Source organism: Streptomyces sp. NPDC048441, from assembly GCF_043200235.1.
Taxonomy (GTDB): Bacteria; Actinomycetota; Actinomycetes; order Streptomycetales; family Streptomycetaceae; genus Streptomyces.
This window is the reverse complement of the sequence record NZ_JBICXM010000017.1, coordinates 1-57,671: the sequence shown is the minus strand read 5'-3', so window position 1 is coordinate 57,671 and position 57,671 is coordinate 1. Positions and strand designations below refer to the sequence as shown.

Sequence of the window (57,671 nt, the reverse complement as noted above, 5' to 3'; positions counted from 1 at the left end):
AGAAGGTGCTGCGCCGCAAGGACCGCAAGAAGCCCGCGGGCGCACTCCAGGACCCGAACGCCAAGCCGAAGCTGGGTACGCGCTGGGCACGCTTCGTGCTGCGCCGCCCGCTGCCGGTCCTGCTGTTCGCCGTGGTCGGCCTCGGCGCGGTCGCCGTACCGGCCACCAGCCTGGAGCTCGGCCTCCCCGACGAGGGCACATCGGCGCCGGACACCACGCAGCGCAAGGCGTACGACATGCTGTCCGAGTCCTTCGGCGCGGGCTTCAACGGCCCGCTGATGGTCACGGTCGACACGGACAAGGACAAGGGCGCGGCTGCCGCGGCCGGCACGGTCGGCAAGGAGATCGCCAAGATCGACGGCGTCGCCGCCGTCACACCGGCCAACGGCAACAAGTCCGACGACACCGCGATCTTCAACGTCGTACCGAAGACCGGGCCGAGCGACCACAAGACCGAGGGCGTCGTCAAGGAGATCCGCTCCACGGTCGACGGTCTCGGCGACAAGACGGGCTCGGAGGTCCTGGTCACCGGCGCGACCGCCATGACCATCGACTTCTCGCAGACCCTGGACGACGCGCTCCTGCCCTACCTGGGACTCGTCGTCGGCCTGGCCTTCCTGCTCCTGATGCTGGTCTTCCGCTCGGTCCTCGTGCCGCTCAAGGCGGCGCTCGGCTTCCTGCTCTCGGTGGCCGCCGCGCTCGGCGCCGTCGTCGCGGTCTTCCAGTGGGGCTGGCTCGCCGACATCGTCGGAGTGGACCAGCCGGGCCCGATCATGAGCATGATGCCGATCTTCATGATCGGCGTGGTCTTCGGTCTCGCGATGGACTACGAGGTCTTCCTCGTGACGCGGATGCGTGAGGCGTACGTCCACGGGGCACGCGCCGGCGAGGCCGTCGTCACCGGCTTCACACACGGCGGACGGGTCGTCGCCGCGGCGGCGGTCATCATGATCAGCGTCTTCTCCGGCTTCATCATGGAGAACGACGACATGATCAAGATGATGGGCTTCGGCCTGGCCATCGCCGTCCTGTTCGACGCGTTCGTCGTCCGTATGGCGATCGTTCCCGCCGTGCTCGCCCTCCTGGGCAAGTCGGCGTGGTGGCTGCCGAAGTGGCTCAACTGGCTGCTCCCGAACGTCGATGTGGAGGGCGAGAAGCTGCACAAGCAGCTCGGCGACTTCCCGACGGCACGCCGAGACGACCAGGACGACGAGGACAAGGACCGGGAGCTCGAGTCCGTACGCGGCTGAGTCCCTGACGCTCCGTGAGGAGTACCCCCGTCAGCCCGGTGACCGATCACGGTCACCGGGCTGACGCCTGTTGAGGGGGCGGCTCAGCGGTCCGCGTAGACCATCCAGACCTGGCCGCGAGCGAAGGGCATCCGTGTGCCGTTGGGGCGTGTGAAGGACGTGCCGCTGCCCGCGCTCGGGCGCTTCCAGCGGGTCTTGTACGCCTTTCCGTTGCGCAGGACGGTCGCCCTGCCGCTGCCGACCGTCTTGATGTACGGTGTCGCCGCGCCGTTGACGTCCTTGAAGCGCGACGGGGGCATGTCCACGTACTGGATGACGATCGTCCTGGCGCCGAGGCGCGCTCCCGAAGTGCTGCGGGCCGGTGCCCCGTCGAAGGACGCGAGCCAGCGGTGCTCCCGGGGCGACCAGCTGAAGGTGTGGCTGGCCGAGGCGTAGCGGACGGTCCGCATCTTGGTGGGGGAGCCGCCGGCTGGAGCCGGGCCGAAGCGGAAGCCGATGTCGGTGGGGCGGTCGGCTTTCGGGGCAGAGCGCAGCACGGACCTGGGGCGTACGAAGAGGTTGTGCGGGGCGGGGCGGCCGCCGCTGCGGAAGTAGGCGCCGGGGAGGCTGCCGTGCGGGCGGGCGTACAGCGGCGACCTCTTGAGCACCTTGTTCAGCGAGCTGCGCACCCCCGAGTAGGCCAGTGCCGGGCGGCCGAACTGCCGCAGCAGTTCGATGTCGGACTCCCGGGCGCTGCGCACCGGCCCGACGTACCGGGGCAGGCGGCTGGAGTACACCCCCATCAGCCTGCTCATCCCGCCCTCGACCTTCTCCACGTACACGATGTCGGCCTGGTTGAGACCGGTGTGCGGGCGTGCCATGCGCGCGTTGTCGAACTTCACCGCGAGTACCGGGTTCCGGTCCGCCGCCAGGCCGGTGAACGGTGACCGGCCGCGTGGTGCCGCGCTGTCGTCCGCCGGGGCGCCGCCGTGTGCGGCGCCCATGGTGAGCGCGCCCACGGCGACCGTGGCCAGGAGTGTCGTGCCGATGCGGGTGCGGCGTCGGGCCCCGGCCAACCTTGTTGTCATCGCGGTTCTCCGTTCGTCCCCGAACGCGCGGTTCCGGGAGCAGTCGTTCCTGGCAGTGGCAGCCGCAGTCCTTCCTCACGGGAGCTGCCCGCGAACCCTGTTAGGGCCATCCAGCCGCCAGGACTCACCGCACGGGCGTACGCGCCGGACCCTCCCGCGGGCCCGGCGCGGTTGCCGTCAGGCGGTGTGCAGGGTCAGCCCGTAGCGCGAAAGGATCTCGTTGATCGGCTGGTGCCAGGTCTCGCCGCCGCTGCCGCAGTTGCCCCAGCCGCCCGATGTGACGCCCTGGGCCTGATCGCCGCTGATGAATGAGCCGCCGGAGTCGCCGGGCTCGGCGCAGACGCTGGTCTTGGTCATCTGGTGGACGGCGCCCTGGCTGTAGTTCACGGTCTCGTTCTTGGCCAGGACGGTGCCGCAGTGCCAGTGCGTGGTGGAGCCGGAGCGGCAGATCGAGGCTCCGACGGGGGCCTCCGCCGAACCGCGGACCAGCTGGTCGGAGACGGTGCCCCAGCCGAGGACCACCGGGACGGTCCACCAGCCGTTGCCCACGCTGACGTACGCGTAGTCGTTGTCGGGGAACGAAGAGCCCTGGAAGCTGCCGATGTTCGAGTTGTCCCACCCTCGTACCCCGGCCCCCGCCTGCCCGCAGTGGCCCGCGGTGACGAACCCTCCGTGCACCGAGAAGCCGATGGAGCAGCGGACGTTGCCGGTGTAGAAGGGGTCGCCGCCCACGGTCCCCGCGGCGAAGGTGCTCGGCGCACCGGCCACCGTCTCGACCTGGACGGGGCCCGCCCGCCGTGCGCGGTCCACGAACCGTTGGACATCGTTGTCGTCCTGCTGAGCGGCGACGACGTTCAGCACGACCCGGTTGCTCCGCGGCGCCACGTGCCAGCTGCTGACACCGGATGGCGCGGACAGGGCGTCGATCTGCTTCTTCGTGGCTTCGAGTTCTTTCGCGCTGTGGCGGACCACGCGCACGGCGGCGCCGGTCTCGCGCAGGGCGTCGGTCTTGCGTGCGCTGGTGGTCGCGACGGTCAGCTTGCCGGTGGCGGTGTCGTACCAGGAGCCGCCGTACGTCGACCCGGCGGTGCGCTGTGCGGCGCGGTCGACGTGGGTCGCGGTCTTCTCGGAGGCGAGGCGGGCGCGCGCCTGGCTCTCCGTGAGCCCGAGGTCGTCCTGGAGTGCGGTGAGCATGGCCGCGGAGGCAGGAGGAGCGGTGGGTGCGGTGGGAGCTGGGGCGGCGCTCGCGGTGGGGACGAGCGCGGCGCTCGCCCAGGTGCCGGCCAGGAGCAAGGAGGAGAGGGCTACTCGGACTCCGGTTCTGCGTCTCATGGTGGTGCCCTTTCTGTCGTTCCTACGGGGTGGGGAGGAACAGGGCGCTCAGTGATGAGAGCGCTCTCACGACGAGTTCAGGCGGAGCATAGAAGTGGCTCGGCGGTCATGTCCATACCAACTGGCCGTTCCGTGGCGGCAATTGGGGACGGACGGTGGGCTGGGCAACTGCGGGGCGGGGATACGTCGCGGGGGCGCGGTCGGGCCGGCGTTCGGAAGCCGATCGTGCTCGGGCCCGGTGTCCGCGTAGGGTGCGTGAATGAGCATGCTGGATGACGCCCGCGCGGGCATGAACCCTGAGATCCGGCCGCAGGACGACCTGTTCGGCCACGTCAACGGTCACTGGCTGGAGACCGAGGCGATCCCCGAGGATCGCTCCAGTTGGGGCCCCTTTGTGCAGTTGGTCGACACTGCCGAGGAACAAGTGAAGGTGATCATCCAGGACCTTGCGTCGGCCGCCTCGGCCGCGTCGTCCGGCGCCGAACCGGATGACGCGCACAAGATCGCCACGCTGTACGCCGCCTTCATGGACGAGGAGGCGATCGCCGCCCACGGCCTCGCTCCCGCACAGCCCTTGATCGACGCCGTCACGGGGCTGCGCGACCGCAAGGACCTCGCCGCGTTCCTCGGCCGCTTCGAGCGGATCGGCGGCTCCGGCCTCTTCGGTTCCTACATCGACTCGGACGACCGCGACTCCGACCGCTACCTCTTCAACATCCTCCAGGGCGGGCTCGGCCTGCCCGACGAGTCGTACTACCGCGACGAGAAGTTCGCCGAGATCCGCGAGAAGTACGTCGCCCACCTCACCGAGCTGCTCAGGCTCGGGCAGCACGCTTCCCCGGAGACCGCCGCGCAGGCCGTCCTCGCGCTGGAGACCAGGCTGGCCGCCGGCCACTGGGAGCGGGCCGAGACACGCGACGTACAGAAGACCTACAACCTCAAGACCCTGGACGAACTGACCGCGCTCGCCCCGGAGTTCGACTGGCGTGGCTACGCCGAGGGGCTCGGCGGCTCGGACGCCACCATCGCGGAGACCTGCGTACGCCAGCCGTCCTACCTCACCCACCTGTCCGAGACCCTCGCCGAGGTCCCGATCGAGCAGTGGCGGGACTGGACGCTGACCCGGGTGCTCCGCTCGTGCGCGCCCTACCTCACCGACGCGTTCGTCCAGAACAACTTCGAGTTCTACGGCCGCACCCTCAACGGCACCCCGGAGCTCCGCGCCCGCTGGAAGCGTGCCGTCGCGCACGTGGAGGGGGCCATGGGCGAGGCCGTCGGCAAGGAGTACGTCGCACGGCACTTCCCGCCGAGCTCCAAGGCGATGATGGACGACCTCGTCGCCAACCTCCTCGAGGCCTACCGGCAGTCGATCGCCCGCCTCGACTGGATGACGGACGAGACGAAGGAGCGCGCGTACGAGAAGCTCGCCACGTTCCGTCCGAAGATCGCCTACCCGGACACCTTCCGCGACTACTCGGCCCTCCAGGTCTCGACCGATGATCTGCTCGGCAACGCGCACGCGGCGGCGGCCTTCGAGTCCGACCGGCAGCTCGCCAAGATCGGGGCCCCGGTCGACCGCGACGAGTGGTTCATGACGCCGCAGACGGTCAACGCGTACTACAACCCGGGCACCAACGAGATCTGCTTCCCCGCGGGCATCCTGCAGAAGCCGTTCTTCTCGCCCGACGCCGACCCCGCCGAGAACTACGGCGGCATCGGTTCGGTCATCGGCCACGAGATCGGCCACGGCTTCGACGACCAGGGCGCGCAGTACGACGGCGCGGGCAACCTCAACGACTGGTGGACGGCGGCCGACAAGACCGCGTTCGAGGCGAAGTCGAAGGCGCTGGTCAAGCAGTACGACGGCTTCTCGCCCCGCAACCTCCCCGGTGAGTCCGTCAACGGCTCGCTGACCGTCGGCGAGAACATCGGCGACCTCGGCGGCCTGACGATCGGGCACACGGCGTACCGCATCGCACTCGCGGGCGAGCCGGTGCCCGCGAGCGGTCCGGTGCCCGCGAGCGATGGCGAGACCGGCTCCCAGCGGCTCTTCATGAACTGGGCCTACTGCTGGCGCACCAAGCGCCGCAAGGAGCAGGAGCAGCAGTACCTCACCATCGACCCGCACTCGCCGCCCGAGTTCCGGGCGAACATCGTCCGCAACCTCGACGAGTTCCACGAGGCGTTCGCGACGGCGGACGGCGACGGCCTCTGGCTCGCCCCCGCGGAGCGCGTCAGGATCTGGTGAACTCCGGGCGGCCGCGGTGCTGTTGCCCCGCGGCCGCTCGCGGCGGCTCTCAACCATGCGGTGCGTGACGGCAGTTCATCGGATGTATGTGCGTCGCGGGTCTATCGAATCCGTCCGGATGGCTGCACTATGCCGGAGGTGACATCGATTCGCGTACCAGAATTTCATGCACATACATGACTGGAGGCTCTATGTCTTCTATGTCTTCTATGGCTTCCGTGTGTTGGAGATCTTCCGTGCGTGGGAGATCGCGCCCTGCCTTCGCCGTACTGCTCGCCGCACTGTTCGCCGCTCCCGCCCTCACCGGCCTCCAAGGCCACCCGGCAACCGCCTCACCAGCGGCGCAACCCTCCAGCCCGCACCACTGGGTGGGCGGCTGGGCCACCGCGCTCACGCCTGCCGGCACCACGGGGCCGTCGGCGGAGGGGTTCAGCGACCGGACCCTCCGTCAGGTCGTCCGGGTGTCGGCGGGCGGTGACCGGGTCCGGCTGCGGGTGTCCAACGCGTACGGCACCCGACCCCTGGACATCGGAGCGATGAGCGTGGCGCGGCGGGCCCAGGGCGCGGCCACCGTCCCCGGAACCCGGCATCAAGTCCGCTTCTCCGGGGTGGAGTCGGCCACTCTGCCGCCCGGCGCCGACCTGATCAGTGACCCGGTGTCGCTGCCGGTGCCCGCTGACAGCGACCTCATGGTCGACCTCTACCTGCCCACGGCCACGGGCCCGGCGACCTGGCACGGCTGGGCGAAGCAGACCAGCTACCTCTCCACTCCCGGCGACTGGACCGCCGACGAGGACGGCGCCGCGTACCCGGACCGCACCACGTCCTCGTACTACCTCCAAGGCGTGGACGTCTCCAGTGCCACCGCCCGGCGCACCGTCGTGGCCTTCGGCGACTCCATCACCGAGGGCGGCGCCACCCCGGACGACGCCAATCTGCGCTGGCCCGACATCCTCGGCCGCCGCCTCGCAGGGGACGCGCACGGCAAGCGGTTCTCCGTCGTCAACGACGGTATCGGCGGCAATCGCCTGCTCACCGACGCCGGAACGGCATCGAACGGCAGGGTCAACCTCGGCCTCAACGCGGAGAACCGCTTCACCCGCGACGTCCTGACGCAGCCCGCCGCGAGCGACATGATCGTGCTGCTCGGCACCAACGACCTCGGCGCCGATGCGGGCGTCCGCCCCGGATCGAAGCTGACCGCCGACCAACTCATCGCCGGGCTCGCGGCGTTGGCCCAGCGGGCGCACGCGATGGGCATCGCTGTCCACGGCGGCACCATCACCCCCAACGGCAAGCTGAAGCCGTCGGCCGAGGCGATCCGTGAGCAGGCCAACGAATGGATCCGCACCGGCGGAGCCTTCGACAGCGTCATCGACTTCGACGAGGCACTGCGCGATCCCGCCGACCCGCACCGCCTGTTGCCCGCCTACAACAGCGGGGACGGCGTGCATCCCAACGCGGACGGCATGAGAGAGATGGCCGACACCGTCGATCTGTCGAAGCTGGGGTAGAAGGCGCCGAGGAAGCGGAACAGAACGGGTAGCCCCGCGGTTGTTCCCATCGGAGACGGACGGCGAGACGCATACGGCGATGTGATGACGCCCATGATCCACGGGCATTGCGCACCGCTACGACCTCACGTAACGTCCCGAGCAGGCGTTACGAGTGTGCCCAGGGCCTCGCAAGCGCGAGACCGGCGAGGCTCAGGGCCCACCGGGCAGGAAGGTCGGAGGTGACGGACGTGCCACCTGTGTCGGTTGTGCCGTCCCTCCCCGTGTCAGTCGTGACGCCCTTCCTGCCTATGCCGCCCGTGTCTGCCCCGCGCGTCATGGTGATCGCCCCGAGCCATCAGGTGCACCTGTACTCCCGGCCGCACATAGACCTGCAGCGTGTCGCCGGCGCGCTCTGTCGTTCCTGACCCGTCACCCTGCCGCCGCACCCTCGGAGCCGAGGGGCCGGTGTTCTCGTACGGTCGATCAGGAAGGCACTCCTTTCGTGTCGTCATCACCTTCGCTGCCCCATTTCTCCGCTTCCTCTGGTTCCTCCGCTTCCTCCGCGTCTTCACCCGCCCCGTTGCACCTCGCCGTCGCGCTCGACGGCGCGGGCTGGCACCCGGCTGCCTGGCGCGAACCGGTGGCCCGTCCCGGTGAGTTGCTCACCGCCCGGTACTGGGCCGACCTGGTGGCCGAGGCCGAACGCGGCCTGCTCGACTTCGTGACGATCGAGGACGCGCTCGGGCTCCAGTCCTCGCACTTCACCGAACCCGACGAACGCACGGATCAGGTACGAGGGCGGCTCGACGCCGTCCTCATCGCCGCCCGCGTCGCCCCGCTGACCAGCCACATCGGCCTCGTGCCGACCGTGGTGGCCACGCACACCGAGCCCTTCCACATATCCAAGGCGATCGCCACGCTCGACTACGTGAGCACGGGCCGTGCCGGTGTACGGGTGCAGGTTTCGGCACGCCGGAACGAGGCCGCGCACTTCGGGCGCCGCACCATTCCGGCCTTCCGCTTCGAGGACCTGGACACACCGGCCGTACGGGAGTTGACCATCGACCTCTTCGACGAGGCGGCCGACCACGTCGAAGCCGTGCGCCGGCTCTGGGACAGCTGGGAGGACGACGCGGAGATCCGGGACGTCGCCACCGGCCGCTTCATCGACCGCGAGAAGCTGCACTACATCGACTTCGAGGGCGAGCACTTCAGCGTCAAGGGCCCTTCGATCACACCCCGGCCGCCACAGGGCAGGCCCGTCGTCAGCGCGCTCGCTCACGAGAATGCGAGCGGCGCACCGTTCAGGCTCCTGGGCCGCTCCGCCGACATCGGATATGTCACTCCGCGCGACGCGGGGCACGCACGCACCGTCGTCACAGCGGTCCGCGCCGAACAGGACGCCGCCGGGCGGACCGACGAACCCCTGCACCTCTTCGGCGACCTGGTGGTGTTCCTCGACGACGACCCGGCCGATGCCATCGCCCGCCGCGAACGTCTGGACGCCATCGCCGGGCACCCGTACACCAGCGACGCGCAGGTCTTCACCGGCACGCCCGCCCAACTGGCGGACCTGCTCCTCGAGTTGCAGGAGTCCGGTCTCACCGGATTCCGGCTGCGGCCCGCCGTCATCGGCCACGACCTGCCGGCGATCACCCGGGGCCTGGTGCCCGAACTCCAGCGCCGTGGCGCCTTCCGGCATGTGTACGAAGCCGACACCCTGCGCGGTCTGCTCGGCCTCGCCCGCCCTGCCAGCCGCTATGCCGCAACTGCCGCCACCACAGCCACCGCCTGAGCCGGAGGGAACCCCGACATGAGCAAGTCACCGGACAAGCCGCTCAAGCAGATTCACCTCGCGGCGCACTTCCCCGGCGTCAACAACACCACCGTATGGAGCGACCCGGAGGCCGGAAGCCACATCGAGTTCAGCTCTTTCGCGCATTTCGCGCGGACCGCCGAGCGCGCCAAGTTCGACTTCCTGTTCCTCGCTGAAGGGTTGCGCCTGCGCGAACAGGGCGGAGAAATCTACGACTTGGACGTTGTAGGGCGCCCCGACACCTTCGCCGTCCTCACCGCGCTCGCCGCCGTCACCGAGCGCATCGGCCTGACCGGCACCATCAACTCGACTTTCAACGAGCCTTACGAGGTGGCCCGACAGTTCGCCAGCCTCGACCACCTCTCGGCCGGGCGCGCCGCGTGGAACGTCGTGACCTCCTGGGACGCCTTCACCGGCGAGAACTTCCGCCGCGGCGGATTCCTCCCGCAGGAGGAGCGGTACTCCAGGGCGAAGGAATTCCTCAGCACGGCGGGTGAACTGTTCGACTCCTGGCGCGGGGACGAGATCGTCGCCGACCAGGAGACCGGCACCTTCCTGCGGGACGCCAAGGCCGGAGCCTTCGTCCACAAGGGTCAACACTTCGATATCCAGGGGCAGTTCAACGTTCCGCGCAGCCCTCAGGGGCGACCTGTCATCTTCCAGGCCGGTGACTCGGAGGAGGGGCGCGAGTTCGCGGCCGCCGGTGCGGACGCGATCTTCGGCCGGTACAGCACGCTCAAGGAAGGGCGGGAGTTCTACACGGACGTCAAGGGCCGCCTGGCGCGCCACGGCCGCACCCACGACCAGCTCCTGATCCTGCCCGCCGCGACCTTCGTCCTCGGGGACACGGACGCCGAGGCGGAGGAACTCTCCCGTGAGGTGCGGCGCAAGCAGGTCAGCGGTGCCACAGCGATCAAGCACCTGGAGTTCGTCTGGAACCGCGACCTCTCCGGGTACGACCCGGATGGCCCGCTGCCCGACATCGACCCGGACCCCGGCGAGCACACCATCGCCCGCGGTCGTGCCCAGGTCCGGATGTACGGCGACCCGCTGACCACCGCGCGGGAGTGGCGCGAGCTCGCGGCCGCGAACAAGTGGTCCATCCGCGACCTCGTCATCGCGACGGGCAACCGCCAGTCCTTCGTGGGCTCCCCGGCCACCGTCGCCGAGACGATCAACTCGTTCGTCCAGGCCGACGTCTCCGACGGCTTCGTCCTCGTCCCGCACATCACCCCCGGCGGCCTCGACGCCTTCGCCGACGGAGTCGTCCCGCTGCTCCAGGAGCGCGGCGTGTTCCGCACGGAGTACGAGGGCACCACCCTGCGCGACCACCTCGGCCTGGCCCACCCCGACGCCGGGGTGCCCTTCCCCGAGCCCGTGTCGATACCCACACCCGTGCCCGCGTCGGCCGACCACTGAGGAGGATCACACACATGCCAGCCATCCCTCTCGGGGTCCTCGACCTGGTCCCGATCTCGTCCGGCTCCACCGCGGCCGTGGCGCTGCGCAACTCCATCGACCTGGCCCGGCAGACCGAGCGATTCGGGTACGCCCGCTACTGGTTCGCCGAACACCACCTCAACCCCGGCGTGGCGGGCACCTCGCCCGCGGTCGTCCTCGCCCTGACCGCGGCCGCGACCTCGACGATCCGGCTCGGGGCAGGAGCCGTACAGCTAGGACACCGCACCGCGCTCTCCACGGTCGAGGAGTTCGGCCTGATCGACGCGCTGCACCCCGGACGCCTCGACCTGGGGCTTGGCCGCTCCGGCGGCAAACCACCCGGAACTCCCGCCGCTCCGCCCCCCACCGCTACCCCCGTCGTCGACGGCCGTGCCCCCAACGGACTGCGCATCCCGGCACGGTTCTCCTACGAGCATCTGCTCGGCTCACCCCGCGTCGCACTCCAGCGCAAGCTGCTCCAGCAGCCGAACGCCGCATCGCAGGACTACGGGGAGCAGATCGACGACATCCTGGCACTCCTCGCGGGTACGTACCGATCGGGGGACGGCATCGAAGCGCATGTCGTCCCCGGCGAGGGCGCCGACATCCAGGTGTGGATCCTGGGCAGCAGCGGCGGCCAGAGCGCGGACGTGGCCGGGCGGAACGGCCTGCCGTTCGCGGCGAACTACCACGTCAGTCCCGGCACGGTCCTCGAGGCCGCCGACGGATACCGCGCCGCGTTCAAGCCGTCCGACGTACTCGACAAGCCCTACGTCAGCGTCTCCGCGGACGTCGTGGTCGCCGAGGACGACGAGACCGCCCGCGAACTCGCCGCGGGCTACGGACCGTGGGTCCGCAGCATCCGCACGGCCGAGGGCGCCATCCAGTTCCCCACGCCGGAAGAGGCGCGCGGGCACCGCTGGACCGACGCCGACCGGGCGCTGGTCGATGACCGCGTCGAAACCCAGTTCACCGGCTCCCCGGGGCGCGTCGCGGACCTTCTGGAGCAGCTCCAGGAAGCCACCGGCGCCGACGAGCTGCTCATCACCACCATCACCCACGGCCACGCCGACCGGGTGCGCTCCTACGAACTGCTCGCCGAGGAGTGGCGGCGCAGGTGAGGTGCGGGTGACGGTGCGGGTGGCCGCGGACGGTCACCCGCCCCGGCCCCCGAGCACGATCGTCCGGGCGATGTCCAGTGTCAGACGCTGCCACGGGTCCTGGGGATCGCGGGACGTGATGTCGCGGACGCGGCGCAGGCGGTAGCGCACGGACTGGGGGTGGAGGTGGAGTTCGCGGGCCGCCGCGTTGGCGGAGCCGGTGTCGATGTACGCGGTGAGGGCTTCCAGGAGGTGGCGTTGGGCGCGGTCGACGAGCGGGCCGAGGACGATGCGGCCGATCTGGTCGGGGCTCACCACGGGGTGGCCCGCGAGCAGGGCGAGGACGTGTGCGTCGGCGTCGGTGAGGACCCGGTCGACGTGGTGGGCGTGCGGGGGAGCGGTGTCCAGGGCGCCCGCGGCGAGGCGGTGGGCGACGGCCACGCGGTCCAGGGTCTCGCCCGAGATCACGCAGCCCCGCCAGGCGTGCCGCCGCAGGACGTCCGGTACGGCGTCGGCGTACGCGGCCGGGAGGAGCAGGACGGCACGCGAACCGTGTGTCGTAGCGAGGGACGTGCCGCGGGTCCCGCCGCCGTCGAGGGCCGCGAGCAGCGAGGTCGACGTGGTGAGGGAGATGTCGGTCGAGCCGCCGTCAAGCGCTCTGCCGCCCACCGGTTCCGCCACAAGCAGGCAGTAACGCTCCGGGAGTTGGACACCGAGGCGTGACGCCCTCGCGCTGAGCGCGCCCAACGACGCGTGCCGCCCCGCGATCAGGTCGTCGAGCAGCAGTTGCAGCGACCTGTCGCGGTCACCCGTGAGGCGTTCACTGGTGGCCGCGTACGCCGCCGTCATCTCCTCGGACAGGGTGTCCATGGCGGTGAGCAACAGCTGGGCGAGGGCGAAGGCGTCCTTCGCGGACAGCTGCGGGGCACGGGCCGCGACTTCGTCTGCGAGCACCGCCGCCGCGACCCGGTAGGCACGCAGGACGGCCTGCAAGGGGCGTCCGTCCGCCGCCCGCGCCGCCGCGATCCCCCGGAAGCGCCGCAGGTCGGCCGCGTCGATCGCGCCGTCCGTCACCCAGTGGTCGAGCAGCCGGTCGTTCGCCCAGGCCGCGATGGCCCGCACCTCCGGAAACCTGCTGCCGTCGAGCGCCGTGTAGGCCGGAACCCGCGCGTGCACCGCGTCGACGACCGCCTCGACGAGGCGGTCGTCGGCCAGGAGTTCCTGCCGGACGCGTTCACGCTTGTTTGTCACAGGGTGATAGTCCCATCGGAAAAGGGTGCGTACGACCATGGACGGGGCTTGTCACTGTGGCAAGGATCGTCGGGTAGACAGTGCTGTTTCACGCTGTTTCACGCTGCCTCCCGCAGTCCCACGCACCCTCACGGCCACCGGACGGGACCCACCACATGACGACGACGCCGAACTGGGCGGACTTCCAGTACGAGATCTATCTCAACGGCATGACTGGCGCCGTACCCCGCCTGCCCACCGACCTGACCCGTCTCGAGGAGCTGACCGAGCAGCGGCTCGGCCCCGGCCCTGTCGGCTATGTCTCGGGAAGCGCGGGCAACGGCAGCACCGCCCGCGCCAACCGCGAGGCACTCGAGCGGCGCAGGATCGTGCCGCGCATGTTGCGCGACGTACACGAACGCGACCTGTCCGTCGAGGTGCTCGGCCACCGGCTGCCCGCGCCGCTGGCCCTGGCACCCGTCGGCGTCCTGTCGATCATGCACCCGGACGGCGAGTCCGCTGCCGCCCGCGCTGCCGCCGCCCGCGGTGTCCCGTACATCCTGTCCTCGGCCTCCAGCACCCCCATGGAGCAGGTCGCCAAGGAGATGGGCGACGCGCAGCGGTGGTTCCAGCTGTACTGGGCCAAGGACCGTGACGTCACCAAGAGTTTCCTGGACCGGGCGAAGGCCTCCGGCTACACCGCGCTGGTCGTCACGCTCGACACGCCGCTCCTCGCCTGGCGGCCCCGCGACCTCGACCAGGCGTATCTGCCCTTCCTGCACGGCGTGGGCACCGCCAACTACTTCAGCGACCCCGCGTTCCAGGCAGGTCTGGCCAAGCCGGTGCACGAGGACCCGAACGCGGCCGTGATGCACTTCGTCGGCATGTTCGCCGACCCCGCGAAGACCTGGCCCGACCTGGAGTTCCTGCGCGAGAACTGGGAAGGACCGATCGTCCTCAAGGGCATCCTGCACCCCGATGACGCGCGCCGCGCCGCCGACGCGGGCATGGACGGCGTGGTGGTCTCCAACCACGGCGGCCGTCAGGTCGCCGGATCCGTCGCGGCGGCCGACGCCCTGCCCCGCGTCGTGGAGGCGGTCGGCGACCGGCTCACCGTCCTGTTCGACAGCGGCATCCGTACCGGTGACGACATCTTCAAGGCGCTCGCACTCGGCGCCGATGCCGTGCTCGTGGGACGGCCGTACGCCTATGGGCTCGGCCTCGACGGCCAGGCGGGCGTCGACCACGTGATCCGCTGTCTGCTCGCCGAACTCGACCTCACCCTTGCTCTGTCCGGACACGCCGGACCCGCCACTCTCACCCCCGACGACCTGATCGAGGAGACCGCATGACCGCCGTGAAGAAGGTTCTCGCCATCGTCTCGCCCCACGTCGGCGGCCGGGCGGCGGGAGGCGCACTCGCCGGGCTGCTGCCGACGTCCGCACACGTCACCGTCGTGGAGTCGGCCGACGAGGATCCGGCAGCCCTGCGCGAGGCGCACATCATCATCACCGGCCTCGCGCCCGTCACCGCCGAACACATCGCCGCGGCCCCGGACCTGGAAGTCGTCCAGTGCGCGAGCCACGGCTTCGACTACGTCGACGTGAACGCGGCCCGCGAACGCTCCGTCTCCGTCTGCTCGATCGGCTCCAGCGGCGCGGAGAAGCAGAACGTCGCCGAGCAGACCTTCGCCCTCATGCTCGCCCTCGCCAAGCAGCTGATCCCGGCGCACACCGCCCTCACCGAGGCCGACTGGGCGCTGCCCCGCCTCCAGCAGTCCATCACCGAACTCTCCGGCAAGACGCTGGGCATCGTCGGGCTCGGTCACATCGGCGAGGAAGTCGCCCGCCGCGCGGTCGTGTTCGACATGAGCATCGTCTACGCGGGGCCGAGGCCGGTGGCGTCGGAGACGGAAGCCCGCCTGGGCGGCGCGCGCCACGTCGAGCTCGACGAACTGCTCCGTACGTCCGACTACGTCAGCCTGCACGCCCCGCTCACGGACGACACCCGCCACCTGCTGGACGCCGAACGCCTCGCCCTCCTGAAGCCGACGGCCTTCGTCATCAACACGTCGCGTGGCGCGCTCATCGACCAGGACGCGCTCGCCGACGCCCTGGTGGCCGGCACGCTGGCCGGGGCGGGCATCGACGTCTTCGACCCGGAACCGCCCACCGCGGCCCTGCGTCTGCTGAAGGCGCCGAACGTCGTGCTGTCCCCGCATGTCGCGGGCGTCACGCGCGAGACGCTCGTCCGTATCGGCCTCGCCGCGATCCAGAACGTCGTCGGTCATCTGGAGGGCAAGCCGCTGGGGGACGTGGTGTCCTGACGTTCTGCCAGGTTGCCGGTTGTGGCAGCGGCCCAAGGTCGCTGCCACAACGGCGACCGTGATCTACCAGATCGACGCGACCCACTCGGGGTGGTCGATGAACGGGTTCCGGTTGTGCTGGAACTTGTCGAAGATGACCTGGTTGCGGTTCTTCTCGAACGCGTCCGGCGGGTCCTCGTCGCTCCACTGCTTCAGTACGGAAAGACGCCCGATGGCGGGGGCGCTGCCGTTGTCGACCTTGTCGTTGGGCTCGAGGTCGGGGAAGCTGTCCTCTCCGTCGTAGCGCACGGCCATGTAGAGGATCATGCGGGCCACGTCCCCCTTGACGGCGTCACGGGGCTCGAAGGAGTCGGAGTCGGTGTTGTTGCCCGGCGCCTCGCCGACGGCACTGCCGCCGTTGTCGAAGTCCTTGTTGCCGCGGATGCTGTTGACCGAGACATCCTCCGGGCGCAGGTGGTGGATGTCGGTGCCCGGACCCGTCGCGGTGCCGAAGTCGCCGTGGGACTTGGCCCAGACGTGCTCGCGGTTCCACTGGTCGGGGTCGCCGCCGTTGCTGTCCTTGCTCTGCGAGCGGCCGGTGTAGAGGAGGATCACGTTGCTGCTGTTGGCCGGGTCCTGGTCGGTGGCCTTGAGCGCGTCCCAGACCTGGTCGTACGACAGCTTGGTCTGGTCGCTGATGATCGTGTGCAGGGCGCTCTTGAGCTCCGGACCGGTCTTGCCGAGGGCGTCCTTGTAGTACGTGTCGTCATAGGCGCCGACGGAAGCGACGGCAGGCGTGGGGGCCGTGGTCGCGGCGTCGGCGGCGGCCGGGACGGTGATCCCGACGAGGACCGCGGCGGCCGTCATAGCCAGCGGTTTCCAGCGACGTATGTGAGGGACGGGCATGTGGGGGTGTCCTCTCCCGGAGGCTCGCGCGCCGCGGATCCCGCCAACAGGACCTGCTATCTACGCGAGTTGACAAGTGGGTCAACGGGAGAGTGGCACGGGTGGGCGCTTCACTGTATGAACGTTGTGGGTCGACCGTGTGACGATGTCGTGGACACGACATGCGGGGTGAATGGGGCGATCGGCCGAGTTGGCCTACATGGGGCGGACGGTGAGGATCTGCTGTGCCTGTCCCACGGGGCCGGAGATGTCGTGCAGGACGGTGCTCGTGATGCCCTGGCCGGTGGGTCCGAACGTCACCGTGGTGTCGAGTCCCGTCCAACTCCCTTCGGGCTGACGGTGGAGGTGCACGGTGAGGTCGACGTTGGGGAACATCCAGGCGGTGGGCGATTGGCGTACGGCGATGCCGTTGGCGGTGTCGACGAGCGCGATGTAGGACGCGAGCGGGCTCGACGGCTGCCCGGCGACGAGGTCGAGCGGGGTGGAGATCCACGCCGTCGTACGGCCCGGCTGCGGGGGTGCGAGCGGGCGGACGTCCACCGACGCGATGTACCCGCCGGGCCACACGGATGCCATGTGCCAGGGTTCGAGCGCCTCGGGTGGGGTGAGCTTGTCCGCGCCGCCGCCGGCGACCGCGCTGGTGTCGGCGGAAGCGAGGAGCCAGGCACGGGCTCGCACCACCGGACGGTCGGCCATGAGTACGACGGCTTCGATCAGTTCGATGGTGCGTCCCGGCCGGATGGTCTCCACCCGGATCTCGCACTCGTCGAGGGCGAGGCGCCCGAGGATGTCGAAGCTGATCCGGGCCAGGACGAGGCCGCGGTCCGGCCGGGCGGCACGGTAGCGGTCGATGGCGTGGACGATGAGGCCGCCGAGCGGGCTGAAGTGCTGTTCGTCGGTGTCCCATGCGCCACCGGCATGGGAGGTGGGCTTGTAGCGGTGCTCGTCGATGGGCTCGTAGTAGCTGCCGGTGTTCATCCGAAGATCGTACGGACCGGAAGAAAGAGAGGGGCGGACCGCTACTGAAGCCCGTTGAGGTAGTGCTCCCCGATGTCCCGGAGGCGGTGTGCAGCGGAGCTGTGGGCTGTCAGGGCGCGGGCGTTGCGCCAGAACCTGTCGAGGCCCGGGTCGGTCGAAGGGGAGGGCGCGTCGGCGGTGAGTTCGAGGACGCGGGTGGTGATGTGCAGGGCGGCCTTGGCGGTGACCGCCTCGGCCGCTCCGACGAGGAACGCGATGTCGGCACGCTCGTCGGCGCCGAGCGCGGGCCCCGTCCTGAGCCCCTGGGCCAACGCCTCCGCCGCGCGATCCGCCACCGCGGCGGCGGTGTGCGCGGCCGTCGCCAACTCCCCGTAGGCGAGCAGTAGGTAGGGGTCTGTGGGCGGCGGCCCGCAGTCACCGCCGGTGCTGAGTGCTGCCGTCAGAGCCGGGCGCGGCAGTGCGCGGCTGATGTCACGCGCCTCGCCCAGGGCGCCCTCCGCGTTGCCGAGACCGACCTGGACGAGCAGGAGACGGCGGGTCAGCGGCGCGAGCGAGGTGAACGGTGCGATCTCGTGCTCGTCGACGGGAACCGTGCCGAGCACCTGATGCGCGGCCAGCGGTACGTCGTCGTAGCTGACGCCGCCCGCGCCGCTCAGCCGCTGGCCGAGCAGATCGTGCGCCGGTTCGGCCGATACGCCGGGGTGGGCCGGGCTCACATGGACGACCACCCAATCGCCGTTGTCCGTACGCCGTGCCGTGTGGACGAGCCGGTCCGCGACGGCCACGCCCGAAGTCAGGGGCCGCCGCCCGTGCAGGACGTACCCGTCGGCGGCCGGGGTGAGGGCGAGGTCCGCGTCCGTCTGGGCGTCCGGCAGATCGATGTCGCCGCCCCAGAGCCACTGCTCGTGCACGGCGCGCAGTTCGAGCGCGGCGGCGTCGTCCGGCGTGGCGAAGAGGCGTGGACTCCACGACAGGGCGTGGTGATGTGCGAGGAGTTCGGCGATGGAGCTGTCCGCCGCCGCGATGTCCCTGACCGCCGTACACACCGTGCGCCAGTCGCTGCCCCGGCCGCCCTGACTGTCCTGGCCGGACGGCGTCAGGAGAGCGGGCAGCCCTGCCTCGCGCAGCCGCGAGACCTCGTCGAACGGAGGCTTGCCCGCCCGGTCGCGCAGGTCCGCGTCGACGGCGAGGTCGTCGGCGAGTTCCCGGACGATACGCGGCGAGGCGGAGGGGGTCAGCGTTGTCACGGGGACGCCTCACAGATTCCTAGTTTCCCTACCTGATTGATAGGAATAGTGTGCTCGAACTCCTGTCGCGGCAAGGGGGTGTTCAAGGGGTGGAGCGCTTGGTCTCGAAGTGTGGGATTCGGCCCCTAAGGGTTCGTGCTCAAGGGTTCGTCCAGGCCGCGGGATCCGCGGCGAGCGCCGTGACCGGGGTGGGCAGCTCGGCGCCAGCGACATCGGCCAGGGACACGCCCTCGAGGATCTGGCGGACATTCGCCCGCAGCGCGATCCACAGCGGAAGCAGGGACTCCGCGGGCCCGCTGTAGGCCAGCTCCGGGGGGCGCACTCCGCGCACCGACACCAGGGGGCCCTCCACGACGCGGATGACGTCCGCGATGCTGATGGACTCGGCGGCCCTGGCCAGGCGGTAGCCGCCGTTGCCGCCGCGCTGGCTGAGGACGAGACCGCCGCGCCGCATGTCGTTGAGGATGCCTTCGAGGAACTTGTGCGGGATCTCCTGGGCGTCCGCGATGGCCTCGGCCTTCAGCGGCCCGTCGTCCTGGCACGCGGCGAGTTGCAGCGCGGCACGTACCGCGTAGTCCGCCCTGGCTGAGATCCGCATGGCCGCATTATGCTGCACCGCCCCGAACGGAACGCATCGCCCCTGGTCACGGGGCAGCGTCGCGGAGAACGTGCGGCCGTGCGGATCTCCCCGCCGCGCGGCTCGTTGCAGAGTCGTGAAGCGGGCGGGGGAGACCTTGACCGTGCTTCCGGCAGACGGTCATGCTCCTGGACATGACCGCGATGACTCCCCTCGTCCCGCGGCTCCACGTGGATGTGGACCTGGGCCGCCTCGCCTGCTCGGCGTGTCGCCCGCACATGGCCTGACCGCCGCCCGCGTCTTCCCGCGCCGCCGCTCAGCCGGCCGATCCTTCCTGCCTCGCGTCCGCGTGTCTCAACTCGGCCGGTGGCCATGGCGTTCTCTGACGTGCGCCGACGTCTGTCCGCTCCGAAAAGCATCCGAGTATCCGAGCATCCGCGGGCATTCAACGCCCGCCCCACCGAAGGGATTTCACCCCATGACGTCGTCCGCACCCGCAGTCGCGCCCCCCGAGGCTCCCACCGTCACCGTCCAGAAGGTGGGCGGCCGCATCGGCGCCGTGATATCCGGTGTCCGCCTCGGCGGCGACCTGGACGAGGCCACCGTGGCCGCCGTGCGTGCCACGCTCCTCGAGCACAAGGTCGTCTTCTTCCGTGACCAGGAGCACCTCGACGGGGAGAGCCACGAAGCCTTCGCCCGTCTCCTCGGCACCCTCGTCGCGCATCCCACCGTGCCGTCCGTGGACGGCCGTTACGCCCTCGGCATCGACAACGAGCGTGGCGGCCGGGCCAACCAGTGGCACACCGACGTCACGTTCGTGCCCGCCTACCCGGCGTTCTCCATCCTCCGCGCCGAGGTCATCCCGCCGTACGGCGGCAACACGCTGTGGTCCAACACCGCCGCCGCGTACAAGGACCTGCCCGAGCCGCTCCGGGTCCTCGCCGACAGCGTGCGTGGCGTGCACACCAACGACTACGACTACGCTGCCGCCCGCCCCGAAGCCCCCTCCGCGGCACTCGAACAGCACCGCAAGGTGTTCACCGCCGTCACGTTCCAGACCGAGCACCCCGTGGTGCGCGTGCACCCGGAGACGGGTGAACGCACCTTGATCCTGGGCAACTTCCTGCAGAAGCTCAGCGGTTTCCGTGCCGCCGACTCGCGCGCCCTGATCGGCGTGCTCCAGTCACACGTGGAGCGTCCGGAGAACACGGTCCGCTGGCAGTGGCGCGCGGGTGACGTCGCCATCTGGGACAACCGCGCGACACAGCACTACGGGGTGGACGACTCCGACGACCACGAGCGCACCCTGCGCCGCGTCACCATCGACGGGGATGTGCCGGTCGGTGTCGACGGCCGCCGCTCCGTGCTGCTGGTTCCGAAGTCGGTGCCGGAGCCCGTCCATGGAATCGCGTCGGGCGCCTCGACCGACGGCGCGGTCGCCGAGGCCGCGGTGGCCTGAGCCACCGAAGCCCTGGAGGCGGTGTCCCCTTCGGCCATGATTCGGTACTCCTTCAATAAACCTGCACATCGAATACGCAGTCCAGGCACGCTATTCATCGATCGCCCCACGCAAAGTCCTGTGCATTGACCACAGAACTTGCTCTTTGGTGCGCGAGTGTCCGCTTTGTTGGAAGGAGTCCAACTGCTCATGGGATTCCCGTCTGTGAATCTTGTGAAGGAGCTGCTCCCGTGCGGTGAACATGCGTGCACGCAGCGGTGATTCGATGCCTCAACCTCGGTCGAGCGTCGTCTCGTCGATTGGATGTACGACCTGCGAACGTGCTTTGATCCTGGCCACCGCGGAATTCGCACTTCTGGTTCCGCGGTGTTGGAAACACCTTTGCAACATTCATGAGAAGGGCAGCTCACACCATGAACTACACCCCCCAGGTCGAGACCCTCGAGATTTCCGACGCGGACCTCGACAACGTCTCCGGTGGCCTCGTCGCCGGTGTCGCGGGCAACCTCACCAGCACCGCTGACTCCATCGCCCCGGTCTCGGGCGTCGTCGGCGGCCTCGTCGGCACGGTCGAGGGTGCCACCGGTCTGAACACCGGCGCCGTCACGGGCCTGGCCTCCGGCCTGACCGCTGGTCTCTGAGCTTCAGCTCACTGACGCGCCATGATTCGTGAGCCCCGGAACCTCTGGTTCCGGGGCTCACGGACGCCAAGGCAAGGTAAGGGAAGCGTTCCGTGCAGTTCCGTCAACAGGCTCTGTCCAAGCTGCAGTCGCCCGAGGAACTCGACCTTCCGGTGCGCTACGCCCGTCCTCAGGGCCTGCTCGTGCTCGCCGTCACCGTCGTCGTCATGGTCGCCGCGAGCGTCTGGGCCGTGACCGGATCGGTGGCCTCCACGCTCCGCGCACCCGGCATCCTCACGCACGGCCAGGGCAGTTATGTCCTCCAGAGCCCCGTCACCGGGCAGGTGACCCGCGTGCTCGCGGAGGACGGCCAACGGCTCGCCGCCGGCGCTCCCGTGCTCAAAGTCCGTACGGACCAGGGCGACAAGGTCGTACGTGCCATCGCGGCAGGCCGGGTGACCGCTCTGGTCGCCAGGATTGGCACGGTCGTCACCACCGGCGCCGACGTGGCCACCCTGGAGCGTGTGGCGGGCGCCGACGACCCGCTTCTCGCGACGGTCTACGTACCCGCGGACAGCGCGGCCACCGTCCCCGTCGGCGCTTCGGTGGACCTGACCGTCCAGTCCGTGCCCACCGACCAGTACGGCACGCTGCGCGGACGTGTGAAGGCGGTCGGACGAGCCGCCCAGAGCGAGCAGAAGATCACCGGCTTCCTCGGAGACAAGGAACTGGCCGGACAGTTCACCAAGGACGGGCCCCCCGTGGCCGTCCTCGTACAGCTCGAACACTCGTCGTCCGCCAAGTCCGGCTACAAGTGGTCGTCCGCCGGCGGACCGCCCTTCGCGCTCGACTCCATGGCCCTGGCCAGCGGCGCCTTCCACCTCGCCGAGCAGCGCCCGATCGATTGGCTGCTTCCGTGACCGCACCGCACCCCTCCCCGGCACACCAGCAGCAGCTGCCGCCCCCCGGTGGCCGCCGCAGGCACCGCCCCGAGCCCCAGCGCGGCCGCCGCCGTACCGCGCCGCGCCCCACGTCGAAGGGCAAGCGGCAGAAGACCGTTCGTACGCCCACCGTCCTGCAGATGGAAGCCGTGGAGTGCGGCGCCGCCGCCCTCGCCATGGTCCTTGCCCACCACGGACTGCACGTCCCGCTGGAGGAGCTGCGCATCGCGTGCGGTGTCTCCCGTGACGGCTCGCGGGCCAGCAACCTCCTGAAGGCGGCGCGCGGTTACGGCCTCACGGCCAAGGGTATGCAGATGGAACCGGCCGCGCTCGCCGACGTCAAGGCGCCCGCGATCCTCTTCTGGGAGTTCAACCACTACGTCGTGTACGACGGCATGGGGCGCCGCCTCGGCCGCCGCGGCGTGTACATCAACGACCCGGACAAGGGCCGCCGGTTCGTCCCGTCGGAGGACTTCGACACCAGCTTCACCGGGGTCGTCCTGGTCCTGGAGCCGGGCGACGACTTCCGTCCGGGAGGCCGCAAGCCCGGCATCATGAGGGCGCTCCCCGCGCGGTTGCGCGGCACCACAGGCACGATGCTCGCCGCGCTCTTCGCCAGCCTGCTGCTCGTGGCGGTCGGCGCGGCACTGCCCGCGCTCAGCCGGACGTACATCGATCTGTTCCTGATCGGCGATCAGACCTCCCTCCTGGGCGCGCTGTTCGCTTCGATGGGCGCGATGGTGGCGCTCACGGTGGTCCTGACCTGGCTGCAACAGGCGAATCTGCTGCGCGGCCGCATCATCTCCTCCACCCTGAGCAGCGCCCGCTTCCTGCGCCATCTGCTGCGCCTGCCCGTCACGTTCTACGCCCAGCGAAGTCCCGCCGACCTCGTGCAGCGCCTCGCGTCCAACGACGCGGTCGCCGAGACCCTGGCCCGCGACCTCACGGCCGCCGGGGTCGACGGCATCGTCGTACTCCTCTACGCGGCCCTGCTGTGGACGTACGACCCGCAGCTCACGCTCGTCGGCGTCGGCATCGCGCTCCTGAACATCGTCGCGATGCGCATCGTCATCCGGCTGCGCGCCACCGGCACCCAGAAGCTGCGCGCCGACAGCGCCAAGCTCACCAACACCTCGTACACCGGCCTGCAGTTGATCGAGACCATGAAGGCCACCGGTGGCGAGAACGGCTACTTCCGGCGGTGGGCGGGCCAGCACGCCACCACCCTGGAGGAGCAGCAGCGCCTCGGTGTGCCCAGTGCCTGGCTCGGCGTCGTCGCGCCGACGCTCGCGACGCTCAACAGCGCGCTGATCCTGTGGATCGGCGGCCTGCGCGCGGTGGAGGGGCATCTGTCGATCGGTCTGCTCGTCGCCTTCCAGGCCCTGGTCACCCGCTTCACCGCGCCGATCACCCGGCTCAATGGTGTCGCGGGCCGCATCCAGGACTTCGCCGCCGACGTCGCCCGCCTCAAGGACGTCGAGAACTTCCCCGTCGACACCCTCTACTCGCGCCCCGAACCGGCCGCGAGCACCCGCCGCCTCAAGGGCCACGTCACGCTCGAAGAGATCACCTTCGGCTACAGCCCGCTCGACAAGCCGCTCCTGACCGGCTTCTCCCTGTCGGTCGGCCCCGGCCAGCAGGTCGCCCTCGTCGGCGGCTCGGGCAGCGGCAAGTCGACCGTCTCCCGGCTGATATCAGGGCTCTACAGCCCCTGGGAGGGCACGATCCGCATCGACGGACAGCGCCTGGAGGACATCCCGCGCGGCGCGCTCGCCGCCTCCGTCTCCTTCGTCGACCAGGACGTCTTCCTCTTCGAGGGCACCATCCGCGACAACGTCGCGCTGTGGGACCCGTCCATCCCGGACGACGCCGTCGTCGCCGCCCTCAAGGACGCCTGCCTGTACGAGGTCGTGGCCCGCAGGCCCGGCGGCATCCACGGCCGCGTCGAGCAGGACGGCCGGAACTTCTCCGGCGGGCAGCGCCAGCGCCTGGAGATCGCCCGCGCTCTGGTCCGCCGCCCCAGCATCCTCGTCCTCGATGAGGTGACGAGCGCCCTGGACGCGGAGACCGAGCGGGTCATCATCGACAACCTGCGCCGCCGCGGCTGCGCCTGCGTCGTCATCGCGCACCGGCTGAGCACGGTGCGGGACAGCGACGAGATCGTCGTCCTCGACCACGGCTCGGTCGTGGAGCGCGGACGCCACGAGTACCTGGTCGCCGCGGGCGGGCCCTACGCCGACCTGGTCAAGGAGCACTGAGGTGACCTCGGTACCGGAACAGCACGCCGGGTACACGCACACCCCGTACACGGACGACGCGGTCGCCGCCGCCTTCGGCGCGCTCGGCACACCGGCCGACTGCACGGACCTGCGCAGCGTGCACCTCGAAGGCCCGCAAGTCCTCTGGCTCGTCGTGGCGGGCGCCCTCGACCTGTTCGCGGTCGACGCCGTACAGCAGGGCCACTGGCACTTCCTCGGCCGCCTCGAACCGGGCACCCTGCTCCTCGGCCCCGTCGAAGGCCCCCAGCACACCCTCGTCGGACGCCCCCTCCAGGGCTGCGAGCTGCGCCGGATCCCGCTGCGCGAGCTGTACCGCCCGGACTACGGCGACACCTGGGCGTACGAGCAGCAGTACCCCAGCCAGTACGACACCCAGGACCAGGCCCTGAGCCTCCTGGAGCACGCCTTCGCGCTCGGCATCGGACGCAGCCACCGGGTGCTGTTCGAGGCGCCGCTCGACGGCCGCGTCATGGGCGACGACATGGTGACCGACGACGACATCCTGTGGATGCCGGTCGCGCCGGGCAGCGTGCAGTACGGCGCTGCCTACAGCGCGGAGGCGGCAGGCGATCTGCTCGTCGCCTCGGACATGTGGCAGCGCATGGTCAATCAGCAGTACCGACTGCTCTCGACCCTGGACCGCTGGATCGAACGCCTCGAGCGGGCCCACGAGGACCGTACGGCGGCGGGCATCAAGGCGGGCGAGACGGTCCGTGAGCAGGCCGACCGGACGCTGATCGCATCCATCGGCCGCTCGGGCAGGGGCAGTTCACGCCCCACGGATCCCCGGGGCGGCGACGACACGACGTACGCGGCGTGCCGTCTTGTCGCCGAAGCGGCGGGCATCAGGCTGTCCGGCGCGGCGGACGGCGGCGCGGTGAGCGACCGGATCGACCCGGTGGAGCAGGTCGCGGTGGCCTCGCGCATCCGGACCCGCGCCGTACGGCTCGACGGCCGCTGGTGGCGCGAGAACGCGGGGCCCCTGGTGGGGCGCCGTGCCGCGAGCGGGCAGCCGGTCGCGCTCCTCTGGCGGCGCGGCGGCTACGAGTCGGTGCACCCCATCTCCGGGCGCCGCGCGCGCGTCGACGAGAGCAACGCGGAGGAGTTCGAGCCGCAGGGCGTCATGTTCTACCGTCCGCTGCCTGAACGGACGTTGACGCCCTGGCACCTTTTCCGCTTCAGCCTGCGGGGCACTGGCGGCGACGTACGCAACCTCGTGATCGGCATTCTGGTGACCGTCGCGATCGGGGCGGTGGTCCCGATCGCGACGGGACAGGTGCTCGGCGTGTTCGTCCCGAACGCGGAGAAGAGCCTCATCGTCCAGGTGTCCCTGGCGGTGATGATCACCAGCATCGTCTCCGCGGCCTTCATGCTGCTCCAGAACCTCACCATCCTGCGGATGGAGGGCCGGATGGAGAGCGCGCTCCAACCAGCGGTCTGGGACCGCCTGTTGCGCCTGCCCACGCGCTTCTTCGCTTCTCGGTCGACAGGTGAACTGGCGAGCGCCGCGATGGGCGTGAGCGCCATCCGCAGGGTCCTGTCCGGCATCGGTCCCGTCGCACTCCAGTCGGGCACGGTCGGCGCGATGAACCTCGTCCTGCTGCTCTGCTACAGCGTCCCGCTCGCGCTGGCCGCCCTCGGGATGCTGGCCGTCATCGCCGCGGTGTTCCTCACCCTCGGCCTGTGGGAACTGCGCTGGCAGCGCCGCCTTGTCGAACTCGGCAACAAGCTCAACAACCAGGCGTTCCAGACCCTGCGCGGCCTGCCCAAGCTCCGGGTCGCAGCGGCGGAGAGCTTCGCGTACGCGGCATGGGCGGGGGAGTTCGCGCGCAGCCGGGAGTTGCAGCAGCGGGCAGGCCGCATCAAGAACGTGACGACGGTACTCAACGCCGTCTACCTCCCGCTCTGCACCCTCATCATGTTCATCCTCCTCGCGGGCCCGGCCCGCGGCAGCCTCACCGCGGGCGAGTTCTTGACCTTCAGCACGGCCGTGACGATGCTCCTGACGTCCGTCACGCAACTCACCGGGGCCTTGATCTCGGCGGCCGCGGTGCTCCCGATGTTTGAACAGATCAAGCCAGTACTGGACGAGGCACCGGAGGTACGGGGCGCGAGCACCCAGCCGGGCGAACTCCTGGGCGAGATCGAGGCCCGCGCCCTGTCCTTCCGCTACACGGACGACGGCCCCTTGGTCCTCGACGACGTATCCCTTGCCATCAGGCCGGGCGAGTTCGTTGCGGTCGTCGGCCCGAGCGGCTGCGGCAAGTCGACGCTCCTTCGCCTCCTGATCGGCTTCGACAAACCGGTCGCGGGCAGTGTCCTGTACGACGGCCAGGACCTCTCGGCCCTCGACCAGGCGGCCGTGCGCCGCCAGTGCGGTGTCGTCCTGCAGAACGCCCAGCCGCTCACCGGCTCCATCCTGGACTGCATCTGCGGCGCCGAGACGTTCACGCAGGAGGAGGCGTGGGAGGCAGCGGCGATGGCGGGCCTCGCCGAGGACATCAAGCGTATGCCGATGGGCCTGCACACGATGATCTCCGGCGGTGGAGCGGTCTCGGGCGGCCAGCGCCAGCGCCTGATGATCGCCCAGGCCCTGATCCGCCGCCCTCGCGTCCTCTTCTTCGACGAGGCGACGAGCGCCCTGGACAACGAGACGCAACGCACGGTGATCGACAGCACCCGCGCCCTGAACGCCACCCGCATCGTCATCGCCCACCGCCTCTCGACGGTGATGGACGCGGACCGCGTCATCGTCATGGCGGAGGGCCGGGTAGTCCAGCAGGGGCCGCCCGCACAGCTGTTGGCGGATACGGGCGGGCGACTGCATGAGCTGGTGCGGCGGCAGATGCAGTGATCCCGGGGCGCGTACAACCTGGGTGAACCGTCTGCTGCCTCAGGCGCCGGCCCCGGCCGCGTACCGCCAGAAGTCCCGCATCAGATCCGGGAAGCTGGGACCGCCCATCTGCAACTGGCTGAACATCAGGGTGACCGTGCCGGTGGACGGGATGATGTGCGCTGTCGTGCCGGTGCCGCCGACCCAGCCGTAGCGCCCCGGGACGCTCCACGGTTCGATGGTCTCGACGTCCACCGCGCCGCCGAAACCCCAGCCCATCCCTTCGAGGAAGAGACCGGTGGACTCCCGCTCGGACGTGGTGAGCTGATTGGTGGTCATCTGCCGCACCGAATCGCGCGCGAGCAGCCGCCGCCCGTCCGCCGCCGTCCCCTCGGCGAGCAGCATCCGCCCGAAGGCGAGCCAGTCGTCGAGGGTCCCGACCAGGCCTCCGGCGCCGGACGGGAACGGCGGCAGGGTGCTCCACTGTCCGTCGGGGGCGTCGAGCAGCTCGAGTCCGCTCGCCGGATCGCGCTCGGGGCCTGCTTCCGGACCCGCCGCGTAGTAGCTGGTGAAGCGGTCGAGTTTGCCGGGGGGCACCGAGAAGGCGGCGTCGGTCATCCCGAGCGGCTCGAAGATCCGCTCGGCCAGGAAATCGGGCAGTGGTACTCCCGTGACCCGTGAGATCAGCACGCCCTGGAGGTCGGAGCTGAGGTTGTACAGCCAGCCGTCGCCCGGCTGGTGCAGGAGTGGGATACGGGACAGCGCGGCCATCCAGGCGTCCGGAGCCGGGACGGCCTGCGGCTGCGGAGGCCCCTGCTTCAACTCGCTGAACAGCGGCGCGAGCGCGGGCAGCGAGAAGTCGGAGGGGAACCCGTGCCCGGCGCGGGAGGCGAGCAGATGGAAGACGGTGATCGGCCGGACCGCCGGGACCACGTCGTCCACCGGCGAGCCCGGAGTGCGGACGACACTAGGCGACGCCAGCTCCGGGAGCCACTGCCCGACCGGGTCGTCGAGCGAGATCCGGCCCTCCTCTACGAGCATCATGACGGCGGCGGCGACGATGGGTTTGGTCAGCGACGCGATACGGAAGATCGAATCCCTGGCCATCGGGGCAGTGCCCTCGACGTCGACGGACCCGACCGCCGCGACCTCCTCGCTCCGGTCACCACGGGCCACCAGGCCCACCGCTCCCGCCACGGAACTGTTGCTGACGTGCGTCTCCAGAGTTTTGCGCAGATCGGCCATGCGTACACCCTCTCAGCAGTGACCTGGCCGTGAGCGTTAAAAACCCGGTCCGCGGGTCGCGGCGCCATCGCGCCACGACCCGCAGACCGGGTGGGGTGGTGTGGGGGAGCCACCCGCAGGGGGCATCAGCCCGGATGCATCAGCCTCCGATGTTCACATCGATGCACGCGTAGAAGGCGTTGGCGGTGTCGGCGATGTTCCACACCGCGAGCACCTTCTGCTTGCCGCTGAGTCCGCCGAAGTCGACCTTGTGCGTGACGGTCTCGCCCGGTTGGGCGCCTCCGTCGTCGACCTCGGCGATCTTGTTGCCGCCGACGAAGTACTGCCAGGTGCTGGTGCTGTGACGTGCCGTCAGCTTCCAGCTGAACTCCTGTGAGGAGCCGACGTCGGTGACCTTCCAGCCCTTGCCGTCGTCGTCCAGGTCGGAGAACCGGGAGTTGCCGCCGCTGCACGTCGTCTGGCCCTTCGGGCCCTCGACGCTCTGCGGTTCGTTGGTGATCTCGCCGCAGGACACGGTGCCTGCCGCGCACTGTGCCTGACGGCTCGGGGGCGATGAGACGTAGCCGTGCGCGCTGGCCGGTGTGACGGATGCCAGAACGAGTACGGGCGCGAATCCCGCGCCCAGGGCGGCTGCCAGCTTCTGCTTCTTGTTCATCTCTGTTCCCTCTGGGTGGGGGGATGAGGGGCGAGAGACAACCGGGCGCCTCGGTCGACTCATTGGCCTAGACCATACTGGTTGTCAGGGCTCAGTCAACCCTTCAAGTACTCCTCGTGGGGCGGAAGTTGCGCCTGGCGCTAGGCGGCGAGCCCCAGGACCAGGGCGCCGACCACCGGTGCCGCGTACACCAGCGGGAAGGGAATGTGCGCGTACCAGCGGGCCCGGATCACGGTGACGACGGCGCCGGTGAAGTACAGGACCAGACCGATACCGGCCGCGACTCCGACGAACGGCACGAACACGCCGACCAGCAGTCCTGCCGCTCCGGCGGCCTTGGCCGCGCCGAGCCAGGGCAGCCACGAGAGGGGGACGCCGTAGTCGGCCATGGGCTGCATGACCCACTGGGAGCGGAGGAAGACGGAGGCGGCGGAGAAGCCCACCATGACAGCGGCAAGGACGGTGACGACGACGTGGGCTGTGGACATCAGGAATGCTCCCATCGGGCGGATACCGAGGCGGGGCTTGCGTGCTCCGGCCGGGCGTCTTGAGTTCGTTACTGCTCTGACGGGCCGAAGGGCGGGAATGTGACCGAGGGGCGCCACTCGTGACGTGACCTGGGACACCTCGCGCCGCCGCTCACACCGTCACAACATCACGCCGACAGCCGCGATCACACCCACGGTGACAATGAGCCCGCGCAGCACGGCGGGTGACAGCCTGCGGCCCACGCGGGCGCCGAGCAGGCCGCCCACGGTGGAGCCGACGGCGATCACCCCGGCCACGGTCCAGTCGACGGTCGTCACCGCGATGAAGATGGCCGCGGCGACGCCGTTCACGATGGACGCGAGGACGTTCTTGACGGCGTTCAGGCGTTGCAGATCATCACGGAGGAACGTCCCGAACAGGCCCATGAGCAGGACTCCTTGGGCCGCCCCGAAGTAGCCGCCGTAGACGGCGGTGCCCAGTACGCCGGCCCAGAGGGAGACGCCGCCGTCCTCGCGGCCGCGGTCGTCGCGCCGCGTGAGCCATTTCTGGATGCGGGGCTGGAGCAGCACCAGGACGCAGGCAACCAGGATCAGCACCGGCACCGCGGACCGGAACGTGTCGGCGGGCAGCTTCAGGAGCAGCACCGCTCCCGCCACCCCGCCGAGGAGCGAGGCGAGGCCGAGCTTCAGGAGGCGCGGCAACTGCCCTTTGAGTTCGGCGCGATATCCGTAGGCGGCGCTCATGACGCCCGGTACGAGTCCGATGGTGTTGGAGACATTGGCGAGGACGGGCGGGTACCCGAAGGCGAGCAGCGTGGGGAAGGTGATCAGGGTGCCGGAGCCCACCACCGCGTTGATGCCGCCTGCCGCGACGGCCGCGGCCGCGATGGCCACTGTCTCGAGTGCATGCATGGGTCGCCCTTCCCGGGACGGTCGGCGTACCGGAGTGGGGGCAGCCCGGGACGGAGGAGCGGAGTGCGGTGCTGTGCGAGTTGTACGGGGGGACCGGTCGGACGGGTCGGCACCTGGACCGGTCCGCACATCCTCCGGATGACACGCGGACCGGTCCAGGTTGCCGCCCTGGGGTCGGTCCGGCCCGGCAAAGATCGTCTCGCCCGCCCAACACCCAAGTCAATACTCGGATTTCCTTGCAGACCCCCAAGCTGTAGCTTAATCCTTCATGACCCTGGATGATCTACGCGTCTTCGTCGCCGTCTGCCGGGCGGGCAGCCTCAGCGCCGTCGCCCGCGATCTTTCCTGTACGCAGCCTGCCGTGAGCCAGCACATCAAGCGGCTTGAGCGGGAGCTGGGACTCAGCCTGCTCGAACGCCACCCGCGCGGCGTCGTACCCACCCCGGCCGGACAACTCCTGCAGAACGCCGCCGCCGGTGGCCTCGGCGACATCGACCACGCCCTGCGCCGGTTGAACGACCTGGTGCACGGCGAGGCCGGATCCGTGCGGATCACCACGGGTGCCACCACCGTGCGCCACTTCCTGTCCGACGCGATCGTCGCCTTCCGCCACCGTCATCCCCAGGTCAGCCTCGAATTCCAGACCGCGCACTCCAGCCGCAGCTGCTTCGAAGCCCTCATCGCGGGCGGCCTCGACCTGGCCTGGATCACCCTCGGCGAACCGGTGAAGGGCATCGAGCAACGCCCCGTCATCGAACTTCCCTGGGTGCTCGCCGTCCACAGCGACGACCCTCTCGCCACGAGGGAGTCGATCACCACCGCCGACCTGGGAGACATCCGGCTCATCGGGCTCCCGGAGAGCACGAACTCCCGCGCCCGTCTTGACGCCTGGTTCGCCGAACGCGGCATCAGCCCGGACTCCGACACCAGCGTCGCCGACTGGGACACCGCCCTCCTGCTCGCCGAACTGGGCCTGGGCCACGCGATCGTCCCCGACCTGCCCGGCTGGCACGGGCCCGGCCACCCGGACCTGCGGCTGATCCCCATCCCGGAGCTGCCCACCCTGTGGACCGGCTGGGCCGTACGCAGCTGGGACGCGCTGTCCCCCTTGGCGAGGGCCTTCGCCGAGACGGTCAGCCACCACTGTTCAAGTGGAGGGCACGCGGCACGCGCCGATCCAGATGCTCCTGATCGCGCTGATGCAGCGCGCCCCGCACCGGTCCGAAGGCACCACGAGCTGGCTGCCCACCTCGTCGAGCTCCTGCCCGTCGAGGCGGGTGGCAAGCAGGATGGGCGTACCGCCGAAGTCGGCGTCGATCTCCGCCCAGGACAGGACCGTGTGGTGGCCGTCCCCGCCGCTGACGGCCAGCAGGAAGCGTGAACGGTCCTTGCGCCGCCTGGAATCGAACGACGGCCCGGCATCATCGACGACGTCCCGGAGCAGGGGCCCGCTGAAGGTGTGGTGCTGTGGCCCGTTGGTGGCGCAGTCGTAGACCACGGCCGCCTCGTGCTGCTGCCAGCCCTCCCGCAGGTCGTCTCCGAACTCACGCCAAGCAGCTCCGCTGCCTGTCCAATGCTGCACGACGGCACACCCGCACTCTGGGCCAGCGGGCGTCGCCCCTCGTGTCGCCCCCGCGCCTTATCCCTTGAGGCCGGCCGCCGCGCAAGCCGCCTTGAACTCGGCCGTGCAGATCTCGTCGGTGGTGTAGATGCGGTCCTTGACGACCGTGGACTTGATGGTGCTCCGGGTCATCGGGCGGACCGAGACGAGGAGGGAGGGGATGTTCTTCGTCGTGGCGTTGTCGGACCTGTCCCCGGCGAGGGCGTCGTACTCGACCATCCGGCCCTGGGAGATCCTGACCGCCATCTCCGCGGCGCCGACGGCTTCTTCGGGATAGGGCTTGTAGACGCTCATGTACTGCTCGCCCGTGACGATGCGCTGCACGGCGGGCAGCTCCGCGTCCTGTCCTGTGACCGGCGGGAGATCGGTGAGGCCCGCGGCCTTCAGGGCCGTGATGACGCCGCCCGCCATGCCGTCGTTGGCGGAGTAGACACCCGCGATGTTGTCCTTGCCGATGGCGGTGATCGCGTCCTTCATATGCGCGCCGGCCGTCTTCGGCTTCCAGCCCTGGGTGTCGTACGACTTGGCGATGTCCACCTGGTTCTGGAGCTGGGAGAGCGCACCTTCCTTGAAGACGGAGGTGTTCGGGTCGGTCGGCGAACCGTTGATCATGACGATCTTGCTGCTCTGGCGGGCCCCGCCGCCGAGCGCCTTCAGGAGCGCCTGGCCCTGGACCTGGCCGACCAGTTCGTTGTCGAAGGCCACATAGCCGGATACGGGCCCCTCGGCGAGCCGGTCGTAGGCGATGACGGGAACGTCCGCTTCCTTCGCCTTCTGGACGGAGGGCGCGATCTTCTTCGCGTCCACCGCGCTCACGAGAATCGCGTCGACCTTGTCGGCCACCATCTTGTCGAGCTGACCGCTCTGCTTGGCGGCGTCCTCGTCGGCGTTGGCGTAGACGAGCTTGCCCTTGCCGTTGGTCAGCTTCTTGACCTGCTTCTCGATGATCGGGTGGTCGAACTTCTCATAGCGAGCCGTCTCGCCCTCGGGCAGGAGCAGTCCGATGGTGACCGCGTCGCCCTTCCGGTGGCTCTTGGACTTTCCGTCGTCGGAGTCGAGCAGGCTGCCGCATGAGGCGAGCGAGAGTGCCAGGGCGCTCACAGTTACGGCGGCGGTGGCTTCACGCATACGGGATTTCATTCGCCCACTTCCTCGATCGGACCGCTTCGTTGTGATCCGAGGTGGCTGAAAGCCAACCCCGGAGTCTTCCCGGCGTCAAGGAGTCAATGCATAACGAGATTGCAATGGAATGTGTGTTTTAGAATTGAACGTTTCTCTGCTTACACGTGACAACGGCGGAGTCCCCCGGATGCGGCGAGCGGCTCTCCGGATAGGGTCACCGGGTGGAGATTCCCCGCCTGCTCGACGGCCGGCTCAAGTTCCGGCACCTGATCCTCGTCGACGCCCTCTCACGCCAGGGCAGTGTCGTCGGGGCCGCCGCGGAACTGCATGTGACCCAGCCGGCGGCCACACGAAGCCTGCATGAGTTGGAGGACATCCTCGGTGTCACGCTCTTCGAGCGCGGGCCACGGGGCATCACGGCCACCGTCTTCGGCGAGGCGTTCACCCAGCACGCACGGGCCGTGCTCGCGCAATTGACGCAGGCGGGCCGCCACGTCGTGGAACTCGCCGACGCCGACCGCGGAACGGTGATCGTCGGCACGCATCTCGCCGGATCGAATGTGCTCCTTCCGCGAGCCATCGCCGGCATCAAGAAGGAGCGCCCTTATCTGACGGTGACCGTGCGAGAGGCGTCGCCCGAGGCGCTGCTCCTCGAACTGGAGGCAGGGCGTATCGACTTCATTGTCGGACGGCTCACCGTCCCTTCGGGAGAAGGAATGGTGCGGCGCAAGCTGTACGACGAGTCGGTCGACCTTGTCGTACGGGCCGCGCACGAACTCACCGGGAAACCGGACGTCGAACTCGCGGAACTCATGGACTATCCATGGATTCTGCCGGGCGCGGAGACCGCGCTGCGCCGGGAAGTCGAGGAGTTCTTCACCCGGCACGGATGCGCGCTACCGATGAACCGCGTCGAAACCACCTCATTCCTGACCGTCCGTCAACTCCTCCTGGAAACAGACGTCATCGCGGTCCTCCCCAGTCTGATCGTCCGGGACGACCCCCGGATCGTGCGCCTCCCGGTCTCGCTCGACCCGATCGGACACAGCGTCGGCCTCACCCTGTCGGCCGCCCGTACGCTGAGCCCGTCCGCCGAGGTCCTTATCCGCAGCCTGGAGGACATCGCTGCCGGGATGGCGGCCCAGGGCCAGTAGGCGGCGGGCGCGCCTCTTCGGATCAGACGCCCTGGACCGGCCCGGAGAGACCGAGGAAGCGCTCGGCATTGCCGTGGGTGATCAGCCGTCGGTCCGCCTCGTCGAGGAAGTGACTCTTGCGGACCACCTCACCCACCGGCCGCTCTCCCAGCGGATACGGGTAGTCGCTGCCCACCATCACCCGGTCCGCGCCCACCGTGTCGACAAGGAGACGCAGTGCGCGGTCGTCGAAGACGACGGAGTCGACGTAGAAGCGGTCCAGGTAGTGCGAGGGCGGGAACTCCGACGTGCCGATGATGTCGTTGCGCCCGTGCCAGGCGTTCTCCATCCGGCCCAGCCAGAAGGCGAACGATCCGCCGCCGTGCGCGAAACAGATCTTCAGACGCTCGTCGATGCGGTCGAAGGCGCCACCGAGAATCATCGCGAGGATCGACAGATGCGTCTCCGCGGGCATCGCGGTCAGCCATTGGGCCATCCACCGGTCGAGCCGGGGGGACGTGGCCATGTCCCAGGGGTGCACGAACACCGGCACGTCCAGTGAAGCGCAGTGCTGGAGGAAGGTGACGACGCCTTCGCTGTCGAGGTCGAGGTCGCCGACGTGGTTGCCGATCTCGACGCCACGGTGTCCGTTGGCGACACTGCGCTCCAGCTCCCGGCAGGCGGCGTCCGGGTCCTGCAGCGGCACCTGGCAGAACGGGATGAGCCGGTCGGGCGCGGGGGCGACGATCTCCAGGGCCAGGTCATTGAAGATGCGGGAGACCTTCGCCGCCTCCGGACCGCCGCGGCCGTACGTGAAGAAGGCCGGGGTGGGGGAGACCACCTGGCGTTGCACACCGTCCGCGTCCATGTCCCGCAGACGCGTCTGAGCATCCCAGCAGTCCGCCTTGATCCGCCGGAACTCGTTCGCACCCATCATGATCATCGCGTCGGACTCGGACTCGATCCGCAGCCACGGCGCGTCAGGGCCCGCCTCCGCGGACAGATCCGGCCAGCCCCGGGGAACGTAATGGGTATGGATATCGATCACCCGGTCGATTGCTCGGTCGATCATTTGGTCCGTCACGACTCAGCCCTTTCCCGGGTGCGGCGCACCGCAGTTCGGGCAGACGCGGGCCTTGTCGTCCGCGTAGAACTCGCTGAAGACCGGTGGCAGATCCTCGACGATGTCGCGTACCTGGAGCTCGATCTCGTGGACGAGGGCGGAGCAGTCGGCGCAGTACCACTGGAACCTCTCCAGGGTGCCCTCATCGCGGACCCGCTCGATGACCAGACCGATCGACCCGGTGTCGGGCCGCTGCGGAGAGTGCGGGACGTTGCCGGGGAGCAGCCACGCCTGGCCTTCCCTGATGTGTACGGTGTGCGGGCCTTCCGCGGTCATCACATTGACGTGCATGTCGCCCCTGACCTGGTAGAACCACTCCTCGTACGGGTCGAGGTGGTAGTCCGTGCGCTGGTTGGGACCGCCGACGATCTGGACGATGAAGTCCTTGCCGAGGGACATGGTCCTGTTGTTCACCGGCGGCTTGAGCAGATGCTCGTGCTCGCTGATCCAGCCCTGGAAATCGATGACCTGCGGGATGTCCGCGCTGTGCGGGATGCCGGTCATGGGGCCACCTCCGTGGTGCGGTTCGTGAGTGTCTTGTCGGGGTCGGTGCGCGGTAGGCAGGCGATGGCCTGGATCTCGATCAGCAGATGCGGGTGCGGCAGCTGGTGCACCGCGACGGTCGTCCGGGTCGGGCCCCGCTCGTCGAAGAACTCGCCGTACACCTCGTTGTATCCGCCGAAGTCGTTCATGGACACCAGGTAGGTGGTGACCTGGGCGACGTCGGACAGCTCCGCTCCGACCTCGGCGAGCATGTCCCGGATGTTCTCGATCACCGCACGCGTCTGCGCCCGGATGTCGAGGTCGGTCGTGCCCATCGCGTCGACCTCGACGCCCACGAAGGTGTTGTCCGGCCGACGTGAGCTGGTGCCGGAGACGAAGACGAGGTCGCCGACCACCTTCACATGCGGGAAGCGGCCTCGCGGTGTGGCCCGCCCCGCGAGAACCCGTGCCCCGCTCATCGAACCCCCCGCACGTCGCGCACGCCCCGCACCGAGACGGTTCCGAGCCCAGCGACATCGCAGCAGGTGACCCCGCCGGTCAGCGGCACCGCCGCCGTCGCCGCACCGGCGAGCACCACCTGCCCGGCCCGCAGCGGAATGCCCCGGCGTCGGCACATGTCCACAAGCGCGTGCAGCGCACGCACCGGATCACCGAGGACGGCGGCTGTCGAACCGACCACCTCCGCCGCCCCCGAACCGACCATCCGCACCGCCCGGTTGGACACGTCCCGCACCGGTCGCCAGGGGCCGATCGCGAACGCCGCCGCCGAAGTGTTGTCCGCGACGACGTCGCTGTAGGTGAAACGGAAGTCCCGGTACCGTGAATCGATGATCTCAAGCGCCGGGGCCACCGCGTCGACACACGACTCGATGTCCGTCGTGGGGTCGGCAAGGTCCACATCACGGCAGAGCCGGTAGGCGACCTCGGGCTCCACCTTCGGGTGGATGAAACGGGAGAGGTCGACGTCATCGCCGTCCGTGACGCGCATGGCGTCGGTGAGCCGCCCGACGATCACGTCGGAGACCCCCATCTGGGCCATCTTGGCCTTGCTGGTGAAGCCGAGTTTCACTCCCACGATCCGCTCGCCGCGCGCCTCACGCCGGGCGAGGAGCGCCGCCTGGATCGCATACGCCTCGTCGACGCCGAAGTCATGCGTATCGGCGAGGGACGGGGTGTCGGTGCGTGAGGTCTGCGCGGTGTCGAGCCGTGCGGCGAGCGCTTCGACGGTGTCCGCGTCGACCGGGCCGGTCAGAATCGAGCCGCTCACTTGACGCCCCCTTCCGTACCGGCCGCGCGCCGCGCGGCCAGGTCGAGTGCGATGTCCACGATCATGTCCTCCTGGCCGCCCACCAGTTGACGGCGGCCGACCTCGAGCAGAATCTCCCGGGTGTCGATCCCATAGCGCCCGGCTGCCCGTTCGGCGTGCAGCAGGAAGCTGGAGTAGACACCCGCGTACCCCAGGGTCAGCGTCTCGCGGTCCACCTGTACGGGGCGGTCGCGCAGCGGTCGTACGACGTCGTCGGCGGCGTCCTGAAGCGCGAACAAGTCGCAGCCGTGCTCCCAGCCGAGCAGGTCGGCGACCGCGATGAAGGGCTCCGCAGGGCAGTTGCCCGCCCCAGCCCCCTGTCCGGCGAGGGCCACATCGACGCGGTGGGCGCCGTGCTCGACGGCGGTCACACTGTTGGCGACCGACAGGGACAGATTCTCGTGGGCGTGGATGCCGACCTCGGTCCGGTCGTCGAGGACGTGGCGGTAGGCGTCGATCCGCTCCGCCACGTCCCGCATGGTCAGCCGTCCGCCGGAGTCGGTGACGTACACGCAATGGGCGCCGTACGACTCCATCAGGGCGGCCTGCCGTGCAAGACCGTCGGGGGAGTTGAGATGGCTCATCATCAAGAAGCCCGAGACGTCCATCCCGTGTTCACGCGCCCAGGCGATGTGCTGCGCGCTGACATCGGCCTCGGTGCAGTGGGTGGCGACGCGGACACTGCGTACGCCGAGGTCGTAGGCCCGGCGTAGCTGCTCGATGGTGCCGATGCCGGGGAGGAGCAGGGTCGTCAGCTTCGCGTGTTCCAGGACATCGGCGGCGGCCTCGATCCACTCCTCGTCGCTGTGCGCCCCGAAACCGTAGTTGGCGCTCGACCCGCCCAGGCCGTCGCCGTGCGCGACCTCGATGGCCGCGACCCCGGCCCGGTCGAGCGCGGAGACGATCCGGCGCACCTGATCGACGGTGTACCTGTGCCCCATGGCGTGCATACCGTCCCGCAGGGTCACGTCCTGTATGTAGAGCTTCATGCGGTGCCCCCTGCTGGGACTGCTGGGACTGCTCGGACTGCTCGGAGTGCGGCGATCCGCTCCGCGGTCCTGAGCGCGGCGGAGGTCATGATGTCGAGGTTTCCCGCGTAGTCGGGGAGGTAGTGACCTGCGCCGAGCACCTCCAGGAAGACAGAGACCCTGAATCCGGAGAAGCGTCGCCCCAGGGCCGGGACCATGGCGTCCTCGACGGGGTCGAACTGCACGTCCTGCTTGAGCCGGTAGCCGGGGACGTACTCCTGGACGGCCGCAACCATCCGCCGCACCGAGGCGTCGATCCGCTCCCGTACCGCCGCGTCAAGGGCACCCTCGACCAGGCAGTACACGGTGTCGCGCATGACGAGCGGCGGCTCGGCCGGGTTGAGCACGATGATGGCCTTGCCCACCTCGGCGCCGCCGACGACGCGGATGGCCTCGCTGGTGGTCTCGGTGAACTCGTCGATGTTGGCCCGGGTGCCGGGGCCCGCCGACTTCGACGAGATGGACGCGACGATCTCGCCGTACGCCACCGGGGCGACCCGGGAGACCGCGGCGACGACCGGGATCGTGGCCTGGCCGCCGCACGTCACCATGTTCACGTCCGGCGCGTCCAGATGCTCGTCGAGATTGACCGACGGCACGACGAACGGGCCGAGCGCCGCCGGGGTCAGATCGATCATCGCCTTGCCGTGCCGACGGGCGATGTCCGCGTTGCGTACGTGGGCCTTGGCGGAGGTCGCGTCGAAGATCACCTGGATGTCGGTGAACTCGGGCATGGCCATGAGGCCGTCGATGCCGCGATAGGTGGTGGCGACCTTCAGGCGCCGGGCGCGGGCCAGGCCGTCGGATTCCGCGTCGATGCCGACCAGCGCGCCCATGCGGAGGGTCTTCGACAGACGCATCACCTTGATCATGAGGTCGGTTCCGATGTTCCCGGAGCCGATGACGGCGACCGGAACGGTGGGTGTGTCGCTCACTTGCCCTCCTCCTTTACGGCTGCCTCGACAACCGCCTCGACCTCGCCGAGCTCGTCGAGCGCGAGGCGGAACCGGCCAGGGCCGTCGATCGGCACCATCGGCCCGAGCGCACCGGACATCACCACGTCCCCGGCCCGCAACGGCTGTGCACGCCGCGCCAGTTCGCGCGCCAGCCACGCCACGGCGACGACCGGCGAACCGAGGCAGGCGTGGCCCGCGCCGAAGGAGACGGGGTCGCCGTCCCGGTGGAGCGTCATGCCGATCCGGGAGAGGTCGCGCCCGTAGAGCGTGTACGGGGTGGTGCCGAGGACCACCGCGCCGCTGGAGGCGTTGTCCGCGACGGTGTCCGTGATGGTCAGATCCCAGCCCGCGATCCGGGAGTCGACGATCTCGATGGCCGGGAGTACGAACTCGGTGGCCCGCAGCACATCGGCGACGGTCGCACCGGGCAGGTCCAGATCGCGGCCGATGACGAAGGCGACCTCGCCCTCCGCGCGCGGCTGGAGGAACCGGTCGAGGGGCAGCGGCTCGGTGTGGGCGTACATCATGTCGTCGAAGAGCACACCGAAGTCCGGCTGGAAGACCCCGAACTGCTGTTGTACGACGGGTGCGGTGAGCCCGATCTTGGCGCCGACCCGGCGAGCTCCGGCCGGACGGCGGGCGTCGGCGACCCGGCGCTGCACCTCATAGGCGGCGTCGATGTCGCTCGTACCCAGATGGTGCCGGACCGGCGGACAGGGAGTGCGGGTGGCCGCGGCGCCGGTGAGCAGTTCGGTGGCGGCGTCGATGCGCGCCGTCAAGTCAGCGTCGGGGGTGAGGAGTTCGGTCACAGCTGTACGCACACATTCGTCGGCTCGGTGTAGAAGTGCAGGGAGGAAGCGCCGCCCTCGCGGCCGATGCCGGAGAGTCCGACTCCGCCGAAGGGGGAGCGCAGGTCGCGCAGAAACCAGGTGTTGACCCAGGCCATGCCCACGTTCATCGCCTGCGCCACGCGGTGTCCGCGCCGCAGGTCGTTGGTCCACACCGAGGCGGCGAGGCCGTAATCGGTGTCGTTGGCCAGGGCGATCGCCTCGGCCTCGGTGTCGAAGGGGATGAGCGCGGCGACGGGGCCGAAGATCTCCTCGCGTACGGCACGGTCCGTGTTGGTGAGTCCGGTCCACAGCGTCGGCTCGATCCAGGAACCGCCGTCCAGGTCCGCGCCGAGCCGGGGCACCCCGCCGCCGGTGAGCACCTTGGCACCGGCCTGCTCGGCGAGCTCGAAGTAGCCGAGCACCTTGTTCCGGTGCGCCTGCGAGATGAGCGGTCCTGTGGTGGTCGTCTCGTCCAACGGGCGCCCCAGGCGCAGGCGTTGGGCCCGCTCCACGAGTCCGTCCGCGATGTCCTGGAACACGGACCGCTGGACGTACACCCGCTCGGTGCACAGGCACACCTGCCCGGTGTTGGTGAACACCGACTTGGTCAGGCCGGTCAGCGCCTCGTCGAGGTCTACATCGTCGAAGACGATGGCGGCGTTCTTCCCGCCGAGCTCGAAGGAGACCGGGCGGACGCGGGGCGCGACCGTCTTCATGACGTGCGAGCCGGTCGCCGACGACCCGGTGAACGTCACTCCGTCGATGCCGGGGTGAGAGGTGACGTAGGCCCCTGCCGAGCCGCCGCCGAAACCGTGGACGACGTTGTACGCCCCGGCCGGGAGGCCGACCTCGTCCAGTACCTCCGCGAGGAGCGTGGCCGTGGCGGGTGTCTCCTCGCTGGGTTTGACGACCACGGCGTTTCCGCAGGCGAGGGCCGGGGCGACCTTCCAGGTGAGCAGGAGCAGGGGGAGGTTCCACGGCACGATGACCGCGACGACCCCGAGCGGCTTGCGGACCGCGTAGTTGAGCGCCTGCCTGCCGCCCGCGAGGTCGGTGAGGAAGGATTCCTGACCTGCGGCGGCGACCACGTCGGCGAAGGCGCGGAAGTTGGCGACGGCCCGCGCCACATCGAGTTCCCGTGCCTGGGTCACCGGCTTGCCGGTGTCGGCGATCTCGGCGGCGACGAACTCGTCGAAGCGTTCCTCGATCCGGTCCGCGGCGCGGCGCAGGAGCGCGGTCCGCTCACGTACCGCCGTGCCCGCCCAGCCGCCGTCGAGGGCCCGTCGGGCCGCCGCTACGGCGCGGTCCACGAGGGACTCGTCCGCCTCGTGGACACGGGCGTGGACCAGGCCGGTGGCCGGGTCGATCTTGTCGAAGCTGCGGTTCTCGTCGGGTTCGACGTAATGGCCGTCGACGAAATTGCGGATCCACCGCCGTGTATCTGCCGTCATGACCACCACTCTGGGAGGTGTGGCCATGCCGGACAAATGATGTTCTCGTACGCAGCTATGCCCGTGCTGGTATATCTCGTTGATGTCGCCGCGGTCAGAGTTCGGTATACCCAAATGGATATACGGAGCTTCCGGATTGGCATTTGTGCGTCATGTCTCACGGGGTGAGGATCCACGGCTAACAGACCCCGATGGATAGGTCACCCATGAGCCTCAGTGATGCACCTCAGGAAGAAGGCACGGGCGGGGAAAGGGCCGCTTCCGGAAGAACGACTCCGGCAAGAATGGCCCCCGCAAGAACGGCCCCCGCAAGAACGGCTCTCGCGACGCTGGCCGGTACCACGCTCGAGTGGTACGACTTCTTCCTCTACGGCACGGCAGCCGCCCTCATCTTCGACAAACAGTTCTTCCCCTCGCTGAGTCCCGCGGCGGGAACCCTCGCGGCATTCAGCACGCTCGCCGTCGGCTTCATCGCCCGGCCCCTCGGCGGCCTGGTCTTCGGACATTTCGGCGACCGCATCGGACGGAAGGCGACCCTGGTGGTCTCCCTGGTCCTGATGGGAGTCGGATCCACGCTCATCGGCGCCATTCCGAATTACGACGCCATCGGATTCTGGGCGCCGGTCCTGCTGGTCGTGCTGCGCGTCATCCAGGGCATCGGGCTCGGCGGCGAAGGCGCCGGGGCGACGCTGATGTCCATGGAGCACGCGCCGCGGGGCAAGCGGAATCTGTACGCGGGCTTCCCTCAGATGGGGACACCGGCCGGCCTGGTCCTCGCCAACCTCATCTTCCTCGCCACCAACTCCCTCATGGGGGACAGCGCGTTCACCTCATGGGGCTGGCGGATTCCGTTCCTCCTGAGCTTCGTTCTCGTCGCGATCGGTCTGGTGATCCGGCTCCGGGTCACGGAGTCCCCTTCCTTCAACCGCGTTCTCGAGCAGGACGACGTCGTCAAGTTCCCACTGGCGGAAGCACTCAAGGTCGGATTCCCGCGACTGGCCCTCACCTTGCTCGCCGTGGTCGCGAACTCCGCGGTCGCCTATGTGTTCATGGTGTTCACCCTGTCGTACGGCACCAAGAATCTCGGCTACGACAAGCAATTCCTCATCCTGAGCGTGACAGCGGCCGCCGTACTGTGGTTCGCGACCATTCCCGTATGGACGAGAATCGCGGACCGGTACGGCCGGAGAACGATGTTCATCGGTGGCTCAGCCGCGATCCTGGTGTGGTGCGCCGCCTTCTTCCCGCTGCTCGACACGGGGAATTCCGTCCTGGCCGTCGTGGCGCTCACGGGAATGGGGCTCGTCATCCCGGTCACCCACTGCGTGCAGGGCGGCATCATCGCCGACACCTTCCCCGTCCACGTCCGCTATTCCGGGTCCTCGCTCATCCTCCAGACCGGCGCCATCCTCGGCGGCGGCCTGGCGCCCATGATTTCCACCGCACTGCTGAACTCCGGAGACGGTTCCTCTTCGGCGGGCGTGACGTGGTACCTGGTGGCGATGTGCGGGATCAGCCTCGCCGGGGCGGTGGCGCTGTTCCGTGCGGTGCCGGAGACTGCGCCCGGTTCAGTCGTACTCACCACGGAGGGCGCAGAAGCATGACGGATTCGACGACGATCGGCACAGGACTGATCCGCACAGGACCGATCCGGTACGCCACGGCCGAGCGTTTCGCCCGCCCGCGCCCGGTAAAGGATGAGGACCCCCGCCCGTCGAGCGGCGAGATCTGCCCGCAGCTGCCCTCCAGGCTCGACGCGGTGATGGGCCCGCCCCTCGACACCCACCCGCAGGGCGAGGACTGTCTGAACCTGTCGATCACGACACCGGCCCGCGACACCGGGGCCCGGCCGGTGCTCGTGTGGTTCCACGGCGGCGGGTTCAGCAGCGGCGCCGGGCTGATGGACTGGTACGACGGCGGTGCGCTCGCCGCCGAAGGCGATGTGGTGGTCGTCAGCGTCAACTACCGCCTGGGCGCGCTGGGTTACCTCTGCCTCGACGGTGTCAGCGAGGGCAATCTCGGCCTGTACGACCAGCTGGAAGCGCTGCGCTGGGTGAGCGCGCACATCGCCGCGTACGGGGGAGACCCCGGCAACGTCACGGTGCTGGGGCAGTCGGCCGGCGGCCTGTCCATCCGTCTGCTCCTCGACATGCCGGAGGCCAAGGGGCTGCTGCGCCGGGCGATCCTGCAGAGCGCCCCGCTCGAAGTCGCGACGCGCCCCCGCGAGGCCGCCCTGGTCCTCGGCCGCCTCTTCGCCGAGGCCCTCGGCACGGACCCGCACACCGCCGACGTATCCGAGATCCTGGCGGCGCAGCGCGAGACCGCGCTGGCGAACCTGCGCCTGTCCGGAAGCTCGATGGAACCCGCGTTCACGCCGGTCCGGGGCGCGGACCCCCTCCATCTCCATGGGCTGGACCCTTCCTCCGACCCCTCCGCCAATTCCTCGTTCGATTCCTTCGACGCGAACGTGCGCGGCCTGGACGTCCTGTACGGCTGGAACCTCGACGACATGACCGCGTTCCCCGGTGAGGGCGACGACACGGCGAGCCTCACTCGCCGCGTCTATGAAGAGCCGCTCGCCCTCTTCGGGAAGCGCCTGGCGCGAGCGGGCGCCCACGTGTACACGTACCGCCTCGACTGGCGCCCGGCCGGATCACCCTTCGGGGCCACTCACTGCGTCGAGCTGCCGCTGCTCTTCGGCTCGCGGGAGGCATGGCGGGCCTCGCCGATGCTCGGGGACACTCCCTGGGAGGACATCGACGCACTGGGCTCGGCCCTGCGCGCCGACTGGATCGCCTTCGCCCGCACAGGCACGTATGACCCGCGCAGGCACGTATGACTCGGCCCGCGCTCGCCCCGCGTGAGACCAGAGGTCCAGAAATTTCCGCAATGTGGTGCGGGCTCTAGGCCGGCCGGGCGAAATTTGAGCCGGTTGCCCGTGCCGTGAAGCCCATCTCGTGCTACTGTTGTTCTTAGTTGCAGTTGTGGTTCCCATAAGACTTCAAGTGCTTTGGTGGATCAATATCCGCCGGGCACTTTTGTATTTCCGGAGAAGTTTTCCGGACGGGGCAATCAACGTGGCGACGCCGGGGTTCGCACAGTGCGGGTCCCGGAGCTTGCCCCGAAGGAGATATTTAGTATGGCTACTGGCACCGTGAAGTGGTTCAACTCGGAAAAGGGCTTCGGCTTCATCGAGCAGGAGGGTGGCGGCCCGGACGTCTTCGCCCACTACTCGAACATCGCCACCCAGGGCTTCCGTGAGCTTCAGGAAGGCCAGAAGGTGAACTTCGATGTCACTCAGGGCCAGAAAGGCCCGCAGGCCGAGAACATCGTTCCTGCCTGACGCTGAAGCGTAAGACGACGCTGGTGCCCGCACCTCACGGTGCGGGCACCAGCTCGTTGCTGTTTAAAGAAGTTTGTCTTTTTTTCGGCTCGTGCTTGCAATTCGTTCGGTTGATATTCGCCGAGAATTCCTCGATGCGTGCCATATCGAGGAAGGTTCTCCATGAACCGTTCAGCTCGCACGAACGACCGCTATTCCAATCCCCGCAGCGTCCATGCCCGTAAGGGCGGCGGAGCCCGCCCCGGCGGCAACCGCTCCGGCGGTCAGGGGCGCCGTCCCGCCGCACCGCAGGGCGAGTTCGCCCTGCCGGTCACCATCACCCCTGGCCTTCCCGCGGTGGAGACCTTCGGTGAACTGGACATGCCGGCCACGCTCCTGAAGACGCTCACCGGCCTCGGCGTGACCGAGCCGTTCCCGATCCAGGCCGCCACGCTGCCGAACGCCCTCGCGGGCCGCGACGTACTCGGCCGTGGCCGCACCGGTTCGGGCAAGACCCTCGCCTTCGGCCTTCCGCTCCTCGTGCGCACCGCAGGTCAGCGCGCCGAGTCGAAGCGGCCCCTGGCGCTGGTCCTCGTTCCCACCCGGGAGCTCGCCCAGCAGGTCACCGAGGCACTCACGCCGTATGCCCGCGCCCTGAAGCTGAAGCTCGCCACGGTGGTCGGCGGCATGTCGATCGGCAGGCAGGCCGGTGCGCTGCGATCCGGGGCCGAGGTGCTCGTCGCGACGCCGGGCCGCCTCAAGGACCTCATCGAGCGCAAGGACTGCCGCCTCGACCGGGTGAGCATCACCGTCCTCGACGAGGCCGACCAGATGGCCGATATGGGCTTCATGCCCCAGGTCACCGAGCTGCTCGATCAGGTGCGCCCCGACGGTCAGCGGATGCTGTTCTCCGCCACGCTCGACCGCAATGTGGACCTCCTGGTGCGCAGCTACCTCCATGACCCGGTCGTCCACTCGGTCGACCCCTCCAAGGGCGCGGTCACCACGATGGAGCACCACGAGCTGCATGTGCACGGCGCCGACAAGATGGCGACCGCCACGGAGATCGCGGCGCGTGACGGCCGGGTGCTCATGTTCCTGGACACCAAGCACGCCGTCGACCAGTTCACCAAGCACCTGATGGGCAGCGGCGTACGCGCCTCCGCGCTGCACGGCGGCAAGTCCCAGCCGCAGCGCACCCGCACCCTCGCCCAGTTCAAGACCGGCGCTGTCACGGTTCTGGTGGCCACGAACGTCGCGGCCCGCGGCATCCACGTCGACAACCTCGACCTGGTGGTCAATGTGGACCCGCCCAGCGACCACAAGGACTACCTCCACCGAGGCGGCCGTACGGCCCGTGCCGGTGAGTCCGGCAGTGTCGTCACCCTGGTCACGCCGAACCAGCGCCGTGACATGAGCCGTCTGATGTCCGCCGCCGGGATCCGGCCGCAGATCACTCAAGTCCGTTCCGGCGAGGCCGAGTTGAGCCGCATCACGGGCGCGAAGGCGCCTTCCGGTGTGCCCATCGCCGGGGCCGCACCCAGCACGGAGCGCCCCAAGCGCGGTGGCGCCCCCTTCCGTGGGATGGGTACGCGTCCGGGGCAGCCCGCCCGCTCGGGTGCCGGTTCCCGCCGGTCCGGCGATTCCCGCGAGATGATCGAGGCCCGTAAGGCCGCGCGGGTGCGTCGCGCCGCCTGAGCGGGATCCTGACCGGGATCCCGGGCGGCCTCCCGTGCGGCTGAGCCAACTTCTTGACCTGTAGGTCAAGAAGGGGCTAGGCTCTTCGTCATGGGAAGGCCGAAGCAGTTCGATCCGGACGCCGCCGTCGAGCAGGCCATGGACGTGTTCTGGCGCAAGGGATATGCCGCCACCACGCCCCAGGACCTCGTCGATGCGCTCGGCATCGGCAAGGGCAGTCTCTACAACACCTTCGGCAGTAAGCACGCCTTGTTCGAGCGGGCGCTGCGCCGCTACCGCGACAGTCAGGCCCTGGCTCTCATCGAGATGCTAGAGGAGCAGGGGCCCGTGAAGGAGCGGTTGCGCGCCGCGCTGTGGCTGCTCGTCGAAATGGACCTCGCCGACCCGGACCGGCGCGGCTGCATGGCGGTGAATGCGGCGGCGGAGCTGGCCGGGACGGACGAGGTGGCGACCGATCTCGTCCGGGGCATGTTCGACCGCACCGAGGAAGCCTTCTGTGTGCTGGTGGGGGAGGGGCAGCGTGCGGGAGAGATCGCTGCCGGTCGTGACGCGCGCGCTGTCGGGAGCCTGCTGCTGACCACGGTCGTCGGTCTGCGTCTTATGGCGCGGGTCGCCGAAGGGCCGGAGCGCCTTTCCAGGGTGATCGACGCGACGGTCGACTCGCTCTGAATCTCTGATCGCTGACGTCTTCGGCGGTCTCGACGTCTACCCATGTTATGTACCTGTAGTTCAAAAATAGTTCAAAAACTGCCTGCGCGGCAGCGCAAGAGCGGCCTGCGTACCTGTTATCCGCTATCCGTCATCCGCTATCTGATATCTGCTATTTGCGTGAAGGAGCTGGAGAAGCATGAAGCTCGACCTCAACGCCAAGACCGCCGTGGTCACCGGTGCCAGCCGTGGCATCGGCCTGGCCACCGTCAGGACGCTGATCGACGAGGGTGTGCGTGTCGTCGGCGCGGCCCGCACCATCACCCCCGAGCTCAAGGAGTCCGGAGCCTTCTCCGTGTCGGCCGACCTCAGTACCGCGGAGGGAGTGGCCACCCTCATGGAAGGCGCCTTCGCCGAACTGGGCGGTATCGACCTGCTGGTGAACAACGTCGGCGCCGGTGACGCCGTGCAGCTGGCCGGCTTTCTCGACACCGATGACGCACAGTGGCAGGGCATCTTCGATCTCAACCTGCTCAGCGCGGTGCGCGTCACCCGCGCCGCACTGCCCAGCCTGATCGAGCGCCGTGGCGCCATCGTCAATGTCTCGTCCATCAACACCCGCCTCCCCGCAGCGGGTCCGGTCGCCTACAGCGCGGCCAAGTCGGCACTCACCTCGCTCAGCAAGTCGCTGTCCGAGGAGTTCGGGCCGCAGGGCGTACGGGTCAACACGGTCTCGCCCGGTGTGGTGCGCACCTCGATCTGGTCGGACCCCGAAGGCTTCGGCGGCAAGGTCGCGGCCAGCGCCGGTGTCGAGCACGCGGCGTTCATCGAGCAGATCCCGAGCGCGTTCAACATTGCCAGCGGACGCATCACCGAGCCAAGAGAAGTGGCGGCGCTGATCGCGTTCCTGCTGTCGGATGTGGCGGGCAATGTCACTGGCGCGGACTACGTGATCGACGGAGGCATGGTCAAGACAAGCTGACGCGGGGCGGCGCGGGGTGCGGGCGGCAGTGTCCGGGATCGGGATCGGGATCGGGTTTGCGCCGCCCGTGCCTCACTGCCTCACCCGAGTTCTGTCCTCGTCTTCGCGCCTCGGGCGAGGAGCCACTGGATGACGACGCCGTCGGCGTCTTGGATGTGCGCGATGTCGAGTGGGGTCATGTCGTCGTAGCCGACCCAGTTGAGGTCGGCTCCCTGCTGCAACAGGCATTGCGCGATGGGGAGTTGGCCACCGTGGCAGGCGCCCCAGAAGGCGCTGGTGACGTCGGACTCCGCAGGGGGGTCCGGGGCGGCGAGGAAGGCCTCGACCTGGCTGAGGAGGCCGAGTGTGGCGGCATCCTGGAGGTCCGCGCGGGCCCCTCGCTCCAGGAGCCGGTGGGCTGCCCGCCACTGGCCGAAGCCGCGCGCGTCGGCGAGCGGGGTGCCGCCGCCGATGACGGCTCCGGGTGCCTCGATGTCGGCGCCGGCGTCGATGAGGGCGTCCAGGGCGATGATGTCGTCGTTGCTGGCGGCCCAGTGCAGGGGGGTCTCCGTGTGGGCCCCGACGAAACGCACGTCGGGGTCGGCGCCTGCCGCGACGAGGATGGCGATGGCCGCCGCGGCGTGCGGGCGGTGGCCGGGCCAGTCGGTGGCGATGTGCAGCAGGCTCCGTCGGCCGGCCGCGGGACCGTCCTGACTGATACCGGCGGTGGCCAACTCGGGGTAGCTGTCCAGAAGTTTGCGCAGTACGAGCACGTCACCGTTCCGGATCGCCTCAGTCGCCGTGATGGCCAGCGGGTCTTGGGAGTCGACGATTTCCATGGCGGGGCGGCCTCCTGCTGGGTCGGTCTGGTCCAGACCTATTGACGGCAGGTCTGGACCACTTTACGGTGTGGCGCGTCGCACCACTTACGTCTCCAGGCACCACAGTCCAGGAGGTAAGCGTGTCACCCCAGACTTCTCCCCTCACTCCGGCCCCGCGCCGCACACGTTTCCGCCTTCTGGCGGTCGGTACGGCAACGGCCTTCGCCGTTTCGCTGCTGGTCGGCGCCGCACCAAGTGGCGCGTCACAGAACCGTCAGGACGGCCGGGCCACCGCCCAGGACGAAACATGCGCGGTCAAGTCACGGCCCACCGAAAAGGTGCTCCAGGGCTACTGGGAGAACTGGGACGGAGCAGCCAACGGCGTGCATCCGCCGTTCGGTTGGACCCCGATCACCGACACCCGAATGCGCGACCACGGCTACAACGTGATCAACGCGGCGTTCCCCGTCATCCGTTCCGACGGCACCGTCCTGTGGGAGGACGGAATGGACTCGACGGTGAAGGTCGCCACACCCGCCGAGATGTGCCAGGCCAAGGCGAACGGCGCCACGATCCTGATGTCGATCGGCGGTGCGACGGCGGGTATAGACCTCAGCTCGAGCACGGTCGCCGACCGCTTCGTGGAGACCGTGGTGCCGATCCTGAAGAAGTACAACTTCGACGGCATCGACATCGACATCGAGACCGGCCTCGTCGGCAGCGGCAACATCAACCAGCTCTCCGCCTCGCAGGCCAACCTCGTCCGCATCATCGACGGCGTACTCGCCCGGATGCCTGCCAACTTCGGTCTGACGATGGCTCCCGAGACCGCATACGTCACGGGAGGGAGCGTGACCTACGGCTCGATCTGGGGCGCGTACCTCCCGATCGTGAAGAAGTACGCGGACAACGGCCGCCTGTGGTGGCTGAACATGCAGTACTACAACGGGAGCATGTACGGATGCTCCGGCGACTCCTACTCCGCCGGTACCGTCCAGGGCTTCGTCGCGCAGACGGACTGCCTGAACAAGGGTCTTGTCGTCCAGGGCACCACGATCAAGGTGCCCTACGACAAACAGGTCCCTGGCCTGCCGGCTCAACCCGGCGCCGGCGGCGGCTACATGGCCCCGAGCCTGGTGACCCAGGCGTGGAACCACTACAACGGCGCGCTCAAGGGCCTGATGACCTGGTCCATCAACTGGGACGGGTCGAAGGGGTGGACGTTCGGCGACAACGTGAAGCGGCTTCTTTAGGTGAAGCGGCTTATCCGGGCAGCGTCCGCGCAGTCACTTCGACGGTCTTCTCCAGGACATGGCCGACGCCGGTCACGCCCAGCGCGAGCGCACGAACCTCTTCCGGTGGTCTCCGGTAGTGGCTGGTGGCCTCCCGCCCTGCGCTGCTGGAGCGCTTCGACCGGGACGGGTACCTCTTCCTGCCCGGGTTCCTCGACCCGGCGGTCGTCCTGCGGTTTCGCCGCCACTACTTCGCCACGTTGTGCCGCAACCTCGCGATCGTCGGCTTCTTCCGGCGGTTGCTCGGGGCCGAGGAGATCAAGAAGATCTCTTCGTGGGCGGCGATTCTGTTTGCTCCCACGTTGGTGGGGACGATCTATGGGATGAACTTCGACACGATGCCGGAGTTGGGGTGGGCGTTCGGGTACCCCTTCGCGATCCTGCTGATGGCGGGGGTGTGCGTGAGTCTGTACTTCATTTTCAAGCGGCGGGATTGGCTGTAGTGGCGGCCACGCAGCCATAGATCAACTTCGCTGACGTGAATGCTGCGAAGTTGCCACTTCGACCTACTGGGGAGAATCTGGGGAGAATGCGCGGCGCTGGGGAGCATCGTCACCCCGTCACACGTCGCTCGACGTCTCCTGCGCGGCTTTCCCCCCTTCCTTCTGTCGTGACGAGTCGTCACTGCTGGTACCGACCGCAACGAGGACCTTGAGACTCCAATCGCCCGAGGTACCCGGCTGCGGCACGTCCGGCAGAATTGCACCCAAGGTATTCGCTCGCCCAGCGCCGATCGATGACCGACATATCTCAGTAACCAGATCAAGGACCGGGTCCACTCGGCGGATCGATCACACCCCTGGTGAGGCGGCAACGGCCCAGCGCCTTCTAAGAACCTGACTGCAGGTTTGAGTCGCAACGGAGGTGCCCCAATTCGAAAACCACTGTGAGACGGGGGGTAAGCACCACAACTCTGCCGCACAGGATGCCGTCGCCCCCGAGCGGGCAAGCACCGCTAGTCACCCCAACCACCGTCGGAACAGCCCCCGGGCTGGGTAGAGTTCGAGTCCAGTGGTCCACGACGTCGGGTGGTGGGGTGGGAAGGAAATTCTTCATCGCCTTAGGGAGCGGCAAGTACTGCCACCTTCCGAAGGAAGAACAACTGGCTTCCGTACCGGCGGACATGCAGGTGACCACCGAACTGTTCCGTGCGTTCACCTACGAGGCCGTGTTACCAGGACTAGGAGACTACGACAGTGCTGACCAAATACGCCGCAAACTGACCCATTGGTCGTCCGACACGGACCTGGCCTCCGATGACGTCGTCGTCGTGTACTTCGCGGGCCACGGATCCGTGGAGGAACGGGACCGTCACTACTTACTCTGCTGGGACTCGCAGGAGGACGACCTCGTCTCAACCGCCTTGGCCACCGAGGACCTGGTGCGCATCCTGTGTCGTGGCGAATTACGTCACCTGCTGCTGATTCTCGACACTTGCTCAGCCGGAGTGGGAAGTGCCGATGCCGCTACGGTCACGCTGCAGACGATCGCTCACCGGAGCACCTCCGGCCGCGCCTCCACTGGTCTGTGGTTCCTGAGCTCAGCCCGGCCCAAGGACATCGCAGAAGACGGCCGATTCGTCGCTGCCCTGGTCGCGGCCGTCGAAACGACGGCCAAAAGAACAGGGCAACGCCAGCAGTATCTGGATCTCACCGAACTCGTCAAAGCGATCAACGAGCAGTTCGACGCCGAAGGCTGCAGCCAGCGTGCCGGGTTGGCGTGTGGACTGGTGACCGGTCTCGCACCGTTCCTCGCCAACTCGAACTATCGGGAGGAGCTTCCTCCCCTGGGCACTGATCTGCAGGTCCAACGACGCGTGGCCGATCGCGACTTGGACGAGCACTTCGGCCCCCGGTCTCGGGGCGTGGAGTTCGAGTCCGAACAGGGCCTGTACTTCAGCGGCCGAATCCAGGTGCTGTCTGAACTCGTGGAGTGGCTCACCGCACCCCGCGGCGACGGTCGCGGCAGGGTGGTCACCGGCAGCCCTGGATGCGGAAAGTCCGCAGTGCTCGGACGGATCGTCGCCTTATCGGACTCCGAGTACCGGTCGCGTCTGGACCTCTCCGATATCGACGCCTCAACCGTGCTTCCTGCAAGGTGCGTGTCAGCCGCAGTCCACGCCCGCCATAAACGGCTGGAGGAGGTGGTCGAACGCATAGCCACCGCACTGGACACCTGTACCGACGGTCCCGCCGCCCTGCTGCAAGAGCTGACCCGGCGCGGGCGTCAAGGGACGCCCATCGTCGTCGTGGTGGACGCCGTGGACGAGGCAGGGTCTGACACCGCAGCGGACGCTGGCGGCCACGGGGAACCCCGCAGGATCACTCGCGAACTGCTGCGCCCGATGTCCGAAATTCCCGGCGTGAGACTGCTGGTGGGCGCCCGCCACGAACTCGTGGGCCCGCTGGGCCACACATTCACTGTCATGGACCTGGATCAGAGCAGTTACCGGGCGACCCAAGAGGACGTGTCGGGCTATGTCACACGGGTACTGCTCGCCAGCGACGAACCCGAGATCCCGACGCCCTACCGAGGCCAGCCTTCCCGTGCACGGACAGTCGCCGGAGCGGTCGCGGCAAAAGCGGCCGGCGTCTACCTCTACGCAAGGACGACGGCGCGCACACTGCGTTCCGACGGATCCCCCGTAAACACCAGCTGCCCAGGCTGGGCCGAGGACCTGCCCAGCGAGGTGGGCGAAGCCTTCGACGATTATCTGGCTCGCTTCGGTCCGGACGAAGCACGGGTGCGAAGGATGCTGCTCGCGCTGGCCTTCTCAGAGGGCAAAGGATTGCCGCGGGGTCGCGTATGGACCACGCTCAGCACAGTGATCGCGGGAGTTGCGTGCACCGAAGCGGACGTAACTTGGACGCTGGACGTGGCGGAGGCATACGTGGCCGAAGTCATCGACGATGACCAACGGTCCGCATACCGCCTGTACCACAAGGCGCTCGCCGAGCATCTGCGTGCCACTGCGGACCGGTCAGCCGAGCAGGTCCAACGGTCGATCGTACGAGCCTTGCGATCACTCGTCTCCGAGCCGACCGACGGCCCGCCGGACTGGTTCGGCGCCGTCGGGTACGTCCGGCGGCATCTCGCCACCCACGCAGCAGCAGGTGGCGCGTTGACCGAACTGATCGAGGATCCGGGCTTCCTCCTGGCCAGCGATCCACGCTCCCTCCTCACAGCTTTTGCCTCCATCGAGGGTGCCACTGCACGACGAATACGCAGCGCCTACGAACAAGTGGCTCACCGGCTAAGCCCCGACCGTCCACTCGGAGACCGCGCTGCGGACCTGCAGCTCTCGGCCCGCCGGTGCGAGGCCGATCTCCTGGCCAACCGCGTCGAGGACCTCTCGCTGACACGCCCCTGGTCCGCGAACTGGGCCTGGTGGTCCACTAGCGGCGTCCACCGGCTCCTCGCCGGCCATTCCCGTACCGTGAGTTGTGTCGCTGTCGGCGCACTGGACAGTCGTCCCATTTCAGTGACCGGCAGCGTCGATGGTACGGCACGGGTCTGGGACCTGACGGCTCAGCAGCAGATAGGCAGCCCCATGGTCGTCGACATCGCCGTGAGCTCCGTGGCCATCGGCGAACTGGGCGACTACACCGTAGCCCTCACAGGCGGTGAGGACGGCACGGTCAGAGTCTGGGACTTGTCAGCCGGCCAGGAGTACGGAGCGCCGCTGCGCGGGCACACCAACCGGGTGGCGAGCATCGCGGTCGGAGCCCTCCACCGTCGTCCGGTCGTACTTACCGCCAGCGCGGACGGCACAGCACGACTATGGGATCTCCAAAACCGGTGTCAGCTGGGAGGCGAGCTGACCGAGCACCGCCGTTCAGTACTCGCAGCCTGCCTCGGCGAACTCGATGGGCGGCCGATCGCCGTCACCGGCGGGGACGACAAGGCCGTGTACGTCTGGGACCTGTCCGAGGCGGTCGAGGGTGGGAACGCCCGAGTGGACGGCAGCCCGCTTATTGGCCCCTCTATGGGCGTTTCCGCAGTCTGCGTAACGGAAGTGGACGGCCGAACTATTGCTCTCGTCGGCGACAAGGCAGGCATGCTCAGCCGATGGGATCTTCACGATCGCCGTCAGATTGGAGAACCGGTCAGTGCGCACGTCTACTACAGCCGCAGCGGCGTAGCCTCGGCCTCAGCCGGCCACTTCGGAGGGCGCCCAGTGGCGGTAACGTGCGGGCGCATGGAAGCACGGGTGTGGGACGTCAACACCCTGCAGCAACTCGGGCCGCCTCTGCGCGGCCACGTCGGCGACATCACCGCAGCGGCGCTTTTCGACCAGGGAGACATCGCCCTCACCGTGACGGTGAGCGAGGACCGGACGGCTCGGATCTGGGACCTCACCGCGGACCAGCCCGCAGAAGGCCATGCCCGACCGGTGTTGGCGACGGCCTACCACCCGTATCAGGGTCGGGACCTGGCTGTCACCGGGAGCGAAGACGGATCAGCCCGTCTGTGGGACATGGCCACCAGCCAGGAGTGCGCTGCCCCCTTGGAGGGTCACACCGGTCAGGTATTGGCCGTCGCGGTTGGAGAGGTAGGTGGTTCACTTGTCGTGGCCACCGGCGGGTCCGACAACACCGTTCGGTTGTGGGAGCCCTTCCGCACCGGCCCCCTGGGCGGTCCCTTACTGGGCCACACCAATGCCGTTCGCTGCGCCATCTTCGGCGAATTTGACGGGCGATCGGTTCTGCTCACCGGAAGCGACGACGGCACGGTGCGTGTCTGGGACACGAGTGACGGCGCACAACTCTGCTCACCGATGGCAGGACACATAGGGGACATCCGACACCTCTCGGTCCGAAGTAGCGGACGAACTCTCGAGGTCGCTCTTTGCACCTCTCTGCACCACGGATACCTGTGGCACATCAACCCCGGCTCAACTCACCTGACAGCAACGACCCATACCCATTTCGATGCAACTACCCTCACGCCCGGCGCACGGACCGTAGGAGTCGGATTCCACCAGGGCCGCCCCGTCGTGCTTGTCATCATGGACGGAAACGATGTCCACGCCCGGGACATGGAGACCTCCGCCATCATCGGGGGACCCTACGTCGGTCACACCGGATTCGTCGCGGCAGCAGCGCTAGGCCCGATCGGCAGCAGGACAGTCCTGGCCACGACCTCCTACGACAACACGTTTCGCGTGTGGGACCTGGAGTCCGGTGTCGAGGAAGGCCCAGCCCTTTCGAGTTGCAACAACATGGCGCCAGGCGCACAGATTCCACCTGTCGTTGGGCGTGTTGGAAACGTGCCGGTATTGATCGGGGTCGGCTCGCACCACGTCCGCCTGTGGGACTTGACCGCCATGCAACCGCTGGGCGAACCGCTCTACGGCCTCGAACAACACCTACTCTCGGCCGAAATCACCAGCACCGCAGACGGCTGCGCCGTCGTCGTGACAGGCAGTCTCGACGGTACTGTGCGCGTCCACGAACTGGACACTGGCCGTCAGGTCTCCGCCCACCTGACCTCAGGGGCCTACACGATCTACCACGCTGCCACGGAGACCCTCGACAGCGAAGTAATCGTGGTCCGCAGCAGCTGGACCGATGTCGAGGTCTGGGGCATTGACACACGCCACAGGCTGGCAAGACGGGCCGGCTACTCGCGGCTTGCGCATGTCAACGTGATCGAAGGGCGCCCCGTTCTCGTCTCTGTTGCCGCGGACTACACCATCCATGCCTGGGATCTCGCCACAGAGACTCCCGTATGTCCGCCGATGTCAGGCCACACAGCCATGGTCAACACACTGCGGGCCGGACAGGTTGCCGGTGTGCCGATCGCGGCCAGCGCGTCGTACGACGGAACCGTGCGCCTGTGGGACCTTCGGACCGGCCTGCCAAACGGGGAGGTCCGAAGCGGCTACGAGATGGGGGCGACCGCACTGGACCTGGCGGTCATCGGCGGGCGCGATCATCTAGCAACCGGGTCGGGTGCTGGCCGGATCCACCTGATGCCATTGGACGGCCACCCGCCCTCCGAAACCGAACTGGACCGATTCCCTGCGGCAGTACGGTGCGTGCGCTTGGCGAACGTAGGCAGCACTCCGACACTCGTTGCCGCCGACGAGTACGGCTTGGTGCGCGTCTGGGACCTCGAAGCAGCCTGCCTCCAGGCGGAGATCAACGTCGGCAGCGGAATTAATGGAGTCTCCATCGACGCAGTCGGCCGGATCTGCGCAGCGACCGACATGGGATTGGTAGTCCTCCGCCTAGCTCCCTCAGCTCATACAGAACAGGGGCATTCCCCATGACCCGTGTCGTCCTGATCCATGGCATCGGGCAACATCTGAAAGGTCCCCAAACTATTACGGAGACTTGGTTCCCGGCCCTTAATGACGGCCTCACCGTTTCCGGCGCCAGCACGCTGCCACGCCACGACGTCTCGGTCGCCTTCTACGGTGACCTGTTTCGCCGACCCGGACACCGCGGCGTCGGCGAGCCTCCACTCGACGCCTCCGATGTCGAACTCGGGCTCGAATACGAGCTGCTCCTCTCATGGTGGCAGGCAGCCGCAGACGCGGAAGCCCAGGTTCCTGGCCCGGAAGCCCCTGCCCGACTGCGGACACCACGCATCGTCCAGCGGGCGCTCAACGCGCTCAGCCACTCGGCCTTCTTCACCGGCCTCGCCGAGAGCGTGATGATTGGCAGTGCGCGCCAGGTCCGGCGCTACTTCACCGAACCAGAAGTCCGACGGGCGGCCGGAGAACGTCTCTCGCGCGCGGTGACCAGCGAGACAACAACGATCGTCGCCCATTCCCTGGGTAGCGTGGTCGCCTACGAAACACTGTGCGCACACCCGCAGTGGCACGACCTGACGCTGATCACACTCGGCGCTCCCCTCGCCGTACGCGGCCTCGTGTTCGACCGGCTCCATCCCCCTCCGCAGGGCGAAACGGCCCGTTGGCCGGTCCCCCTGAAGCGCTGGATCAACATCGCTGACCACGGAGATGTCGTGGCGCTGGTCAAAGAGCTAGCGCCCTCGTTCGGAAGCCGCATCCAAGATCTGACTGTCAACAACGGCGCCCATGCCCACGATGTCCGCCCATACCTGACCGCGCGTGAAACTGGTCTCGTTCTTGCGGAGACGCTCGCCTGAGCCGCTAGACCCAAGTCACGTTGCGTGTCCCACTGAAACGTTCCCTGGAGGGCTACCGTCACACTGACCGCCTCCCCAACTTGATTCCGCTACGTCACGTAATCTGTATTCGGACATAGATCACGCTCTCGGCTAGCGACAAGTCTGCGTAGGTCAGCCCTACGCACGCGACAACTTCAAGAAGATCTCGTCTTGGGCGGCGATCCTGTTCGCGCCGACGCTGGTGGGGACGATCTACGGGATGAACTTCGAGACGATGCCGGAGCTGAAGTGGGCGGCGGGGTATCCGTTCGCGATTCTGCTGATGGCGGG

46 protein-coding genes and 3 pseudogenes (1 of these 49 running past the window's edge) are annotated in these 57,671 nt (G+C 68.8%); 27 read left to right on the top strand and 22 right to left on the bottom strand.

Annotation, left to right across the window (positions count from 1 at the left end):
- A protein-coding gene (locus ACGFSB_RS32505) for an MMPL family transporter (protein ID WP_393406717.1) crosses the window boundary here: on the top strand, positions 1 to 1,250 show its 3' portion. Its footprint begins 994 nt before the window's first position; the window shows 1,250 of its 2,244 coding nt (coding positions 995–2,244); the start codon falls outside the window, past its left edge; the stop codon is at positions 1,248 to 1,250.
- A gap of 83 nt (positions 1,251 to 1,333) precedes the next feature.
- Here ACGFSB_RS32505 and ACGFSB_RS32500 read toward each other — a convergent pair whose 3' ends face one another.
- Both ACGFSB_RS32500 and ACGFSB_RS32495 read right to left on the bottom strand, forming a co-directional pair.
- Positions 1,334 to 2,317, bottom strand: coding sequence for a DUF3048 domain-containing protein (locus ACGFSB_RS32500; RefSeq protein WP_393406714.1), 984 nt, complete (start codon positions 2,315 to 2,317; stop codon positions 1,334 to 1,336).
- 177 nt (positions 2,318 to 2,494) lie between these two features.
- Positions 2,495 to 3,649, bottom strand: a complete 1,155-nt coding sequence (locus ACGFSB_RS32495) for a S1 family peptidase (protein WP_393406712.1) — start codon at positions 3,647 to 3,649, stop codon at positions 2,495 to 2,497.
- Positions 3,650 to 3,908: 259 nt separating this feature from the next.
- Between ACGFSB_RS32495 and ACGFSB_RS32490 the strand changes: the two genes are divergently transcribed.
- From ACGFSB_RS32490 to ACGFSB_RS32465, 6 genes are all read left to right on the top strand, one after another.
- On the top strand, positions 3,909 to 5,897 hold the full coding sequence (locus tag ACGFSB_RS32490; RefSeq protein WP_393406709.1) for a M13 family metallopeptidase: 1,989 nt from the start codon (positions 3,909 to 3,911) through the stop codon (positions 5,895 to 5,897).
- 236 nt (positions 5,898 to 6,133) lie between these two features.
- The gene (locus tag ACGFSB_RS32485) at positions 6,134 to 7,411 is read left to right on the top strand and encodes an SGNH/GDSL hydrolase family protein (protein ID WP_393406707.1); all 1,278 of its coding nucleotides are present in this window, start codon (positions 6,134 to 6,136) and stop codon (positions 7,409 to 7,411) included.
- Between the two features lie 290 nt (positions 7,412 to 7,701).
- Positions 7,702 to 7,818, top strand: coding sequence for a putative leader peptide (locus ACGFSB_RS32480; protein ID WP_393406705.1), 117 nt, complete (start codon positions 7,702 to 7,704; stop codon positions 7,816 to 7,818).
- Between the two features lie 155 nt (positions 7,819 to 7,973).
- Positions 7,974 to 9,188, top strand: coding sequence for an LLM class flavin-dependent oxidoreductase (locus tag ACGFSB_RS32475; protein ID WP_393406703.1), 1,215 nt, complete (start codon positions 7,974 to 7,976; stop codon positions 9,186 to 9,188).
- An 18-nt stretch (positions 9,189 to 9,206) separates the two neighbouring features.
- The gene (locus ACGFSB_RS32470; RefSeq protein ID WP_393406700.1) at positions 9,207 to 10,628 is read left to right on the top strand and encodes an NtaA/DmoA family FMN-dependent monooxygenase; all 1,422 of its coding nucleotides are present in this window, start codon (positions 9,207 to 9,209) and stop codon (positions 10,626 to 10,628) included.
- A gap of 14 nt (positions 10,629 to 10,642) precedes the next feature.
- Complete coding sequence (locus ACGFSB_RS32465) at positions 10,643 to 11,770, top strand: LLM class flavin-dependent oxidoreductase (RefSeq protein WP_393406698.1); 1,128 nt, start codon at positions 10,643 to 10,645, stop codon at positions 11,768 to 11,770.
- A gap of 33 nt (positions 11,771 to 11,803) precedes the next feature.
- Here ACGFSB_RS32465 and ACGFSB_RS32460 read toward each other — a convergent pair whose 3' ends face one another.
- Complete coding sequence (locus ACGFSB_RS32460; RefSeq protein ID WP_393406696.1) at positions 11,804 to 13,000, bottom strand: PucR family transcriptional regulator; 1,197 nt, start codon at positions 12,998 to 13,000, stop codon at positions 11,804 to 11,806.
- Positions 13,001 to 13,155: 155 nt separating this feature from the next.
- Between ACGFSB_RS32460 and ACGFSB_RS32455 the strand changes: the two genes are divergently transcribed.
- Positions 13,156 to 14,331, top strand: coding sequence for a lactate 2-monooxygenase (locus ACGFSB_RS32455; RefSeq protein WP_393406694.1), 1,176 nt, complete (start codon positions 13,156 to 13,158; stop codon positions 14,329 to 14,331).
- Positions 14,328 to 15,305: a 2-hydroxyacid dehydrogenase gene (locus tag ACGFSB_RS32450; protein WP_393406692.1), complete on the top strand. Its 978-nt coding sequence runs from the start codon at positions 14,328 to 14,330 to the stop codon at positions 15,303 to 15,305. Before ACGFSB_RS32455 ends, ACGFSB_RS32450 begins: the two co-directional genes overlap by 4 nt.
- 63 nt (positions 15,306 to 15,368) lie before the next feature.
- On the opposite strand, the gene ACGFSB_RS32445 is transcribed toward ACGFSB_RS32450, so the two are convergent.
- The 4 genes from ACGFSB_RS32445 to ACGFSB_RS32430 form a co-directional block, all read right to left on the bottom strand.
- Positions 15,369 to 16,190 (bottom strand): endonuclease I family protein, encoded by an 822-nt coding sequence (locus ACGFSB_RS32445; protein WP_393406689.1) that lies wholly within the window; start codon positions 16,188 to 16,190, stop codon positions 15,369 to 15,371.
- Between the two features lie 195 nt (positions 16,191 to 16,385).
- On the bottom strand, positions 16,386 to 17,168 hold the full coding sequence (locus ACGFSB_RS32440; protein ID WP_393406687.1) for a thioesterase family protein: 783 nt from the start codon (positions 17,166 to 17,168) through the stop codon (positions 16,386 to 16,388).
- 41 nt (positions 17,169 to 17,209) lie between these two features.
- Positions 17,210 to 18,415, bottom strand: coding sequence for an acyl-CoA dehydrogenase (locus ACGFSB_RS32435; RefSeq protein WP_393406685.1), 1,206 nt, complete (start codon positions 18,413 to 18,415; stop codon positions 17,210 to 17,212).
- A gap of 139 nt (positions 18,416 to 18,554) precedes the next feature.
- A complete protein-coding gene (locus tag ACGFSB_RS32430) occupies positions 18,555 to 19,013 on the bottom strand; it encodes an RrF2 family transcriptional regulator (protein WP_393406683.1) in 459 nt (152 codons plus the stop codon).
- 457 nt (positions 19,014 to 19,470) lie between these two features.
- Here ACGFSB_RS32430 and ACGFSB_RS32425 point away from each other — a divergent pair, with 457 nt between their 5' ends.
- The 5 genes from ACGFSB_RS32425 to ACGFSB_RS32405 all read left to right on the top strand — a co-directional run bounded on the left by ACGFSB_RS32425 (position 19,471) and on the right by ACGFSB_RS32405 (position 27,145).
- Complete coding sequence (locus ACGFSB_RS32425; RefSeq protein ID WP_393406680.1) at positions 19,471 to 20,451, top strand: TauD/TfdA dioxygenase family protein; 981 nt, start codon at positions 19,471 to 19,473, stop codon at positions 20,449 to 20,451.
- Positions 20,452 to 20,864: 413 nt separating this feature from the next.
- Positions 20,865 to 21,092, top strand: a complete 228-nt coding sequence (locus ACGFSB_RS32420; RefSeq protein ID WP_393406678.1) for a type A2 lantipeptide — start codon at positions 20,865 to 20,867, stop codon at positions 21,090 to 21,092.
- A 92-nt stretch (positions 21,093 to 21,184) separates the two neighbouring features.
- Entirely contained in the window at positions 21,185 to 21,991 is an 807-nt protein-coding gene (locus ACGFSB_RS32415) for an HlyD family efflux transporter periplasmic adaptor subunit (protein ID WP_393406676.1), read from the top strand.
- Positions 21,988 to 24,270: an NHLP family bacteriocin export ABC transporter peptidase/permease/ATPase subunit gene (locus ACGFSB_RS32410; protein WP_393406674.1), complete on the top strand. Its 2,283-nt coding sequence runs from the start codon at positions 21,988 to 21,990 to the stop codon at positions 24,268 to 24,270. Before ACGFSB_RS32415 ends, ACGFSB_RS32410 begins: the two co-directional genes overlap by 4 nt.
- A 1-nt stretch (position 24,271) precedes the next feature.
- Positions 24,272 to 27,145, top strand: coding sequence for an NHLP bacteriocin export ABC transporter permease/ATPase subunit (locus tag ACGFSB_RS32405; protein ID WP_393406672.1), 2,874 nt, complete (start codon positions 24,272 to 24,274; stop codon positions 27,143 to 27,145).
- Between the two features lie 39 nt (positions 27,146 to 27,184).
- Here the strand turns inward: ACGFSB_RS32405 and ACGFSB_RS32400 are convergent, their stop codons facing one another.
- The 4 genes from ACGFSB_RS32400 to ACGFSB_RS32385 all read right to left on the bottom strand — a co-directional run bounded on the left by ACGFSB_RS32400 (position 27,185) and on the right by ACGFSB_RS32385 (position 30,424).
- Positions 27,185 to 28,369, bottom strand: coding sequence for a serine hydrolase domain-containing protein (locus tag ACGFSB_RS32400; protein ID WP_393406669.1), 1,185 nt, complete (start codon positions 28,367 to 28,369; stop codon positions 27,185 to 27,187).
- 139 nt (positions 28,370 to 28,508) lie between these two features.
- Positions 28,509 to 29,024 carry a lytic polysaccharide monooxygenase auxiliary activity family 9 protein gene (locus ACGFSB_RS32395; protein ID WP_393406667.1) on the bottom strand — a complete coding sequence of 172 codons (516 nt, stop codon included), beginning with the start codon at positions 29,022 to 29,024 and terminating at the stop codon, positions 28,509 to 28,511.
- Positions 29,025 to 29,164: 140 nt separating this feature from the next.
- Positions 29,165 to 29,512 (bottom strand): DoxX family protein, encoded by a 348-nt coding sequence (locus ACGFSB_RS32390; RefSeq protein WP_393406664.1) that lies wholly within the window; start codon positions 29,510 to 29,512, stop codon positions 29,165 to 29,167.
- Between the two features lie 159 nt (positions 29,513 to 29,671).
- The gene (locus tag ACGFSB_RS32385; protein ID WP_393406661.1) at positions 29,672 to 30,424 is read right to left on the bottom strand and encodes a sulfite exporter TauE/SafE family protein; all 753 of its coding nucleotides are present in this window, start codon (positions 30,422 to 30,424) and stop codon (positions 29,672 to 29,674) included.
- Positions 30,425 to 30,692: 268 nt separating this feature from the next.
- On the opposite strand from ACGFSB_RS32385, the pseudogene ACGFSB_RS32380 reads away from it, so the two are divergent.
- Positions 30,693 to 31,574, top strand: a pseudogene (locus tag ACGFSB_RS32380) (LysR family transcriptional regulator); the annotation flags it as partial.
- Here ACGFSB_RS32380 and ACGFSB_RS32375 read toward each other — a convergent pair.
- Positions 31,572 to 32,006, bottom strand: a complete 435-nt coding sequence (locus ACGFSB_RS32375; RefSeq protein WP_393406659.1) for a molybdopterin-dependent oxidoreductase — start codon at positions 32,004 to 32,006, stop codon at positions 31,572 to 31,574. The pseudogene ACGFSB_RS32380 and the gene ACGFSB_RS32375 sit on opposite strands and share 3 nt — an antisense overlap.
- 57 nt (positions 32,007 to 32,063) lie before the next feature.
- The gene (locus tag ACGFSB_RS32370; protein ID WP_393406656.1) at positions 32,064 to 33,173 is read right to left on the bottom strand and encodes a sugar ABC transporter substrate-binding protein; all 1,110 of its coding nucleotides are present in this window, start codon (positions 33,171 to 33,173) and stop codon (positions 32,064 to 32,066) included.
- 215 nt (positions 33,174 to 33,388) lie between these two features.
- On the opposite strand from ACGFSB_RS32370, the gene ACGFSB_RS32365 reads away from it, so the two are divergent.
- The gene (locus ACGFSB_RS32365; RefSeq protein WP_393406654.1) at positions 33,389 to 34,321 is read left to right on the top strand and encodes a LysR substrate-binding domain-containing protein; all 933 of its coding nucleotides are present in this window, start codon (positions 33,389 to 33,391) and stop codon (positions 34,319 to 34,321) included.
- Positions 34,322 to 34,343: 22 nt separating this feature from the next.
- Here the strand turns inward: ACGFSB_RS32365 and ACGFSB_RS32360 are convergent, their stop codons facing one another.
- The 8 genes from ACGFSB_RS32360 to ACGFSB_RS32325 are packed head-to-tail and all read right to left on the bottom strand — an operon-like array spanning position 34,344 to position 41,498.
- A complete protein-coding gene (locus ACGFSB_RS32360) occupies positions 34,344 to 35,372 on the bottom strand; it encodes an amidohydrolase family protein (protein ID WP_393406990.1) in 1,029 nt (342 codons plus the stop codon).
- A 15-nt stretch (positions 35,373 to 35,387) separates the two neighbouring features.
- Positions 35,388 to 35,927, bottom strand: coding sequence for a 3-hydroxyanthranilate 3,4-dioxygenase (locus ACGFSB_RS32355; RefSeq protein ID WP_393406652.1), 540 nt, complete (start codon positions 35,925 to 35,927; stop codon positions 35,388 to 35,390).
- Positions 35,924 to 36,385, bottom strand: a complete 462-nt coding sequence (locus ACGFSB_RS32350; protein ID WP_393406649.1) for a RidA family protein — start codon at positions 36,383 to 36,385, stop codon at positions 35,924 to 35,926. The genes ACGFSB_RS32355 and ACGFSB_RS32350 overlap by 4 nt, the downstream gene beginning before the upstream one ends.
- Complete coding sequence (locus ACGFSB_RS32345) at positions 36,382 to 37,194, bottom strand: 2-keto-4-pentenoate hydratase (RefSeq protein ID WP_393406647.1); 813 nt, start codon at positions 37,192 to 37,194, stop codon at positions 36,382 to 36,384. The genes ACGFSB_RS32350 and ACGFSB_RS32345 overlap by 4 nt, the downstream gene beginning before the upstream one ends.
- The gene (gene dmpG, locus ACGFSB_RS32340; RefSeq protein ID WP_393406645.1) at positions 37,191 to 38,222 is read right to left on the bottom strand and encodes a 4-hydroxy-2-oxovalerate aldolase; all 1,032 of its coding nucleotides are present in this window, start codon (positions 38,220 to 38,222) and stop codon (positions 37,191 to 37,193) included. Before dmpG ends, ACGFSB_RS32345 begins: the two co-directional genes overlap by 4 nt.
- On the bottom strand, positions 38,219 to 39,133 hold the full coding sequence (locus ACGFSB_RS32335) for an acetaldehyde dehydrogenase (acetylating) (protein WP_393406987.1): 915 nt from the start codon (positions 39,131 to 39,133) through the stop codon (positions 38,219 to 38,221). Before ACGFSB_RS32335 ends, dmpG begins: the two co-directional genes overlap by 4 nt.
- 59 nt (positions 39,134 to 39,192) lie before the next feature.
- On the bottom strand, positions 39,193 to 40,026 hold the full coding sequence (locus ACGFSB_RS32330; protein ID WP_393406643.1) for a 2-keto-4-pentenoate hydratase: 834 nt from the start codon (positions 40,024 to 40,026) through the stop codon (positions 39,193 to 39,195).
- Positions 40,023 to 41,498, bottom strand: coding sequence for a 2-hydroxymuconic semialdehyde dehydrogenase (locus tag ACGFSB_RS32325; protein WP_393406640.1), 1,476 nt, complete (start codon positions 41,496 to 41,498; stop codon positions 40,023 to 40,025). Before ACGFSB_RS32325 ends, ACGFSB_RS32330 begins: the two co-directional genes overlap by 4 nt.
- 284 nt (positions 41,499 to 41,782) lie before the next feature.
- Here ACGFSB_RS32325 and ACGFSB_RS32320 point away from each other — a divergent pair, with 284 nt between their 5' ends.
- The 6 genes from ACGFSB_RS32320 to ACGFSB_RS32295 all read left to right on the top strand — a co-directional run bounded on the left by ACGFSB_RS32320 (position 41,783) and on the right by ACGFSB_RS32295 (position 48,148).
- A complete protein-coding gene (locus tag ACGFSB_RS32320) occupies positions 41,783 to 43,102 on the top strand; it encodes an MFS transporter (RefSeq protein ID WP_393406637.1) in 1,320 nt (439 codons plus the stop codon).
- On the top strand, positions 43,099 to 44,337 hold the full coding sequence (locus tag ACGFSB_RS32315; RefSeq protein ID WP_393406635.1) for a carboxylesterase family protein: 1,239 nt from the start codon (positions 43,099 to 43,101) through the stop codon (positions 44,335 to 44,337). The genes ACGFSB_RS32320 and ACGFSB_RS32315 overlap by 4 nt, the downstream gene beginning before the upstream one ends.
- A gap of 300 nt (positions 44,338 to 44,637) precedes the next feature.
- Positions 44,638 to 44,841 (top strand): cold-shock protein, encoded by a 204-nt coding sequence (locus ACGFSB_RS32310; protein ID WP_100598391.1) that lies wholly within the window; start codon positions 44,638 to 44,640, stop codon positions 44,839 to 44,841.
- A gap of 162 nt (positions 44,842 to 45,003) precedes the next feature.
- Positions 45,004 to 46,518, top strand: a complete 1,515-nt coding sequence (locus tag ACGFSB_RS32305) for a DEAD/DEAH box helicase (protein ID WP_393406632.1) — start codon at positions 45,004 to 45,006, stop codon at positions 46,516 to 46,518.
- 90 nt (positions 46,519 to 46,608) lie between these two features.
- Positions 46,609 to 47,187 carry a TetR/AcrR family transcriptional regulator gene (locus ACGFSB_RS32300; RefSeq protein WP_393406630.1) on the top strand — a complete coding sequence of 193 codons (579 nt, stop codon included), beginning with the start codon at positions 46,609 to 46,611 and terminating at the stop codon, positions 47,185 to 47,187.
- A 178-nt stretch (positions 47,188 to 47,365) separates the two neighbouring features.
- Positions 47,366 to 48,148: an oxidoreductase gene (locus ACGFSB_RS32295; RefSeq protein ID WP_393406627.1), complete on the top strand. Its 783-nt coding sequence runs from the start codon at positions 47,366 to 47,368 to the stop codon at positions 48,146 to 48,148.
- A gap of 80 nt (positions 48,149 to 48,228) precedes the next feature.
- Here ACGFSB_RS32295 and ACGFSB_RS32290 read toward each other — a convergent pair whose 3' ends face one another.
- Positions 48,229 to 48,966, bottom strand: coding sequence for an ankyrin repeat domain-containing protein (locus ACGFSB_RS32290; RefSeq protein WP_393406625.1), 738 nt, complete (start codon positions 48,964 to 48,966; stop codon positions 48,229 to 48,231).
- Positions 48,967 to 49,088: 122 nt separating this feature from the next.
- Here ACGFSB_RS32290 and ACGFSB_RS32285 point away from each other — a divergent pair, with 122 nt between their 5' ends.
- From ACGFSB_RS32285 to ACGFSB_RS32265, 5 genes and pseudogenes are all read left to right on the top strand, one after another.
- On the top strand, positions 49,089 to 50,201 hold the full coding sequence (locus ACGFSB_RS32285; protein ID WP_393406622.1) for a chitinase: 1,113 nt from the start codon (positions 49,089 to 49,091) through the stop codon (positions 50,199 to 50,201).
- Positions 50,202 to 50,446: 245 nt separating this feature from the next.
- Positions 50,447 to 50,683 (top strand): annotated as a pseudogene (locus ACGFSB_RS32280) (CorA family divalent cation transporter); the annotation flags it as partial.
- 593 nt (positions 50,684 to 51,276) lie between these two features.
- Positions 51,277 to 56,514, top strand: a complete 5,238-nt coding sequence (locus ACGFSB_RS32275; protein WP_393406620.1) for a caspase family protein — start codon at positions 51,277 to 51,279, stop codon at positions 56,512 to 56,514.
- A complete protein-coding gene (locus ACGFSB_RS32270) occupies positions 56,511 to 57,359 on the top strand; it encodes a hypothetical protein (protein ID WP_393406617.1) in 849 nt (282 codons plus the stop codon). Before ACGFSB_RS32275 ends, ACGFSB_RS32270 begins: the two co-directional genes overlap by 4 nt.
- 169 nt (positions 57,360 to 57,528) lie before the next feature.
- Positions 57,529 to 57,671: pseudogene (locus ACGFSB_RS32265) on the top strand (CorA family divalent cation transporter); the annotation flags it as partial.

What these genes read in the sequence shown, in the direction of transcription:
- ACGFSB_RS32500 (WP_393406714.1), bottom strand. Translation starts at nt 2,317, where the DNA reads ATGACAACAAGGTTGGCCGGGGCCCGACGCCGCACCCGCATCGGCACG.
- ACGFSB_RS32495 (WP_393406712.1), bottom strand. Translation starts at nt 3,649, where the DNA reads ATGAGACGCAGAACCGGAGTCCGAGTAGCCCTCTCCTCCTTGCTCCTG.
- ACGFSB_RS32490 (WP_393406709.1), top strand. Translation starts at nt 3,909, where the DNA reads ATGAGCATGCTGGATGACGCCCGCGCGGGCATGAACCCTGAGATCCGG.
- ACGFSB_RS32480 (WP_393406705.1), top strand. Translation starts at nt 7,702, where the DNA reads ATGCCGCCCGTGTCTGCCCCGCGCGTCATGGTGATCGCCCCGAGCCAT.
- ACGFSB_RS32470 (WP_393406700.1), top strand. Translation starts at nt 9,207, where the DNA reads ATGAGCAAGTCACCGGACAAGCCGCTCAAGCAGATTCACCTCGCGGCG.
- ACGFSB_RS32465 (WP_393406698.1), top strand. Translation starts at nt 10,643, where the DNA reads ATGCCAGCCATCCCTCTCGGGGTCCTCGACCTGGTCCCGATCTCGTCC.
- ACGFSB_RS32455 (WP_393406694.1), top strand. Translation starts at nt 13,156, where the DNA reads ATGACGACGACGCCGAACTGGGCGGACTTCCAGTACGAGATCTATCTC.
- ACGFSB_RS32450 (WP_393406692.1), top strand. Translation starts at nt 14,328, where the DNA reads ATGACCGCCGTGAAGAAGGTTCTCGCCATCGTCTCGCCCCACGTCGGC.
- ACGFSB_RS32445 (WP_393406689.1), bottom strand. Translation starts at nt 16,190, where the DNA reads ATGCCCGTCCCTCACATACGTCGCTGGAAACCGCTGGCTATGACGGCC.
- ACGFSB_RS32440 (WP_393406687.1), bottom strand. Translation starts at nt 17,168, where the DNA reads ATGAACACCGGCAGCTACTACGAGCCCATCGACGAGCACCGCTACAAG.
- ACGFSB_RS32430 (WP_393406683.1), bottom strand. Translation starts at nt 19,013, where the DNA reads ATGCGGATCTCAGCCAGGGCGGACTACGCGGTACGTGCCGCGCTGCAA.
- ACGFSB_RS32425 (WP_393406680.1), top strand. Translation starts at nt 19,471, where the DNA reads ATGACGTCGTCCGCACCCGCAGTCGCGCCCCCCGAGGCTCCCACCGTC.
- ACGFSB_RS32420 (WP_393406678.1), top strand. Translation starts at nt 20,865, where the DNA reads ATGAACTACACCCCCCAGGTCGAGACCCTCGAGATTTCCGACGCGGAC.
- ACGFSB_RS32400 (WP_393406669.1), bottom strand. Translation starts at nt 28,369, where the DNA reads ATGGCCGATCTGCGCAAAACTCTGGAGACGCACGTCAGCAACAGTTCC.
- ACGFSB_RS32395 (WP_393406667.1), bottom strand. Translation starts at nt 29,024, where the DNA reads ATGAACAAGAAGCAGAAGCTGGCAGCCGCCCTGGGCGCGGGATTCGCG.
- ACGFSB_RS32390 (WP_393406664.1), bottom strand. Translation starts at nt 29,512, where the DNA reads ATGTCCACAGCCCACGTCGTCGTCACCGTCCTTGCCGCTGTCATGGTG.
- ACGFSB_RS32385 (WP_393406661.1), bottom strand. Translation starts at nt 30,424, where the DNA reads ATGCATGCACTCGAGACAGTGGCCATCGCGGCCGCGGCCGTCGCGGCA.
- ACGFSB_RS32370 (WP_393406656.1), bottom strand. Translation starts at nt 33,173, where the DNA reads ATGCGTGAAGCCACCGCCGCCGTAACTGTGAGCGCCCTGGCACTCTCG.
- ACGFSB_RS32360 (WP_393406990.1), bottom strand. Translation starts at nt 35,372, where the DNA reads ATGATCGACCGAGCAATCGACCGGGTGATCGATATCCATACCCATTAC.
- ACGFSB_RS32355 (WP_393406652.1), bottom strand. Translation starts at nt 35,927, where the DNA reads ATGACCGGCATCCCGCACAGCGCGGACATCCCGCAGGTCATCGATTTC.
- ACGFSB_RS32350 (WP_393406649.1), bottom strand. Translation starts at nt 36,385, where the DNA reads ATGAGCGGGGCACGGGTTCTCGCGGGGCGGGCCACACCGCGAGGCCGC.
- dmpG (WP_393406645.1), bottom strand. Translation starts at nt 38,222, where the DNA reads ATGAAGCTCTACATACAGGACGTGACCCTGCGGGACGGTATGCACGCC.
- ACGFSB_RS32335 (WP_393406987.1), bottom strand. Translation starts at nt 39,133, where the DNA reads ATGATCAAGGTGATGCGTCTGTCGAAGACCCTCCGCATGGGCGCGCTG.
- ACGFSB_RS32325 (WP_393406640.1), bottom strand. Translation starts at nt 41,498, where the DNA reads ATGACGGCAGATACACGGCGGTGGATCCGCAATTTCGTCGACGGCCAT.
- ACGFSB_RS32320 (WP_393406637.1), top strand. Translation starts at nt 41,783, where the DNA reads ATGGCCCCCGCAAGAACGGCCCCCGCAAGAACGGCTCTCGCGACGCTG.
- ACGFSB_RS32315 (WP_393406635.1), top strand. Translation starts at nt 43,099, where the DNA reads ATGACGGATTCGACGACGATCGGCACAGGACTGATCCGCACAGGACCG.
- ACGFSB_RS32310 (WP_100598391.1), top strand. Translation starts at nt 44,638, where the DNA reads ATGGCTACTGGCACCGTGAAGTGGTTCAACTCGGAAAAGGGCTTCGGC.
- ACGFSB_RS32305 (WP_393406632.1), top strand. Translation starts at nt 45,004, where the DNA reads ATGAACCGTTCAGCTCGCACGAACGACCGCTATTCCAATCCCCGCAGC.
- ACGFSB_RS32300 (WP_393406630.1), top strand. Translation starts at nt 46,609, where the DNA reads ATGGGAAGGCCGAAGCAGTTCGATCCGGACGCCGCCGTCGAGCAGGCC.
- ACGFSB_RS32295 (WP_393406627.1), top strand. Translation starts at nt 47,366, where the DNA reads ATGAAGCTCGACCTCAACGCCAAGACCGCCGTGGTCACCGGTGCCAGC.
- ACGFSB_RS32290 (WP_393406625.1), bottom strand. Translation starts at nt 48,966, where the DNA reads ATGGAAATCGTCGACTCCCAAGACCCGCTGGCCATCACGGCGACTGAG.
- ACGFSB_RS32270 (WP_393406617.1), top strand. Translation starts at nt 56,511, where the DNA reads ATGACCCGTGTCGTCCTGATCCATGGCATCGGGCAACATCTGAAAGGT.